The following is a 57,671-nucleotide window of genomic DNA, read 5'->3' as shown; positions in this document are numbered from 1 at the left end:
TAGTCTATAATTTTTTTAAGTGTTTGGAGAAGCGTCCGCCCGACTCCGGTGGATCAGCGAGACGACCGAGACCCCGCAGGGAATGAATGAGCGAGGCGTCGCCGAGTTCATTCATTTGCGATGCTTGAGCGAAGCGAAAGTAGCGCAAACCGAGGAGGCTTGGGCGCGAGCCCACGGAAAGCGGGCGGTTTAAGCTTCGGAAAACACGATTCAAGAATCCCAGAGATATCAAAAAAGCGCATCCGGTTGATGGATGCGCTTTTTCTTTGCTTTGCCGTGTTATAATAAAAGAAAAGGAGCGGATTACGATGCGCTATTTTAAATCGAATATGGAGAAACTGGTCAACCAGGAGCCGGAACTGAAAAATCGGCTGAAGGTATTGATGAAGGAAATGGAGCTTGAGAAAAGCTTTGCGTTAAAGGCGCTTTACCATTCTGAAGTGGCGGACAGCGGACCGTTCATGAAACAATACCAGGAAATCGATAGTCAGTAAAAAAAAGCCATGCGCGAAGGATTCCTTCGCACATGGCTTTTCTGTGTGATTAAGAGGTACGGGCGGCTTTGAATCCGTCGAGCCACTGCTGCCAGGATTCGAGTGTGGTGCCGATGCAATAGCGGTTGATTTTTTCATCCTCGCAATCGATGCCCTGGCCTCCCAATAAAAAGTGGAGATTCGGCGTAGCTTCAGAAAGTTCTTTTATATATTGTTCTGCAACTGGGCGACTTTTTGGCGTCATTACTGACATACAGACCAATTGGAAGTCCTGTTTGGCTACCATTTCAGCAAGACCCTCAAGCGGCGTGTCCGGTCCCGTGTAGACGACATGGAAGCCGTTTTCGCGAAGGAACAGCGAGAACAATAACAAGCCGAGCTGGTGATGCTCGCCGCTTGGGCTGAGTGCCAGAACTTTCGGCAAATGTGGCGCCACCGGGAAGACGCGGAAAAATTGATTGAAACGCTGCTGAATGATGTTGGTGATCATATGTTCATGTGCGACGCTGATTTGGCCGTTTTCCCATTCCGCACCGATTCTTACCATAAGCGGCGCGATGATGTGAAAGAATACGGTCTGGTGGTGGAACAGCGAGAACTTCAAATCGAGCAGGTAATTAAAACGGTCAATGTCTATCTCTACAGCGGCCTGGTACAGTTCTTCAATTTGCTTAGCATACTCAACGGGTTCATTGGAGTCGGCAACTTCCGGATGATAGAACTTTTTCCTTGAAGCGTGCAATTGCTTCACAGCTTCACTGATTTTCATGCCATTTTCCTGGACTTGGATTTTCAGCCATTTCAAGTCTTCCAAGTTCTGGTCGGAATACAGGCGATGACCCGATTCTGTGCGCGCAGGTGTGATGGCATTATAGCGCGTCTCCCAGGAACGGATGGTCACTTTAGGCATGTCGAGTATTTTGGCAGCAGCTTTGATATTGTACATAGCATGACCTTCATTCCGTAGTTTTTTGTTATACAAAGATTATACAACCAACTATCTCCAGCGTAAAGTTATTGGCTTTTCTGATTAGCAGAAAAAGGCAACAAAAAACATATCTATAGACAAAACCCACCTTTCCATAGCGTGAGGTCTTAAAGAAAATCCTTTAAATGGAAAAAAGACAGTGCAGTTTATCGGCTGCACTGTCTTTTTTGAATATAAAAGTGATACAAAGTTATTTGGCGGTAACGCGTTGTTGAAGTTTCGGCTTATTGTTCTAAAGCGCGTACCTGTTTTGCGGCTCTTGAGCGCTGCCAGCCTGCTGTAATGGTGAGGGTAGCCAACAACAGCACGAGGCCGAGAATGAACGGGAAAATAATGTTGATGTCGAACAGGATGCCGGCCAGGAGCGGGCCCATGACATTGCCGATGCTCATATAGGCATTGTTCATGCCCATCGCAAAACCGACTTCGCCTTCTGCAAGTTTGGAAATCAATGTGTTTAAGACCGGGCGCAAAATTGATGTCGCCAGGAAGATGATTAGCGATACCCCGAAGAACATGACATAGCTGTTCGCGAATAGTGAGGCGAGAAAGCCGCCTGCTGCAACGCCGAGGAACGTGATCAATACGCCGATTTCACCGAAGCGCGAGACAATACGGTCAACAACGAACAATTGAACGATGACACTGACCGTACCGGTTGCGGTGATCATGAAGGCAATGTCTTTCGCGGTGGAATTGAATTGATTGTCGAGATAAAGCCCGAGAACGGATTCGTACGTGAGCAAGCCGAAGCTCATGACCAGTGTGATGACCAGCGGCAAAAAGTAAGGGACCGAAGTCGAGCGCCCGATCTTTTTGAACATTGATTCGGATTGCGTCATCGTTAAAGCGAGGTCCGGATCCGCCTTTTCGGCGTCGCTGTCTTTCAGGACAAAGACGGAAAACAGGACCGCTGCGAGCGACACGAGCGCTGACACGAGAAACGGCAGCTTCAGGCTATAATCGGCGAGAAAGCCGCCGATCCCCGGCCCGATGACGATGCCGAGTGACATTGCCGCAGACACAAGGCTTGTGCCTTTAGCACGCTGGTCGAAAGTCGTGATGTCGGCGATATACGCGAAAATGGCCGGCACAAGCATAGCGGCGCCGATTCCTCCGATGACGCGGGAGAAATACAGCACCCAGATAAAGTCGGATGCATAGAATATGAACATCGATAAGGTCAGCCCTGCAAGGCCCCAGATGATCATGATGCGGCGTCCGTATTGGTCCGCCCATTTACCGGCGATCGGCGAGAACAGGAACTGGGCAGCAGCGAAGATGGCGATCATCAAGCCGGCTGCCATGCCGCCTTGGTTGATGGAGACGAGATACGACGGCAAGATCGGGATGATGATGCCGAAACTGGCGATGGCGATGAACATATTGATCATCAAAATCAGGATTTTTTTGCGTTGGTCTTTGGACATTGGAGTGCCTTCTTTCTTATATATGTACACATGACAGTTATATTGACTTCCCCATATTATGGATACTTCCAAAGCTTGTCAATCACTTTGCAATCGGTATATGGATTTTCTTTTTTGGCGGCTGAAAATCGAAACGGGTTGAGCAGTGTGTCTTCAAGGGTATAAGGTAATATCCAAGACCGACAAGGGGGAAGGGAATGGCGATGGATCAACGACTCGAACGAATTAAACTAATGGCTTTGCATGAACGGATAGTTAGCGCTGAACAGGCAGCCTCCTGGATAAAGGATGGCATGGCGGTCGGGCTCAGCGGATTCACGCGCGCAGGCGACGCCAAAGCCGTGCCAAATGCCTTGGCGCAGCGCCAAGAGGAAGAACCGTTTCAAATTGATGTCTATACCGGCGCTTCACTCGGCTCCGGAATCGATGGGCGCTTCGCACAAGCGGGCATCGTGCGAAAACGCGCGCCGTATCAGTCCGATCCTTTGATGCGTTCTGCGATCAATTCGGGGGATGTGCAGTTTGTGGATCATCATTTATCCCAAACAGCTGAATGGATCCGAGGGGGAGTTGCGGGCCCGCTGGATTTTGCCATTATCGAAGCGCTTGGTATCACGCAGGACGGCTTATTGATCCCCACCACTTCCGTCGGCAATTCGGTGGTATTCGCCCACCACGCGAAACAGCTCATTATCGAGATCAATACAGCACAACCCTTGGAACTGGAAGGACTCCACGATTGCTACGAACCGCAAGCGGTCGGATCGAGACAACCGATTCCGCTCGTCTCGCCGCGGGACCGCATCGGCACGAAAGGCATCCCGATCGATCCGTCGAAAGTCAAAGGCATCGTCTGGACCGATCAATCGGATTCGCCCTCGCCGATCGAGCCGCCTGATGCGGAAACGGATATCATGGCAGGCCATTTGCTTGCGTTCCTGCGCGGCGAAGTACAGGCTGGCCGCTTGAGCAAAAACTTGCCACCGCTTCAATCGGGTGTCGGGTCCGTTGCGAATGCGGTGTTGCATGGTTTGATCGATTCGGAATTTGAAGGGCTGGAACTATATTCCGAAGTGCTGCAAGACGCGGTATTCGATTTGCTCGACTCCGGCAAGGCGTTATTCGCTTCTGCTTCGGCAATTACGTTATCGAAGCCTTATATGGAAAGAATTTATCAAAACTTCGGCAATTACCGGGATCGTTTGGTGCTGCGTCCGCAGGAAATCTCCAATCATCCAGAAATCATCCGGCGTCTGGGCCTCATTTCCATTAACACCGCCTTGGAATTCGATTTATACGGCAATGTCAATTCGACTCATATCGCCGGAACCAAAATGATGAATGGCATCGGCGGATCGGGCGATTTCGGGCGCAATGCGCAGCTCGCCATTTTCGTCACCAAATCCACCGCTAAAAATGGGCGAATTTCTTGTGTCGTGCCGTTTGCTTCCCATATCGACCACACGGAACATGATGTAGACGTATTGGTCACAGAGCACGGCTTTGCCGATATCCGCAATCTGGCACCGCGCGAACGAGCGGAGCGGATCGTCGCGAATTGCGTCGATCCGGAGTATCGTCCGCAACTGCAGGATTATTTCAATAGGGCGATTGCTCAAGGCGGGCATACGCCGCATGTTCTCGATGAAGCTTTATCTTGGCATGCGAGATACATGCGCGACGGAACGATGTTAAAGAAATCGCCATAATTTCCAAGAAACCGATGCGGCAGCCTTATAGCTAACTTTTCTGTTCATGCAAAGTCATGTATACTAATACCACTTGAATTTTACTGGAGGCCCATGCGCGATGGAAAAAATTACACCCGGCCCGCTATTGGATGTGATGGGGGAGCTATTCTCCGATGAAGTCTCGATAGCGGTCTCTAACATGGAAGAATATACCTATTACCGTCCGAGCAAACGCATTGATTTGAAAATCAAGGCAGGGGATAAAGTGCGTGAAGGCACCATCGCCCACAAAGCTTTGACGACCGGCCAAAAAGCCTCGGAATTCATCAACCGTGAAGTGTTCGGCGTGCCTTACCACGGCATGGCGGTGCCGTTTGAAGAAGACGGCGTGCTCGCGGGCTGTGTCATGGCGATTTATCCGGCCTACACAGAAGGGAAGTCGGTCGTGACGGTGAAAAGCCCGGATGGCTGGAAACCGATTCCGTTCACCGATGTACGCTACCTTGAAGTGAAGGACCGAAAAACCCATGTTCACGCTGCGGATTTTTCCGGAACGAATAAAAACTCCCTGCAGGAATTCGAATATTTGCTGCCGAGAGATTCGTTCATCCGTTGCCACCGGTCGTTTATCGTCAACGTCCACCATATAGAAGAAATTCATCCCGATACCCATTCCACATTCGTGCTGGCTATGGATAACGGAGACCGTTTGCCGGTCAGCCAATCGTATTCCAGCTATTTCCGTAAACTACTCGGCTTCTGAGAGCGCATGAAAATGCTGTCTCGGACAGCCGATTTTCTGTTTTACCCAAGGTATGCACTCTTCCATTCGGATATTCCCTTTTTCGTTTCGTCACAAGTTAATATTAGCTAATAATCAGACAAATAGATTGGGTGTTTTGCATCCTGTCTTTTTTAATGGAAGAAATATAATATCACTCGTCAATATGAAAACGCTTCAAAAAATGACATATATTAGATAAAAACATACAGAAAGAGAGCGTGGATACAATGGAAAAGAAACTTGAGCGGATCAAAGCGGCAGAATTGCAGGATCGAGTTGTTACAGCCCAGGAAGCGGCTGCGTGGATTCAAGATGGCATGACACTTGGGCTCAGCGGATTTACAAGAGCGGGAGATGTGAAAGCGGTTCCTTATGCGCTTGTTGAGCGCGCGAAAACGGAAAGCTTCAAAGTCAATGTCTTCACCGGGGCATCTCTCGGGTCCGACATCGACCGCCTGTTCGCAGAAGCGGGCATCGTCAACAAGCGCTTGCCGTTCCAAGCAGAGCCGGCGATGCGCAAAGCGATCAATGCAGGTGACATGTATTTCGTTGATCACCATTTATCGCATACAGCAGAATGGATCCGTTCAGGAGTCATCGAGCCGATCGATTTCGCGATCGTCGAAGCTTTGTCAATCACGGAAGACGGCATGATCATCCCGACAACTTCTGTCGGCAACTCATCCGTTTTTGTGAAACACGCGAAAAACATCATTGTGGAAATCAATGCAGCCCAGCCTGAACTGTTTGAAGGCATCCACGATATTTACGATACCGGCAAACAAGGCGAGCGCGACCCGATCCCGTTGACATCCGTGGATCAGCGCATCGGAACGAAAGGCATCCCGGTCGACATGGAGCGCGTGCGCGGCATTGTCTTTACGCATCAGGAAGATTCCCCGTCAAACATCGTAGCGCCGGATGAAGACACGAAAATCATGGCTGATCATTTGCTGAACTTTTTCCGCAGCGAAATTGAAGCTGGCCGCCTGACGGAAAAACTAGCTCCGCTTCAATCCGGAATCGGTTCCGTCGCAAACGCAGTGCTTCACGGCATGATTGATTCGGAATTCAAAAACCTGGAAGTCTATTCGGAAGTGCTCCAAGATGCAGTCTTCGATTTGATCGATGCCGGCAAAGTGGATTTCGCTTCGTGCTGTTCGATTACATTATCAGAGCCGAAGATGAAGCAGGTATTCAGTGAGTTCGACCAATACCGCGACAAGATCATTATGCGCCCGCAGGAAATCTCGAACCATCCGGAAGTCGTGCGTCGACTCGGCTTGATCTCGATCAACACGGCACTTGAGTTCGATATGTACGGAAACGTCAACTCGACACATGTCTCCGGTACGAAAATGATGAACGGCATCGGCGGTTCAGGCGATTTCGCCCGCAACGCGCGCCTTGCTATCTTCGTCACGAAATCAACCGCAAAAGACGGCAAGATTTCGAGTGTGGTGCCATTCGCATCACATGTCGACCATACCGAGCACGACGTCGATGTAGTTGTCACCGAACAAGGCTATGCCGACCTTCGCGGACTGGCGCCACGCCAGCGCGTGGAAGTCATTATCGAGAACTGCGTCCACCCGGACTACCGCCCGCAAATGCGCGAGTATTACGAAGAAGCGCTGACACGCGGAGGCCAGACGCCGCACGTCTTAGAGAAAGCTTTCTCATGGCACGAATCATTAGCCAAAAACGGCACGATGCTCGTGAAAAAAGAGCAATTGGTCTAAACAAATAAAACCGGACAGCCACATAGGCTGTCCGGTTTTCAGGCTGTCGAGAAACTCAGGAAACCGTATTTTCCGAAGCTTATCGCTCGCTTTCCGTGGGGCGGGAATCGAGTCTCCTCGTCACTGCGTTCCTGCGGGTCTCTCAAACCCGCTAGTCCCACAGGAGTCGAACGAACGCTTCTCCAAATACTCAGATAGCACATTGATTTTGAATGTAGAAATGGTGATTTCCTTTTCATTCATAGCAGATTATAGACTTCTTCAACACTCTGAAAACCGGACAGCCACATAGCCTCTCCGGTTTTAAATTGACTTTAGTATCTTCAAAATGATATTTCATAAGTTTCTTGAATGAATGTAACTTGAGAAACTGGTTGGGTTATTTCCGGTAATCTGTTTATTAAATGCTCCAGCGGTATTTGCTGATGGGAATGTAGCCGGCGACTCCAGCGGGAGCAGTGACGGAGCAACGCGACGGAGCGACATGAGCCGAAGACCCTGCAGGAGCGTTAGCGACGAAGCGGCTGAGGCCATGCCCGCGGAAAGCGTCCGGCGCAATGGACATCAGCTTTTTTTAACAAGTATTCTCTTTTCTGTTCAACGATTGCCGTACATTTCTGACGTGTTGCGTGAATACAATTCGATGATGTTGCCGAATGGGTCTTCGGTGTAGACGAGGTAATGCGGTTTGCCTTTATTGATGTTCCACATTTTGCTGCGCTGGCGCCCGCCATGCTGGACTACGCGTTCAATCGTTTCGACGATGTCATCGACCACGAGGGCAATATGGAAAAATCCTGCATGCCGCGGCGGCTCTTCAGAAAAAGAAGGGTCCTGGAATTCGAATAGCTCGATTCCGAAGCCGTCCGAGGACATGAGGTGGACATTGCGCATCTTGCGGATCTCTGGCCCCTGTAGATCATTGGTCATCGACTCCGGGCCTTCCGTTTCTGCATCAAATTCAAACGGTCCCGCCAAAATATGAAAATCGAATACTTTTCGGTACCATGTAATTGCCTTATCTAAGTCGGGGACCGCCAGCCCCACATGCGTAATTGCTGCCATGATGATTCTCCTCCTTTTTGCTGTATTGATTCTGTACCCTTCTCCGTAAGGGAATATGCAGAAATAAAGTAGGTACCGAAGGATTTAGTCGAAAATAGTTGTTGCCAGACTGGATTTTTAGTATTATAATAAGCAATTGTGAAATTCTGAAATGAGGGTCCTAATATGAAAAATTCCATCTATGGATTGACGATAGAACAATTAAAAGATTGGTTTGTAGAAAATGGCCAAAAGAAATACCGCGCGGAGCAAGTGTGGGATTGGCTTTATATTAAACGTGTCACTGAATTCTCGGAGATGAAGAACTTATCGAAGGATTGCATCGAGCTTTTGGAAAGCAATTTTGCGATCCGTACATTGGACCAGGCAGTCAAGCAAGAATCGTCTGATGGCACAATCAAATTCCTTTTCCGTTTGCAGGATGGCAACTTGATCGAAACGGTTCTCATGCGCTTTAAATACGGCAACTCAGTATGTGTGACGACACAAGTCGGCTGCAACATCGGCTGTAGTTTCTGTGCCAGTGGCCTATTGAAGAAGAGCCGCGACTTGAACGCTGGCGAAATCGTCGAGCAGATCATGCAAGTGCAGGCGCATTTCGATGCGGAGCAAAAAGAAGAGCGCGTCAGCCATATCGTGGTCATGGGTATCGGCGAACCGTTCGATAATTACACAAACTTGATGGATTTCCTCCACGTCGTGAACTCTCAAAAAGGGCTTGCGATCGGAGCACGCCACATCACGGTTTCAACAAGCGGAATCGTGCCGAAGATCTACGATTATGCGGATGAAGGCTTGCAAGTCAACTTGGCGATCTCCATCCATGCACCGACGAACGAATTGCGTTCACGCATCATGAAGATCAACAAAGCGTACCCAGTTGAAAAACTGATGGATTCTATCGATTACTATCTGGAAAAATCGAATCGCCGCATCACGTTCGAATACATCATGCTGCGCGACGTCAACGACCATGTCGAGGAAGCGAACAAGCTGGCGAAATTGCTTGAAAACAAGCGCCACTTGTCTTACGTCAACTTGATTCCTTACAACTCGGTCGATGAGCATGACCAATACCAGCAAAGTACGCCTGAAGCCATCAGTGCATTCTACGATGCATTGAAGAAAAAAGGCATCAATTGCGGTGTTCGCCACGAACAAGGCGCAGACATCGATGCTGCTTGCGGACAGCTACGCAGCAAGCAGATCAAAAAAGAGAAAAAACCGGCAACGGTCTAATAGCACAATGGCAGGAAGCTCCCGAATTTTTCGGGGGCTTTTTGTATTGGGCGCAACGATAAAAAAGCTTGCAACCAGTGGCTGCAAGCCTTTTATTATTTCCCGCCAGATTGTAAATTGATGCCTTGAATAAAATACTTCTGGAAGAAGAAGAAAATGATAATGACTGGCAGCAAGACGAGCAATGAGCCGGCCATCAGATAGTTCCATTGGGTATTGAGCTGTCCTTTAAAGACCTGCAAGCCGATTTGCAAGGTATACAGGTTCTCGTCGTTCAAATAGAGCAGCGGGCCAAGAAAGTCGTTCCAGGCACCATTGAATGAAAAGATAGCAACAGTGGCGATTGCCGGCTTGGTGAGTGGCAAGCCAATCTTGCGCCAAATATAAAAATGGCTGGCGCCTTCCATCTTCGCTGCTTCAATCAATTCATTCGGAATCGTCATATAGAATTGCCGCAACAGGAAGATGTTAAACGCGCTGCCGAAAAAAGCCGGCACGATCAAAGGATAATAGGTATTCACCCAGCCGAGCTTGGCGAACAAGACGTATTGCGGGATCAAGGTAACGAATCCCGGAATCATCATCGTCGCGAGTACAATCGCAAACAGCACATTGCGCCCACGGAACGGAATCTTGGCAAAACCATATGCGATGAACGAGTTCGACAAGACATTGCCAATGACGACCAAGGTGGTGATGACGAGCGTATTGATTGTGTACTGGGTAAACGGAGCCGCTTCCCAGGTCCGGATGTAATTGGACCAATTCCAGGATTCCGGAAAGAAAGTGGGCGGGAAGGACATGACTTCCGCCATCGTCTTCAGCGAAGTCGAGAACATCCACCATAAGGGCGATAAAATCATCAAGCTTCCCGCTGCAAGCAACACGAAATTAATGAGTTTCAGCATTTTTTTCCGGTTGCCATGATGCTCGAAATAGCTTGGGTTTTTGATATCTTTCGTGGTGCCTGCTTCTTCGATGTAGCGGGTATCTTCTTGACGGGAGGTCATCGATTATCGCCTCCCTCGTAATGGACCCAACGCGGAGCGAGCTTCAAGTTGATCATGGTCAGGATAAATACAATGATGAACAGAATCCAGGACATGGCCATTGCGTAGCCCATATTGAAGTTCTCAAAAGCCTGTCGCCACATATACAAGTTGTAGAACAATAAGGAATTTGCCGGGCCACCTTCGCCGTTGCTCGACATGACATAAGCTTCCTGGAAAATCTGGAAGCCTCCGATCAGGCTGGTCACCACATCGAAGAAAATGACCGGTGTGATCATTGGCAAGGTGATATGGAAAAACTGGCGGAATGTATTAGCGCCGTCGATTTCCGCCGCTTCATACAAAGTCTTGGAAACGCCTTGCATGCTCGCGAGATACAATAGCATCGCGCCGCCGACACTCCATAGCTTCATGAAAATCAAGGACGGTTTGGTCCATTCGGGATCGAATAGCCAGTTGGGTCCGTCGATGCCGACCCAGCCGAGTATTAAATTGATCATTCCTGTGCCCGGATCGAGGAGTTGCATCCACAATAGGTAAACGCCGACCCCCGACAGCACCGCAGGCAAATAGTACAGTGTGCGGAATACGCGGATGCCCGGAACATCCTGGTTCAGGAGTGCCGACAGGAAAATCGCGCCCATTGTTGTCAATGGGACCGAAAATAGCACATAGTACAAGGTGTTCCAAAGGGATGTCCAAAACAAACCGTCTTCGGTGAAGAGCCCTTGATAGTTTTCAGCTCCGACAAAGTCCATCTGGGTTGTAATGTTGTAATCGGTAAAACTTGCGAACAGTGAAAAGAGCAGGGGACCTGCCGTAAAAGCAAGAAACCCGATGATCCACGGCATGACGAAAATATAACCGTACATCGTTTCTTTCCGCCGCATAGCCGACTTTGTTTTAGCCAAGCGAAGCCCTCCTTACTCGCGTGTATTTTTTTCGATCAATGATTCGACGTCTGCCTGTGCTTCTTCAAGCGCTTGTTTTGGCGTTTTCGAACCAAGGAATACTTCATCGATTTTCGGATTGACGCTGCCCATGAAGTCAGGGGCAGATACCGGCACCGGTGTAAGGAGAGTATCGCTCATATATTCGGTTGCCATGCTGTAGACCATGGTGCCGTCTTCTGTAAATTCGTCGGACTGTGCTGCGTTTTCAGCGGCTTCGATATTGGCGACGCTGTCGAAGTTCTGGACCGCCCAATATTCCTGGGCTTCAGCACCCGTCAAGTATTTGATGAATTCATAAGAAGCTTCAGGGTTCGAAGCGCCGGCTGGAATCTCGGCGACAAATCCGCCGCCCCAGCTCGTAGGGCCGTTGCCTGGTTCCATTTCCGGCAATTTCGCGACACCGAAGTTCAAGTCATCTGCATAATCGCGAATCTGTGTGTAGAAAGTCGGTGCGCTGACGTACATGCCGAGGCTGCCGTTGAAGAACGGATTGCCTTGCTGGCTGTCAATTTGAGCTTTATAGGAATTGATGACATCGTCGCCGTATTTATCTTTCCAGCCTTTCAGCCATTCGAGCGTTTCAAGATTGGTTTCGGTGTCGATCAAGACGTCATTTTCTTCATTGATGAAGTTGTGGCCATTCGCATTCAGCATCCAAACATCGTAATTAATGCCCCATAATGGATAAAACCCGATGCGTTCGTAATCATCGCCGTTTTTCACGTCGAGCTTTGCTGCATATTCTTCAAGTTCCGCCCAAGTAGTTGGGGGCTGTTCAGGGTCTAGCCCAGCCTCTTCAAACGCATCTTTGTTGTAGAACAGCACGCGCGTATCGGTATTAAACGGTATGCCGTATGAATCGCCTTCATGAAGTGTGGCATCCCATAGTTCCGGATAGAACTGGCCCGAAATATCGTCTTCTGATAAGAACTCAGCCAGGTTCATCGCCTGGTTTTGTTCTCCTCGGAGAGCGGTCGTGTTGATGTCATTGATGACTACATCAGGCGGGTCGCCAGCTGCAATCGCTGCGAGTTCTTTCGTCCAAATGTCTCCCCAAGGAAGGTAAGTATGCTGAACTTCGATTTCATCCTGGGATTCGTTAAAGTCGGTAATGATTTTTTCAATGACGGGACGGCGGATTTCGGAACCCCAGAAAGTCCAGAAATCGAGAACGACTTTTCCATCTTCGTTTTCAGTCGAGCTATCGTTGCTGTTGCCAGTCTGAAAACCGGCGCAGCCCGTAAGAAATAGGGAAGATGCCAAAAAGGCTGCAGGTATTGTGTAGAGTTTTTTCATGATTTTCCTCTCCTTTTTTTTATATCTTTGGTAACCAAAAATTTCGTTTCCCGAAGCAAACGGTCGATAAGATTGTGAAGGAGCTTGCTATTCATGTCTCTAGTAGTACAGAATATTCCAGCTTCATTAGAAACGAGTATACAGTAGAGTATAGAAGTTGCCAAATATATATTTGTAATTTACTGCTTATTCTCTATAATAGAAGAAAAAGTATTAGAGGAGACTGGGACATGGCAGAAATTAAGATCGATCAATTAGGCAAAAGGTATGATAAAGGCGCATTGGCAGTCAGTGATTTCAATTTACATATAAAAGATGAAGAGTTCATCGTTTTTGTCGGTCCTTCGGGGTGTGGGAAATCGACAACATTGCGGATGATCGCAGGGCTGGAAGAAATCTCGGAAGGTGAATTCTTCATTGACGGAAAACGCATGAATGATGTCGAGCCAAAAGAACGCGACATCGCGATGGTGTTCCAAAACTATGCCTTGTATCCGCATATGACCGTCTATGAAAACATGGCATTCGGCTTGAAGCTGAGAAAGTTCAAAAAGTCGGAGATCAAACGCCGCGTAGATGAAGCCGCCGCGATCTTAGGATTGGAAGAATACCTAAACAGAAAACCGAAAGCGCTCTCAGGCGGACAGCGCCAGCGTGTGGCACTTGGACGCGCCATTGTCCGCGATGCAAAAGTCTTCTTGATGGATGAGCCCTTGTCGAACTTGGATGCAAAACTGCGCGTACAGATGCGCGCTGAAATCTCCAAATTGCATAACCGCCTGAAAACGACAACGATTTACGTCACCCATGACCAAACGGAAGCAATGACGATGGCTTCCCGCATTGTTGTCATGAAAGACGGATTAATCCAACAAGTAGGCACGCCGAAAGAAGTCTATGATTTCCCAGAAAACCGCTTTGTCGGAGGCTTTATTGGTTCACCAGCGATGAATTTCTTTGAAGGTAAACTCGTCGATGGCACTTTTGCCGTTGGAGACAAGAAAATGTCGATTCCTGCAAAACTTTTGGACGTGCTGAAAGCAGAAGGCTATGACAACAAGCCGATCACGCTTGGCATCCGCCCGGAACATATCCATGTCGATAACGAAGACCTGTCTGGAATCCCAGCAAGTGAATTCGATGCAACGATCACCGTATCTGAACTGACAGGCGCGGAGACGATTCTTCACGCAGTATACGAGGACCAGGAATTCATCGCCCGTGTCGACGCCGCGACTACGATCGAAGCAGGGCATCAAGCAACGCTCGCCTTCGACATGGCACATGTCCATTTCTTCGATGCCGAAACAGGAACACGTATCAAAGCCGTAGAACGCGCAGAAGTAACCGTATAAAATCCATTGGCCCCGACCGGCTCAAACGCTGGTCCGGGGTTTTTTATATGCGGTGGATGAATAGCCCGAAAGCTAGAGAATGAATAACAATTCAAAGCTTGATCCGATTTCAAACAATTCTACTCAAAAGATTCCACTATCATTTTCGGTGCAGGAAGCGATTCCTCAACCGGCAGATGAATAATGGAGAAGCAGACCCATATAGACACATCTGTTTCAATGAAATCTCAAAGCCGACCAGCGCCAAGGGTGAGCCGACGCTGTAAGACAGGTGCTTTTTCTGGCTTGCGGCTAAAGGCCATCCCAAAGCAGGGAGGCGGATACCAACCTGATGCTCCAAGTGAATATAAAGTACGTCACTAACTGTCTTGAAGCGAGAAACGATTCCGCATCAGACTGATGAATATGTGTATTCACAAAGTTATTCGAAGCGTGAAAATTTGAAAAAAATGGAGGAGTTCGCAAAGGATAAGTTTAGAGCGGTGGATTAGGGGAAAACAACTTAACATAGAGTTTTCAAAAAAAGGAGTGGACACAGAATGGTAAAAATTGCAGTTGAACATCCATTTACATCCGTACGCGATGCATTAGTACAAAAAGGGTATCGTGCAGAAATTCTTGAAAAGAAAACAGATGCACCCGATTACGACGTAGTGGTCGTCCGTGACCAAGAAGATTTAACGGATTTCCACATGAGCGTTTCATTAGTTGAAGCAAGAGGGCGCACCTTGTTTGAAATCGTAGAAGAAGTCGAAGAGCGCCTCGTGCGCCAAGGCAAAATCCAGGCGCCTGCACCAATGGCACCGGAATACGGTTCTGAATCAGGCGGAGGCGGCGGTGGAAGCTTCGTTGCCGGTGCTGTAACAGGCGCTTTGATCGGCGCTGCAGCAGGCCTATTGCTTGCACCTAAAAGCGGCAAGGAATTGCAGGAGCAAGTGAAAGCGAAAACTTCGGATTCCAGTGAAAAAGTGAACACTTCCATCGAGCAAGCGAAAGTGAAAGCTGACGAACTGAAAGCGAAGCGCGAAGAGAAAAAAGAAGAAAAAGAATTGAAGAAGCAAGAAAAGGAAATTGAGAAAGAAGCGAAACAGCAAGAAAAAGCTGAAGAAAAAGAAGAGAAAAAAGAAGAAAAAGCCCAAAAAGAGCATGAGAAGGCTGAAAAGAAAGTCGAAAAAGAAATCAAGAAAGCTGAGAAAGATGCTGGCGGCGTAGATGTCGTGGAATTCGGCGAATCATCACTCGGCAAAAACTCAGATGGCGAGATTAAAGTTGAGCCAACTGATGCGAAAAAGAATAATTAATCATGAAAAAAGGCCTCCCGCAGCTGCGGGAGGCCTTTTATGTGTTGAGTTATTCAGCGGCGACTTCATCGACCGGCTCATGAGGCACCGGTTCTGGAACGAAGATGAGGACGACCAGACCGATGATGAAGAGTACGACCAAACTCAAAACCCCTAAACTGGAGTTGCCGGTAATCTGGGAAGTGACGCCGACAAGCAAAGGCCCCGTAATCGCGGCAAATTTGCCGAAAATATTGTAAAACCCGAAAAACTCATTGGCATTTTGCTTTGGCACGAGCTTGCCGAAATAAGAGCGGCTCAAGGCTTGGATGCCGCCTTGGCTGGTGGCGACAAGCATCGCAAGAATCCAGAAGTCCATAATGGTTTCGATGAAAACCGCATAGACACAAACGATAATATAGACGAAAATGCCGACATACAGCATTTTCTTTCCGGTAAAGCGATCGGCGAGCTTGCCGTAGAGAATCGCAAAAGGCGCGGCCACTACTTGTGTGGCGAACAAAACGATCAATAAGCTGGTGGCGCTCAATCCGAGATCAGTTCCGTATGCGGTGGACAGTGAGATAATCGTGCCGACGCCATCGATATAGAAGAAATACGCAATGAGGAATAGGAACAAGGCGCGGTACTGGCGTATTTCCCGGATCGTTTTATTGAGCCGGCGGAAGCTTTGGACGACCGGATTTGCTTCGCGTTTGATGAAATGCTGTTGTTTTACATGGCGGAACAGCGGAATCGAGAACAAGATCCACCAAGCGGCTGTAATCAAGAAAGCAAGCCGGCTGGCATTTGTGACAGATAGCGGCAAGATTTCATTTTGCGCAAGCAGGATGATCAGGATGGCCAGCGCAAATGGAATTGTCGAGCCGATATAGCCAAGTCCGTAGCCGAATGCCGAAACTTGGTTCATGCGTTTGCTGGTGGTGACATCGACGATAAAAGCATCATAGAATAGATTCGCACCAGTCGCTCCAAGCGCAGCGAACACGTAGCAGATCAAGAGCCAGAGCCACTGGCCTTCCGGGACGAAAGCGAGCATCGCCGTCGAAACTGTGCCAAGCACGAAAAACACGGTGAAAAATTTCTTTTTCATTCCTTCATAATCGGCAATCGTTCCGAGCAGTGGGCCGAGCATCGCCAAGATAAACGTGAAAATAGCGATCGTATAACTTAAATAAGCTGTTGAATCCGCAAGTTCCACACCGGCCTCTGTTGCAGCTGCTTTATAGAACAGCGGAAACACTGCGGTCGTGATGATAATGGAATAAGCGGAGCTGCCCCAATCGTACAACGCCCAGCTTTTTTCCGGTTTCGTGAACTTCGCCATAGCCGAAGGCCCCCTTTTTTGTTAAGTCTATTGTACAAGACAGACTCTAAAAAAAGACAGTTTTGACTGAATATTTGCTGAAATTTTACAATCAAAGTCACAAGAAATCGAGACCTCTGTATTTGAGGCGAAGCCCTTATTCCGCTACACTGATGAAAGAAAGTGAGTGAATGGGATGAAATTGGTATCATGGAATGTAAATGGCCTGCGGGCCGTGATGAAAAAAGGGTTTATGGATTTCTTTGAGACAGTGGATGCCGATATTTTGTGTGTTCAGGAGATCAAATTGCAGGAAGGCCAGATTGATTTGGAGCTTCCGGGTTATCATACATATTGGAATTATGCACAGAAGAAAGGCTATTCAGGGACCGCCGTCTTCACCAAACAGCGCCCATTGAATGTCCATTACGGTGTCGGTCTTGAGGAACACGATACAGAAGGCAGGCTGATCACATTGGAGTTCCCTGAATTTTATTTGGTCAATAGCTATACGCCGAATTCCCAGCACGGGCTGTTGCGCCTTGCGTACCGTCTATTGTGGGAAGACAAGTTGCTTTCTTATATCCAGCAATTGGACCTCGAAAAACCGGTCATTTTATGCGGGGACTTGAACGTGGCGCATCAGGAAATCGATTTGAAAAACCCGAAAGCCAATAAGAAGAACTCGGGCTTCACGCCAGAAGAGCGCGGGAAGATCAGTGATTTTCTCGACAGCGGTTTCGTGGATACATTCCGCCATTTTCATCCTGATGAAGGCGGCCATTATTCATGGTGGTCTTATCGTTCGAATTGCCGGGAGAAGAATGTCGGCTGGCGCATCGATTACTTCATCGCTTCCAACCGTCTCGTCGGGCGAATGAAGAGTGCGGCGATCCATACGGAAGTGTATGGATCGGACCACTGCCCGGTGGAATTGCAATTAAGCGATTCAATGACTTAATGGCTTATTCATGATTATTCATTTTTATAACGAAAGAAAACCGGCAAGCCTGGATTCACTCCAAGCTTGCCGGTTTTCTTGTCTCATTATAAAGTTTCACGTGAAACATTTATACGTTCATGACGCGTTGTGCCAGGCGTTTGCAATTGTCCTGGTCGAAATAATCGATATACTCCTCGGCTTTCCCGTACCACTCGTTATGGGTGATATTGTTTTCGAGCATATAGGAAAGCGTGCGATAGACGTCTTCTACAGTCTGGGATTTATAACCGTAAAGGTCTTTGTCGAGGTCGAGGTAGGAACCGCGTTTTTCCGTGTATTCCTGCTGGTCGAACATGAAGAAAATGATCGGCTTATTCAAATACAGGAAGTCCCAGGAAACACTGGTGATATCCGTCAGAAGCATATCGTTTTCTTCAATCGAGCGTTCGATGGAAGTGTGGTTGAAATCCAGGAATTCGATGCCGTAATCCTGGTCGGCAAGCGGGAAGAAATGTTCTTCAAAGCGCTTCATGAATGGGTGGAGTGCGATTTGAAGGTGGATGCCGTTGGATTTCAGGAGTTCGCGTATCCCTTCGTGCTCCAATAAGCCGATCGTGCTGCGGAAGTAATTGCTGTCGAGAAATTCTTCTCTCGACAGGTCAAACAGCCATTCCCGCCAAGTCATCATCATCAAAATGCGCTTCATCTCTTTTGGCGGCTGGTCCGGCAAATAGCGGTCAAAGCGGGGGAATCCGGTGATGATGAGTTTTTCTTCAGGGATTTTCCATTTGTCGCGTTTCAGCTCGTATTCGTAGCGCGATGCGCAATTGAAATAATCCGTCCGCTTGAGCAGCGGGACGTCTTCTTTTTGGATGAGGATTTTCTTGAAGCCCTCGATGCCGTGGCTGACGTGCGTGATGACCGTCCGCCGGTTCAAGTTCAGGAATTTGTCGGCTGATGGCACGATATCGTAAAGCAAGGAGTGCCCGTGGAATGTGTAATCGGCGCGGAAGAACAGCAAATAATTGCGGAAGCTGCCAAGCGGCACGGCATTTGGAATCCGCCCATTCTTCGCATAGTCGGTCGATGGATCATACATCCAATAGGCCGTGACTTGGTCTGCGTGGTTATTCACCAGGTATTTATGGAAAACGGAAGCATTGTCTTCGTATTTTTCTCCGAGGTTCCCTCCCACCAGGGCGATTTTAGGGCCTTGTGCATTTCGGTAAAACCGGGAGAGAAGATAGGCCGCTGATACTTTCAAAAAAACTTTCAAAGGGTCCCATCTCCCTTTCTCTTTCAAGGTAACACTCATTTCCAGCCCTGCTTTCTGTAAGTCGATTCCATTCTAGTTTTCCATATCCGACGGGATTTGTCTATTCCAAGGGAGGCGGGTTTGATTTTAGGGTGGCAAAAGAGCCTTCTATATAGAAACGGCCTGTATCGAAGGGAGGAGTTGGCAAAAAATAGGTTTATTTGCTTGCGATTATGGGAAGAGGGAAATGATGGCATTAAAATGAAGGAGGATTCTCATGAAGGACCACAATGAAGAGCTTAAGAACAAAATGTCTGAGGGCGAAAACGAGGAAACCTTGACCAACCGCCAAGGGCACCCGGTAAAAGACAACCAGAATTTGCGGACTATCGGAAATCGCGGGCAGGCTACTCTTGAACACTATAACTTCATCGAAAAGATCTCTCATTTTGACCGTGAAGAAATACCTGAACGCATCGTCCACGCACGTGGCGCCGGGGCATTCGGCTATTTCGAGACTTATGGAACTGTCGGCGACGAGCCGGTTGAAAAATATACGCGCGCCAAAGTATTTTCAGGCAAAGGCAAACAAACGCCGCTGCTTGTGCGCTTCTCTACAGTAGCAGGCTCCCGCCACTCTCCCGAAACGGCACGCGACCCGCGTGGTTTTGCCGTGAAAATGTATACCGAAGATGGCAATTGGGACCTTGTCGGGAATAACTTGAAAATTTTCTTTATCCGTGATGCGATGAAATTCCCGGATATGATCCACGCCTTTAAAAACGACCCGGTTTCAAACGTTCCGGATCCGGAGCGGATGTTCGACTTTGTCGCCCGCTCTCCTGAAGCGACGCATATGATCACGTTCCTGTTTTCTCCTTGGGGCATTCCAGCAACCTACCGCCATATGCAAGGCTCTGGCGTCAACACCTATAAATGGGTCAATGATAAGGGAGAAGCGGTCCTCGTCAAATACCATTGGGAGCCAAAACAAGGCATTCGCAATTTGACTCAGGAAGAAGCTGATGAAATCCAGGCGAAAAACGTCGGGCATGCAACGGAAGATCTTTACGATTCGATTGAAAACGGCGATTATCCGGAATGGGAGTTGTTCGTACAGATCATGAGCGATGATGAACATGCTGAACTCGACTTCGACCCGCTAGATGATACGAAATTATGGCCGATGGATAAATTCCCATTCTTGCCAGTCGGCAAAATGGTCTTGAACCGCAATCCAGAAAACTACCATGCGGAAATCGAGCAAGCCGCATTCGGTACGGGCGTCCTTGTCGACGGCATGGATTTCTCGGATGATAAAATGCTGATTGGCCGTACGTTTTCGTACTCTGATACACAGCGTTACCGTGTCGGGGCGAACTATTTGAAGCTGCCGGTCAACGCGCCAAAAAAACGTGTGGCGACCAATCAATACGGCGGGGCGATGGATGTGCCGCGCGGCGAGAATGCAAAAAATCCGCACATCAATTATGAACCGTCCGTACTTGGCGGGTTCAAGGAAGCAGACCGTCCGGATACACCGGATCATGAGCCGGAATACCACGGCAAATTGACGAAGGCGCCGATCGACCGCACGAATAATTACGGCCAGGCCGGTGAAACCTACCGCAGTTTCGAGGACTGGGAGCGGGAAGAACTGATTAATAATCTCGGAGATGCCTTATCTGCATGCGATCCGCGCATCCAAGAGGAAATGGTGCATCACTTCACCCAAGCCGATGAAGACTATGGGCGCCGTGTCCGTGACAACATCGATATGAAAGTGAAGAAAATGAACGAAATGAAAGGCAGTGAAAACGCTGAACCGAAGCTTTACGGCAAGCCGGCAGCGAGCAAAGTAGCTCAAGCCGCCAGCGCCAAAGGGCATCGGGCACAACGTTATTAAATAGAAAAACCGGTGAGTCCTGAACTCACCGGTTTTCTTATGGATTCAAAGAGGAATGATTGACGCCGAACACGTTTTCCACGTCGATCAAAAGGCGATGCCTTTTCCGGGAGCGTCGAGGTCGACAGCTTGTTCGATGCTCGCGACGACTTTTCGGCAAATACGGACGGCACCAATGTCAGGACGACGTCTTTTCCGGGTCGATTGTAAAGTTCATGAATTTTTCTGTTCGTTGACTCCGGTGCCGCGCCCTTCTAGGATAGTTCCGCCTTCAGCGCCGGCTTTGCGGCTGCCTTGACGACTTGTCCGGAATCTCCGGAATTGACGATGGTGACGATCAATTGAAAATCTTTCGGTTCTGGCATCTTTTCCACTCCTCGCTTCTTTTTTCGGTCGTCTTCACGGTCGTTAAGATGGGGCACCCCCAGCAATTGGCTGAGGTGGACGGTGAAGCCGAGGCCGTAACCTGATTTGCCTAATTTCGCCGCATGGCTGATGGCTTCTGCGACGGCAAATTCGATTTCGCCGTCGACAGCGATAAAGACGACATCTTTTTCGTGTGTAGCAGGAAGCCCGAGGAAAGTGGGCTTTTCGTTTCTCCCGATTCCTTCCGCATACAGCACCGTCGCGCCGTCAGCGCCGGCTTCTTTTGCCGCTGCGATGACATCCCTCGAAGCACCGCGTTTTACAATGGCAATCATCAGTCTATGATTCAGATTCATGGTTTTGATTCACTGCCTTTCGATTAAAGAGTAAGCCGACAACGAGCACGGCAATAATCGGCGTCAATGCCACAAGCGCAATCATCCCAAAGCCATCGACGAGCGGATCTCGTCCTTCGGTGACAGAAGCGATGCCGACTGCCACAGAAACGATGAACGTGACGGTCATTGGCCCGGTAGCGACGCCGCCTGAGTCAAAGGCGATGGCGATGAATGTGCGTGTGGAGAAAAAGATCAAAATAAGGGCGAGAATATAACCCGGCAGGATGAAATACCAGATCGACCAGCCCGTCAAAATCCGCAGCATCGATAAAGCGATGGATAAGCCGACCCCTGTCGATAAGGTGTAGAGCATGGTCTGCGAGGAAATATAACCGCCTGTTTCGCGGTCGACTTCCTCGTTCATGATGCGGACAGCCGGTTCGGCAAATGTTGCCACAAAGCCGAGCACAAATCCGATCGGGATGATCGCCCAGCGATATTGCCAATCGCCAAGTTCCGCCCCCATCAATTCCCCGAAGGGCATAAAGCCGATATGGACGCCTTGCAGGAAAAAGGCCAATCCGAAAAATGTCAAAATAAAGCCGAGTCCGGTTTGCAGCACGCGTTCTTTCGGCAATTTAAGCATGAACAATTGAAATACGCTAAAGAATACGACAAGAGGAAGGAGAGCCATGCTGACTTCGATGAGCACTTCCCCGAAACCTTGGAAAATATGCAAGTTCACCGGTACAGCACCCCCAGGATCATGACAGCGATGATAGGGCCGATCGAGGCAAGCCCGATCAAGCCGAAGCCTTCACCGCTGCTTGGCTTATCGGAGCGCAGGACGGAGGCGACGCCGATGCCCAGCGCCAATATAAAGGGCACTGCCATCGGGCCGGTCGTAACCCCGCCGGCATCGAAAGAAATTGGGATGAATGCTTCAGGAACAAAAAACGAAAGAAGGAAGACAAGGATATATCCTCCGATCAGCATATAGTGGATCGGAATGCTGAACAGCGTCCGGACCATCGCCAAGGCGACAAAAATCGCCAAGCCTACCGAAACGGATAAAATAAGGATGTTCCGTGAAATATCCCCTCCTGAAACGTCCTCAATCTGATTGGCCAATACACGGACATCCGGTTCGGCAATCGTGACGGCGAGCCCAAGCACCAGGCCCGTCCCAATGATCAACCAAGGCTTACGGGTCAAGGGCAGCTTCTTGCCGATCAACTCCCCGATCGGAAGCAGCCCTGCATTGACACCCAGCAGGAACAGGAAAAAGCCGGTGCCTACAAAAACAACCCCGATCAAAAACTGCAGCAGCGCTTCGAGCGGCAGGCGGATGATCAGCACTTGAAGCAAGACGACGACAATCGTGACAGGCAGAATGGCAGAGGCGACTTCCTTAAACGTACTTTTGACATTTTCCATGCAGCATCTCCTTTACAGCGGATTTGGGTTGAGGCAATTCTCGCGGCGGATGGGACAAGAAACTGGATTGTCGTTAAGATGAAGAAAGAACATACGCAAGCCAGGAGGAATGATGATGAAAAAGAACAAGAAGACCGAACCGATGCTTCCCCCAGAATTAGAAACATTTTCTTATATTGAAGCATTAGATGATGGATATGTCCATGATTGCCGGATCGTTTCCGAGGAATTACCGGCAGGGAACGTCCATTTTGACCGGGTGCTGTTCGAGAATGTCCGTTTTTTGGATGGCGAGTGGGAACGCAGTGAGTTCGCGGATGTGGTGTTCATCAATTGCGATTTATCGAATGCTGATATGAGGCGGGTGGTGTTCCATCGGGTGAAGTTCGAGAATTGCCGGTTGCTGGGAACGGATTTCACGGAAAGCGCGATCCGCTATGCACGTTTTAAAGAATGCCGTATCGATTATGCAGTTTTCGGATTTTCCCATATAAGCGACGTGGCGTTCGAGAAGAGTGTGCTGCGGCAAGCGGATTTCTATGAAGTAAATCTGAAAAATGCGCAGTTTCTTGACAGCGACTTAAATGAAGCCAATTTCACGGGAACTTCCCTTAAAGGCACCGACTTCAGTTCAAGCCGCTTCGAAGATCTGCAATTGACGACGGAATTGCTTGCGGGGTGCAAAGTATCTACGGATCAAGCATTGCTGTTTGCCCGAAAGTTGGGAATAATCATCACAGAATAAGATTTTTAATTTTTATATGCTTTATGACCTGCTTGATTTCCAATTATTATATTAAATAGATACTGTTCACTAAATATTCATTTAATTTTAAAATTATCCATAAAATGATTGCTCATTCACTTTAATTGCAGTACATTTAAAATAATTAGAAATCTATTAAAAGGAGCAGGACTCAACTATGAAGCAGTTAAGCAAAAAAATAAAAGACTTAAGAGAAGTGAGAGGCCTTTCCCCGGAAGAGCTTGCAGACCGTCTGGGCTTTGCGAAAAGCACGGTATGGGCATACGAAAGCGGAAAGAAACAAGTGTCAGTTGTACATCTGGAGCGCCTCGCCGATTTCTTTGAGATTTCTGTGGATAGCCTATTGGACCGCAACGACCGCACGATAAATGTCGATCTTCAAAATGCGAATTTCCTGAACGAATATACAGTGATGCTCGATGACCAGCCATTGAATGAAGCGGAACTCGCCGAGGCGGCTTCCTTTATCCAAGTGAAGCGCCGTATGGGCAGCTACGGCTTGGCGACTTGATGTCTGCACAAAATCACGAGCCTGTTCTCCTGTAATGAGGAGGACAGGCTTTTTTTGTATGACAAGAGCTATTGATGAATTGTTTTTGACAGAATTATCTGTCAAAATAAAAAGGACACTTAAGGAAATGGCGGTGAGGGTTTGAGAAGATACATAATGTACGAAACATACCGGCTGGGCATTCTCATCGACCATTTAAAAGCGGAGGACTTGATCAGGCAAATAGATAATTATATTGAAGAAACGCCCGTTGACCAAATTCCCCATGTTTTTTATGTCCTGTCACTGGCGAGCAACCGGCGCATTATGATTGAGCTGCTGACAGACTTGGCGCGGGGAGTGGACGAGGAACTGCCAGCATCGATTGTGGCCGGCATCCTCTATAAGGATCGCGAGCGTTATACAGTGGAAGAGCTGTACGGAAAAATCGGGATGCTGGCTTCGCTATTATCGGATGAAGACGATGAAATTGCGGCGAGTTTCCGTGAATTGAAAACCTCCTATGATGAATTGCAGGCCGTCTATGGGCGGCGCTTTAAACGGAAAAAAGCAAGGGAGCGCATGCTTGCCCGGAGCGAAAAAGTGTTGGAGGAGACGCTCTCTGAATACGCCCACTTTGCGGAAGAAATGGACCGCAAAGAATGGTGGCTCAATTAAACCTGTTTATTCTAGTTGTTACGGGGAAAACAACCTATAGCAAGCAACTTACAGAATCAGGAGGAGAAAATGATGAGTAAAACGATTTTCATTACAGGAGCCGGAAGCGGGCTCGGTAAAGGCACAGCACTGGGCCTAGCGGCAAAAGGGCATAAAGTGATCGCGCCAGTCGAAACAGCACCGCAAGTAACATCTCTCCGTGAAGCGGCAGCGTCCGCTGGAGTTGAGCTGACTACATTTAAGATGGATATCAAAAACCCGCAGGATCTGGCACAGATGCTCGAATATGATTTTGATATCTTTGTGGCGAATGCCGCCGTCAATGAAGGAGGCGCGCTCGGTGAAGTGCCGATGTCGAACTTCCGTGAGCTATTCGAAGTGAACGTATTCCAGACACTTGAAACGGCGCAAATTGCGGCACGTAAATTCGTCGAAAAAGGCAAAGGCAAGATTATCTTCTTGTCTTCTATGGCCGGCATCATGTCGACGCCTTACGTTGGCCCGTACACGGCGACGAAACATGCCATCGAAGCGATTGCGAAAACGCTGCGCAAGGAAATGGCGGAGTTCGGGGTGCAAGTGGCGACGATCAATCCAGGCGCATTCGACACAGGTTTCAATGACCGCAGTGCAGAAGCGAAGTGGAAATGGTTTGATGAGAAAATCCACTTCACGCGCCCTGAAGACATGAAAGAAGCAGAGAAAGGTTTGGAAGACCAATTCGACCCGCAGGACATGATCGATAAAATGGTGGAAATCATCCCGCAGGATTCGCATAAATTCCGCACAGCTTACCCTGAAGAAACCGAGCAGCAGATGAAAGACGAAGAAGCTAAACAGTGGGAGATCGAAATTTAAGCTGAAAGGAAGAGGGCCATGAAGCCGGAACGCTGGGCTTGGGAAATGATGGAGCGCGGCGCGGAGAGTGCCGGTGAAGCTTGCCGCTTGTTCGATGCGCTCGAGCCAGTCGACCCACACGAAATGTTCGGCACGTGGAAAGGGCGCGAATTGCCTACAGGACACCCAATGGACGGATGGCTTGAAAAAACGGGCTGGTACGGCAAAGCTTTCCACAGCACCGAGCATGTCGATCCTTTATTGTTCAACAACCCTTTTGGAGAACCGTTCCCGCTGCATCCGTTTCCCCCTGGCCTGATTTCCAATCTGCTGAGTGGTGCGAGAGGTGCAGCGCGGCTCCGTAAGATGGAGTGGCGCGGAAAAACGAGTGCGGTGATGATTTACGATCAATTGCCGATCCAGGACCATTTCCGTAAAGTGAATGAGGACGTGCTGCTGGGCATGATGGACTGGAAAGGCATGAAGCGGCCATACTTCTTCCTGTTGGCCAGAGTATACGCCTGAGATCATTTTCACCTGCACGATCCGAATAAAAAGGCCTTTTCAGCCATCCCGGGAAATAATCGATTTTCCGGGGTGGCTTTTCGTATGCCAAAAAAGAAATAGCCCTTCAAATATGGTAAGCTACGTTCATAGTAAAACAGTATGGGGAGTGTTCAAAGGTGTTGGAACAAGCAAGAAAATTACTGCAGTCGCATTTCGGGTATGATAGCTTCCGGACCGGCCAGGAGCAGGCCATCACACAAGTCTTCGATGGCCAAAATACGATTTGCGTCATGCCGACAGGCGGCGGGAAATCGATGTGCTACCAGATTCCTGCGCTTGCCATGGAAGGGACAACGATCGTCGTCTCGCCGCTGATCTCCCTGATGAAAGACCAAGTTGATGCATTGCAGGCAGCCGGAATTCCAGCTGCTTCTATTAATAGTTCGCTCGATGTCTATGAAGTCCGTGAAATCCTTCATGAAGTGCAGATGGGCATCATCAAATTATTGTATATCGCGCCAGAGCGCCTCGATTCAGAAATGTTTTTGGATGGCCTGCAAGGCGTCAAGGTACCGCTCATCGCAGTCGATGAAGCGCATTGCATCTCGCAATGGGGCCATGATTTCCGGCCGAGCTACCGCCTGATCAGCCGCATGCTGGAAATTTTTCCGGACAATCCGACGGTGCTTGCGTTGACGGCTACGGCCACACCTCAAGTGCGGGAAGATATTTGCCGCATCCTGGATATCGAAGAACAAAATACCGTCATTACCGGATTTGAACGGGCGAACTTAAGCTTTTCGGTCATTCAAGGACAGGACCGCGAACGCTTTATCCGCGATTATGTCCAGAAAAATGATAATGAAGCAGGTATCATTTACGCAGCGACGCGCAAAACGGTGGATTCGGTCTATGAATCGCTTATCAAACGCGGCGTCAAAGCGGCGAAATACCATGCCGGCATGCCGGACGAAGAACGCCGCCTCGGGCAAGAGCGCTTTTTGAACGATGAAGTGACCGTGATGGTCGCGACCAATGCATTCGGAATGGGCATCGATAAATCCAATATTCGCTATGTAATCCATTACCAGCTGCCCAAAAACATGGAAAGCTATTATCAGGAAGCAGGGCGTGCGGGGCGAGACGGGTTGCCGAGTGAGTGCATCGTCCTGTACGCTTCGCAGGACGTCCAAACGCAGCGCTTTTTGATCGACCAGGCGCAAGACCCAACGCGCATTCCAGGGGAGTTGAAAAAGCTCCAGGGGATGGTCGATTATTGCCATACGGAAAACTGCCTTCAGCAATTCATCGTCCATTATTTTGGCGACGGAAGTGCGGCTCCGTGCGGCCATTGCGGAAATTGCGTCGACGAGCGGGAAGGCCAGGATGTCACGGAAGATGTCCAGAAAGTATTGTCATGCGTCATCCGCATGGGCCAGAAATTCGGCAAGACGATGACTGCCCAAGTATTGACCGGCTCACGCAATAAGAAAGTGCTCGATTTCCGCTTTGATCAATTGTCGACCTACGGCGTGTTGAAGCATATGAATTCAAAAGAAGTGTCGAATCTTATCGAATTCATGATTTCACAGGAACTGCTGGCAGTTGAACAAGGCAGCTTTCCGACGATCTTCGTCCCGGACGGAGGGCGCGATGTGCTGCTCGGAAAACGCCGCGTCATGAGAAAAGGCGCTGTCGTAACGAAACGAATCGCCACCAACGATCCGCTATTCGAGGAATTGCGCACGGTCCGCAAGAAATTGGCGGACGAGGCGGGAGTTCCGCCGTTTGTCATCTTCTCGGATAAAAGCCTGCAGGACATGGTTGCGCGTAAACCGAAAGATGAAGAAGCCTTCCTGGAAGTCAGCGGAGTCGGCGCCAACAAGCTGGAGAAATACGGGGAATACTTTCTTGAAGCAATTCGGATGTATGAAACTGTGAATAATTCGTAGCAATTTGGTTGCCTTGGCAGAGGCATTTGCCTTATGCGTCAACATGGAGAATGGGATAAAACAAGAAAATTTTATAGCTGTTTGAAAAGAGCGCGGAAAATGATTCATTTTCTGCGCTCTTTTTTGTATAGAAAATTCTATGCGCATTCGGCCGAAAAACTGGTGTGGGGAGCCAGTTATTTGAGAGCAATCAATCAGCAAATTCCAACTCGAATTGTCTATTTACTGGGAAAAATAACTGCCAAGAACATCTGTCGAAAAAAATACTGTATCAATATACACAAATAGCGAATAAAGAAAAATCGCTATACACCTATATTTGAAAGCGGTTTCACTTGAGATGCTAGGATTTGCAATGAATCTTCATGCACTTGATAAATTTTTCACAAAATGCAATTGTATATATATTCAGTTATATGATATACTATCATAATATTATGACAAATTAGCGTGTAAAAGGAGGCGGTTTTATTGAGAAAGAAAGAGTATCCGATCGCACAAGGACTGTATCATCCCGACCAGGAACATGAAGCTTGCGGTATTGGGATGATCGCTAATATAGACGGCAGAAAATCGCACAATATTGTCCAGAACGCAGTAAACATCCTGTGTAACTTGGAACACCGCGGCGGCCAATCATCAGATACGAGCACGGGGGACGGCGCCGGTATTTTGACGCAGATTCCGCACCGCTTTTTCCTGAAGCAATGTGAAAAAGAAGGAATCGTTCTTCCGGATGAAGGGAAATACGGCATCGGGATGATTTTCATGCCACAGGATTACGATCTGCGCATGAAGGCAAAAGACATCATCCAGCGTATTGTCGAAGAAGAAGGGCAGCAATCACTTGGTTGGCGCCCGGTTCCAGTCAACGATTCATTTGTCGGAAATGTCGCAGCGAAAACCAAGCCAGTCATTCGCCAAATCTTCATCGGCGCATCAGCGGAGCTAGAGACGCGCATGGACTTGGAGCGCCGTTTGTACATTATCCGTAAACGCATCGAGCAGGAAATGGGCGGCGTGGAAGAATTTAAAGACGTCTATTTCAGCAGCTTGTCTGCCGGCACAATCGTCTATAAAGGCATGCTCATCCCGGAACAACTGGATTCATTCTATATCGACCTCAACCATCCCGAATTCAAATCGGCGTTGGCACTCGTCCACTCACGGTTCAGTACGAATACCTTCCCGAGCTGGCAGCGTTCCCACCCGAACCGCTACTCCATCCATAACGGCGAATTCAATACGCTTCGCGGAAATGTCAATTGGATGAGAGCCCGTCAGCTCGCTTGCAACTCCCCTTATTTCAATGACCAAGACTTGCAAAAAGTCCTGCCGGTCATTGATGAGACAGGAAGCGACTCGTCGATGTTCGACAATTGCTTCGAATTCCTCCATCTATCAGGCCGTTCGCTTGCGCACACGGCGATGATGATGGTTCCAGAGCCATGGGTCAACGATCAATCGATCGACAAGAAAAAACGCGATTTCTATGAATACCATAGCACGCTCATGGAGCCGTGGGACGGCCCAGCGGCACTGGTGTTTACAGACGGACGCCAGATCGCAGCCTGTCTCGACCGCAACGGCTTGCGCCCGGCGCGTTATTATATTACGAAAAGCGGCATGATCGTACTCGGCTCAGAAGTCGGGGCGCTTGATATCTTTTCGGATGACATCATCTATAAAGACCGCTTGCGTCCGGGGAAGATGCTGTTGGTGGATCTTGAAGCCGGCAAGATCATCCCGGACGACGAAATCAAAACGCAGATTGCATCCGAACTCCCTTATAAAGATTGGGTCGAAAACAATCTGTTCGATTTGGGCGATTTACCAGAACCAAAAGAAGTGGTGCATCCAAACACCGAAGGGTTATTGAAGCAGCAGCTTGCTTTTGGTTATACGCAAGAAGAAGTTCAGAAAATCATTAAACCACTGGCATCCGATGGGAAAGATCCAGTCGGCTCGATGGGTTACGACTCACCGCTTGCAGTATTGTCGAAAAAACCGCAGCTTTTGTATAACTACTTTAAGCAATTGTTTGCACAAGTTACCAACCCGCCAATTGATGCCATCCGCGAACAGATCATCACGGCAGCCCGGACGACGATCGGGGCAGAAGGCAACTTGGTGGATCCGAAACCGGAAAGCGCGCGTCATATCCGCCTAGAAACACCGGTATTGCTGAATGCAGAGCTGGAAAGGCTGCGCCAGCAAAACTTGCCGGAGTTCAAAGCCGTTACCTTGCCGATCCTGTTTACAGCGGACGGAGGCGCAGAAGCGATGGAAGCGCGCTTAGAAGCAGTGTTTGCAGAAGCGGACGAGGCGATTGAACAAGGCGCGACGCTGGTCATCCTGTCCGACCGCGGAGTTGACAGCGCGCATGCGGCAATTCCTGCGCTCCTTGCAGTATCAGGCCTTCATCATCATTTAATCCGACAAGGTACACGAACACGCATGAGCATCCTGCTTGAATCTGCAGAACCGCGCGAAGTCCATCATTTCGCAATGCTGATTGGCTACGGTGCAGAAGGAATCAATCCTTACCTGGCGTTCGAATCGATCGAAGACCTGGTAGCGAAAGATGATATCCATGGCATGAACGTCGAACAAGCGGAAACGAGCTACGTTCAAGCTGTAACGGACGGGATTATTAAAATATTGTCTAAAATGGGCATTTCAACTATTCAAAGTTACCGAGGTGCACAGATTTTCGAAGCAATCGGTATTCATATGGACGTTATCGATAAATACTTCACGCGTACATCTTCGCGTCTAGGCGGCATCGGCATCGATATTATCGCCAAGGAAGTCCTGCTTCGCCATGCGTCTGCTTATCCGGACCGTGAAGGATCGAATCCAGCGCTCGAATCAGGCGACGAATACCAGTACCGTGAAAACGGCGAGGACCATCAATACAACCCAATGACGATCCATACGCTTCAGCAAGCATGCCGGACGAATAATTACGATACATTCCGCAAGTATTCAAAATTATTGACGGATGAAAAAGCCAATCTCCAATCATTGCGCGGCTTATTGAAATTCAAAGACCGTACGCCGGTGCCGATCGAAGAAGTCGAAACGGTCGAAGAGATTTGCGCACGCTTTAAAACCGGTGCCATGTCTTACGGGTCTATCAGTAAAGAAGCTCACGAAGCCTTAGCAATCGCGATGAATAAAATCGGCGGCCGCAGCAATTCAGGAGAAGGCGGCGAAGAAGTTTCACGCTTTATTCCGGACGATAATGGCGACAACCGCAGAAGCGCCATCAAGCAAGTTGCATCCGGCCGCTTCGGTGTTACAAGCCATTATTTGGTCAATGCTGATGAAATCCAGATCAAAGTCGCACAAGGGGCGAAGCCAGGAGAAGGCGGGCATTTGCCAGGCAAGAAAGTATATCCATGGATTGCGGAAGTGCGTGGTTCGACGACTGGCGTCGAATTGATTTCACCGCCGCCTCACCACGACATTTATTCAATCGAAGATTTGGCGGAATTGATCTTCAACTTGAAAAACGCCAACCCGCGTGCGCGCATCAGCGTAAAGCTCGTGTCTGCAGTCGGTGTCGGCACAATCGCAGCTGGTGTTGCCAAAGGGCGTGCAGATCTTGTGTTGATCAGCGGCTACGACGGCGGCACAGGCGCGGCGCCGAAAACAAGCTTGAAACATACCGGCTTGCCATGGGAGATCGGGCTTGCGGAAACGCATCAGACGCTGCTATTGAACGGCCTGCGTGACCGCATCGTCGTCGAAACAGATGGCAAGATGATGACCGGCCGCGACGTCGTGACTGCGGCGCTTCTCGGGGCAGAAGAATATGGCTTCTCGACAGCACCGCTCGTCGTGCTTGGATGCGTCATGATGCGCGTCTGCCATTTGGATACATGCCCAGTCGGGATTGCGACTCAAAACCCGGAACTGCGCAAAAAATACACGGGCGAAGCAGATCACGTCGCGAACTTCATGCGCTTTATCGCTATGGAAGCACGCGAATTGATGGCGGAGCTTGGGTTCCGCACGATCAACGAAATGATCGGCCGCACCGATGTACTCGAAACGAATAAAGCGATCAAGCATTGGAAAGCGGAAGGGCTGGATTTGACGCAGCTTCTTTATCAACCGGACCTGCCGGAAAAAGTTGGCCGCTATGCAACAATCAAGCAAGACCACGGTTTGAAGCATACGCTTGATGTGCAAGAGCTTCTCCCGCGCTGCCGCAATGCGATCGAAAACGGTGAACGTGTCGAAGTATCGACAGCAATTCGCAATATCCACCGCGCAACCGGGACGATCATCGGCAGTGCCATCTCCCGCAAATACGGAGCAGAGGGCTTGCCGGAAGATACCATTACATTGAACTTCCAAGGTTCAGCCGGGCAAAGCTTCGGTGCATTCATTCCGAAAGGCATGACGCTCAATTTGATCGGAGACTCCAACGATTTTGTCGGAAAAGGCTTATCCGGCGGCAAGATCATCGTCAAGCCAGCAGCGGATTCCACATTCCTTCCCGAGAAGAACATCATCATCGGCAACGTGTCGTTTTACGGTGCATCGGCTGGGGAAGCGTATATCCACGGCATGGCCGGCGAGCGTTTCGCCGTCCGCAACTCGGGTGCTAAGATTGTCGTCGAAGGCGTCGGCGACCACGGTTGTGAATACATGACCGGCGGACGCGTTATCATTCTCGGAGACACCGGCAAGAACTTCGCAGCCGGCATGTCAGGCGGCGTCGCGTATATCCTGGATGAAGATGAAACATTCAGTGCACGCTGCAACCCCGAAATGGTGCATATGCAGCCGCTCGCAGATCCTTCGGAAATCGCGGAACTGAAAGAGATGGTCGAAAACCATGTCCGCTACACAGGAAGCCTGAACGGCAAACGCGTATTGGATCATTGGGAGATTCTTTCTGCCAAATTCGTCCGCGTCATTCCGAAAGCCTATTTGAAGATCAACGAACGCATCAGCAAGCTGCAAGACAGCGGCATGGCGAAATTCGATGCCGAAATGGCCGCATTCGAAGAAAGCAAAATGGCTTCAGCCGGCAAGTAACAGCGCCGGCAATGGCTGCCTTTCATAGAGAAAAGCTTGGAAAATATGCGAACTGGAGGGAAACGATGGGGAAGATAACCGGATTTATGGAATATGACCGACAGACTGTAAAAGAACGCGACCCGGCACAGCGGACGAAAGACTGGAAAGATTATACGATTCCGCTATCTGAACAGGAAGTACAAAAGCAAGGGGCTCGCTGCATGGATTGCGGCGTCCCGACCTGCCAGACCGGCATGGATCTCGATAATGGCACGACCGGATGCCCGGTTAACCATTTGATTCCGGAATGGAATGATCTGGTCTATCGCGGCCAGTGGAAAGAAGCGCTTCATCGCGAACATTTGAAGAATAACTTCCCTGAATTCACGGGCGTCGCTTGTCCGGCTCCGTGTGAAGGGGCTTGTGTGCTCGGCATCAACGAACCGCCTGTCGCTATCCGCACAGTCGAACGCTCGATCATCGAACGCGGATTTGCGGAAGGCTGGGTCGTTCCAGAACCGCCGAAACACCGCACCGGCAAAAAAGTGGCTGTTGTCGGTTCGGGTCCTGCCGGTCTTGCGTCGGCAGCCCAATTGAACAAAGCGGGCCATACTGTAACGGTGTTCGAAAAAAGCGACCGCATCGGCGGCCTGCTGACGTACGGCATCCCTGAAATGAAATTACCGTATGACATGGTCATGCGCCGCGTCAAAATTCTTGAGCAGGAAGGCATCACCTTCGTGACGAATGTTGAAGTCGGCAAAAACTACCCTGCAACGAAATTGCGCGATGATTTCGATTCGGTCATCATGGCGACCGGCGCGACTGTCCACCGCAATATTGACGTCGAAGGGCGTGACTTGGAAGGTGTTCATTTCGCGATGGACTTCCTGCATGCCAGCACGAAAAGCTTGCTCGATTCCGATTTGGAAGACGGCAATTATATTTCGGCAAAAGGAAAAAACGTCATTGTCATCGGCGGTGGGGACACGGGCACAGACTGTCTCGCAACTTCCGTACGCCATGGCTGCGAGAGCCTTGTGCAATTCGATGTCTACGATCAAAAAGGAGCGCTCCGTGACGAAAAGGGCAATCCATGGCCGCAGTATCCGAAAATCCACCGCGTAGAATACGGCCACAAAGAAGCTGCCGCAACGTTCGGTGACGATCCGCGTGCTTATGCGGTCATGACGAAGAAATTTGTCGGCGATGAAAACGGGCATGTAAAAGAAGTCCATACCGTCAACGTCAAACTGAAAATCGATGAGCAAGGCAACCGCATCCGTGAAGAAATTCCGGGAACGGAAAAAGTATGGAAAGCGGACCTCATCCTAATCGCTATCGGCTTCAGCGGCCCTGAACAATTGCTGATCGACCAATTGAATGTAGAAACACATGCTAATTCACGCGTCAAAGCCGAATACGGCGATTACCGCACGAATGTCGAAGGTATCTTTGCGGCAGGTGACATGCGCAGAGGCCAGAGCTTGATCGTCTGGGCGATCAACGAAGGCCGTGAAGCTGCACGGGAATGCGACCGTTATTTGATGGGCAGCACCGTATTGCCTTAAATAAGATTTCAGTAAAAAAGAGTTCGCAATGTAAAGCTGCGAACTCTTTTTTTGGTAAAAGAATAATTACAATAGAGCATTTTTCAGAAAATACAAATATTTATTTTTTGTTAATTTTTACATTCGTATTGTGCCAAAGTCCTGGTTTATATACTATTCATTGTAGGACTATGGTTAACCTTGAATATAGTCATACCAGGTATTCGTAACCTACAAATATAACTAAACTGTCAGGGGAAATGTAATGTTAAAGAAAAGTATTGCTGCTGTCACTTTGTCATTCCTAATGATTTTATCGTTGGCGAACGGAGCTTTTGCGGAAGAACTACTAGTAGTATCAGAAGTCCCATACTATGAAATTGAGGAAGGGATGAGCGAAGAAATCCAGGCAGCGATCAAAGATATCAATAGCGTTAATGCAAGAATCGAGGCTGAAATTGTCAAAACCAAGAAAAGCCGCTGAGTTGCATGAGAAATATATCAATAAATTAGCTTCTGAAGAAGACGTAGCGAAACAAGCCGAGCTTACGGCAGATTACGAAGAAGAAATCGCGCAATTGATTAAAGCGTTGCAGAAAAAAGCTGAAGAAATTACGTTAGAAGGAATTGAAAAAGCAACTGCATCAGGAATCGTGGCAGACATTGTCCTAGTTGAAGAAGATTTCGCTGATAAAACTGCTAAGATTGATCCGATCATTGTGGTTTCCTGGTAAGAATATTGTAGATAATTAATAAAAAGAGTAGTATGAGAGTAGAGGAAACTTTACTCTCATTTTTATATTTCAGGGGATGTGAATTTGTGAAAGGCTTGGATATACTAAAAGGTAAATATCTGGAAAAAGTTGAAAACGATGCTACTACTCTTTCTTTATTGGCTAGAGGTAGTGGTTTGGAACTGATGAAACAAACTATTTTAAAAGATAATACTTTTATTTTGATTCCGAGCGAAGCCACTGAGGCTCACGAATTCTACTACATATTAGAAGGGGAAATTCAGGCGGAAATAGAAGGTAAAGAAGTCCATCTCGTCAAAGAAGATTTCTTTTCATGCAAAGAATTAGAATCCCCAGTCAACTTTACAGTTTTAGAGACAGTTGTTTTATTATCTGTTTCAAATTTTCCTGTCTTCCACTATGCCAGCAAAATGATTGCGGAGCTGAGAAAAATTGGTGAAAAAGTTGAGCATAAAGATCGTTATACATTTAATCATAGTTTCCGAGTAGCCAGTTATGCAATTAAGACGGCATCCAAAATGAGACTAACAAGAGAACGTACAGAATCATTGTTCCTGGCGTCTCTTCTCCACGACATCGGCAAAATCAATATTCCTGAAGAAGTATTGAAAAAGCCTTCCAAATTGACGGACGAAGAATTTGACCTGGTGAAAAAACATCCAGGAGACGGCGCTGCTATGATCCGCGACACCCCTTATAAAGATATCGCCGACATTGTCGAGCAGCATCACGAACGAGTGAATGGGCGGGGCTATCCATTCGGCTTGAAAGGCGACGAAATCCTGCTTGAAGCGAAAATTATCGGTGTTTGCGATACTTTCGATGCGATGACGGAAGACCGCGCCTACCGTTCTGCGTTCACTGCCCAATATGCGATGGACGAACTCGATCGGCTGATCGGCATCCAATATGATGAAGACGTCGTAAAAGCATTCAAGCAAGTATTGTTAGAAGAAGGCAAATTAATAGATACACCGTAAAGGACGCCTTATCACAAGGGTGTCCTTTTCCTTTTGGTAAGCGATGTTTGAGAATAGGCAATTTCGTCTATACTTACTACACTAAGCTTTATCAAATGAAGGAGGAGATCATAAAATGGCAAGAAAATCAGGTGGGTTTTTCAGTAAGCTCGTACTGCTCGGAGTAGGCGCGGCAATCGGGGCAGCGATGACGCAGAAAAAATCGGAAACAGGCAGCACACAAAATACAGGCAGCTCTTCGATGAATACAGCCGATATGAAAGAAAATATCAAAAAGAATTTGGACCGCTTCAATGAACAATCGGGAGGCATGGTCGACAAAGTAAAGCCTCATATCAACAAAGCAGTGGATACGGTCAAGACGACAATCGAAAAGCAGCAGCAAATGATGGACAAAGAAAAAGACGCGCTCGACCAAGCGAACAAAACTGTCCAGGATGAAGTCGGCGAAACAAAAGGCTCGGATTCTTCAGCAAACCGAACGACATCTTCGGGTAATATAGACTCGTCCGTTGGTTCTTCTTCAGAATCTGATAAACCAAGCGGCGGCGCATTCGGCGGCAGCACTGCATACACAGAATCCTTGAAAAAGAATCTGGAAAATGATTCATCTTCTGACAAATCTTCAAATGATGGCACAACGAAAAAATAACTTCGGTTATAATAGAACAAAGAACAGCTATGCCGAGCATGGGCATGGCTTTTTCTTTCCCTACAGTAGACAGAAAATTCATATCTTTTAAAAATCAACGAGATTTACTGGCGGTATTCTAACAGAGGGGGTTCGGCCACGTGTTTAATGATTACAGAACCAGTCCATTTTTTGACGAAATGTTTATGCCAGATGGAAAACCGAAAGCCCATTATGAAACTTTTCACGAAGTGATCAAACGATTTTCAGAAGATGAATTAAGGGAAAAGCATGAAACGGCGCAGCTATCGTTTCTGCGCCAAGGCATCACGTTCACCGTATACCATAATAATGTAGGAACTGAACGGACGATGCCGTTCGACTTTGTGCCGATCATCATTCCGCCGGAAGAGTGGGAAGTCGTCGAAAAAGGAATGACACAGCGCGCAGAGGCGTTGAATCGTTTTTTGGATGATGTCTACCATGACCAAAATATTATTGAAGCGGGAATTGTGCCGCGCCATTTGGTTCAAGACAATCCTTATTATTACGAACGGCAAATGAAAGGCGTCGATATCCCGCTCAACAACCATATCTTTTTGGCAGGGATCGACTTAATACGTGACGAAACCGGCAAATACCATGTGCTGGAAGATAATTTGCGCAACCCGTCCGGATTGTCGTATGTGTATCAGAACCGATATGTCATGCGGCAAGTATACCCCGAGTTTTTCGTCAACCATTCGGTAAGGACGCTCGAGCATCAAATGAGCTTTTTGCATGATTCGATTTTGGCCCATGCCCCAAATGGGAGAAAAGACAAACCGTTTGCCGTGCTCTTGACGCCTGGCATGTACAACTCGGCTTATTACGATCATGTCTTCCTGGCCCAGCAGATGGGCATGGATTTAGTCGAAGGGCGCGATCTGGTCGTCCGAAATAATATCGTCTATATGAAATCGATCCGGGGGCTGAAACGCGTCGATATTATCTACCGCCGCATCGACGACGATTTTTTGGATCCAGAATCCTTCCGTTCAGATTCCGCACTCGGTGTAAGGGGTGTGATGGAAGCTTATCAAAAAGGTAATGTCGCGATTTTGAATGCGGTCGGCAACGGCGTCGCAGATGACAAAGCGATCTATGCGTATGTGCCGGAGATGATCCGCTATTATTTAGGCGAAGAACCGATCATCGACAATGTGAAAACTTATTTGCTTGATAAGCCCGAAGATCGGGAATGGGTACTCGAGCATCTTGAAGAGCTCGTCGTTAAAAACGTAGGGGCGTCCGGCGGCTATGACATGCTCGTTGGCCCGCATGCCTCGAAGGAGCTGATTGAAAAGTTCAGGGAAAAAATTATCGAAACACCTCATCAGTATATAGCGCAGCCGACGATCAAGCTGTCGCGTGCCCCTGCTTATCAAGGAGACAAGTTCTACCCTTGCCACGTGGATCTTAGGGTGTTCGTCATGAGGGGTGAGACGACTCATGTCCTGCCTGGCGGATTATCCCGCGTCGCGCTGAAAGAAGGCTCGCTTGTCGTCAACTCTTCACAAGGCGGCGGCGGAAAAGACACGTGGGTGTTCAAAAAGAAAGAAGAAGGGGAGGATGCGTAAATGTTAAGCCGTGTTGCAAATTCATTGTATTGGATGTCCCGGAATGTCGAGCGGGCGGAGAACAATGCACGCATCCTCGACGTGCAATTGCTGCAAATGATCGAAGCGGCCGATGAAGAGCTGGTGCGTGACTCAGATTGGCGGTTGATTTTTGAAATCTGCGATTCGACGGAAACGATGCGCCGGATCAAAGCCAACCCGACCTATGAAGAATCGGAGCTGGTGCAGTATTTGGCGATGGCGCAGGAAAATTCCAATTCAGTCGCCAGCTGCACCATGGTCGTCCGTGAAAATGCCCGCATCAGCCGGGACCATATCCCTGATGATTATTGGGAAACATGGAACCGCGCATATCTGTCATTGACGGACATGGATTTGAAAAACAGTTCTGTCCGTGACATGAGGTCGTTTCTGGAGAACGTTAAAACGACTTCGCTTATTTCTCAGGGAATTGTTGAGTCCTCGATGTCGCGGGGTGTGGCGTATCAAATGATTAAAATCGCCAAATGGCTCGAACGCGCGGAAAAGACGGCACGCATCTTGAATGTCGTCTGCGAGAGGACGCGTGAACGTGTCAGGAAAGAAAAGACCGATGATTATTATTTCTGGCTGGCGGCGCTCCGGATGACCAATGGCTATAACGCCTACTTAAAGAGCAATCCGCCGCGCATGGAACCGAAGAACGTATTGGCTTTTTTGATCTCAGACAAGACCTTCCCGAGATCGATCCGATATTGCCTCGATCATGTACGGGATGCGGTCGAAGAACTTGAAGGGGGCAAAGTGTCCCATTATTCATGGGAGTTGTACGCAAAACTCGACGAGGTCCGCACTTCCTTCAGTGAGACGGATATCGAATCTTTGGATTCGGACGAATTGATGCATTTCCTGAACCGTTTCCAGGATGGCTGCAACGAAATCAGTCGGATTTTCTCCAGCACTTATTATTTAACGGATCCCGAAGCGGAAACAGCGATGGCGTTCCAATCCCAAGGGATGGACATGAAAGGAATAACTTCTATGAAATACAAAATCGAGCATACCAATATTTTGACTACGAAACAATCGTTGACCAAAGCATGAATACCATCCGCTTGAAACCGAGAACGGATGAATGCCAGCGCCTTCTGTCGTACCGTGCGGACATCACACCGGCAACATTGACGACAAATCATGTGGACATCTTCGGCAATAATGTCGAGACATTCTTTATCGCCGAACACCACCAGCACCTCGAAGTGAAGGCAACATCCATTGTCAGCATTCAGAAAAGCCCGTTTATCCACCGTATCGATTATTCGCCGGAGATGAACGTCATTTTCCATTCCCAATTATTTGCCGAACACTATATGGCGTATTTGAGCAACACTGCATATACGTATATGTTGCCAGAGCAAATGGAATTGGTTGATCGAGAACTCGGGGACATGAGCAATCCGGTGCAATACTCTATCGACGTAATGGAATATTTATTCGATCATTTCACTTATGACGGCGATTCAACGACCGTTACGACAACAGCGAGTGAATCGTTCAACCTGAAAAAAGGCGTGTGCCAAGACATTACGCACGTTATGCTCGGCATCTTGCGCAGCAAAAACATCCCAGCGCGCTATGTCAGCGGCTATCTCTACGTTGGGGAAGATTCCGCGCTTGTCGGTGACGCAGCGAGCCACGCTTGGGTTGAAGTCATGGTGCCGGGCATCGGCTGGGTCGGGCTCGATCCAACGAATAACGTAGAAGCGCTGGAAAACCATATCCGCGTTGGCACAGGACGTGATTACAACGATGTCAGTCCAGTCCAGGGCGTCTATAGAGGCGGCAGCCAATCGCTCGATGTGAAAGTCTCCGTCAGCTTGCTCGACCAATAATGGCAATAATCGCTCAACTGCAAAACTGCCCGATCCGTGCCATAATGAAGAGATAAGACAGATGAACGGAGAAGGAGAACTTATGAACACGAACCAATTTAAAGATTATGGCATTAGCGAGCCCATCGTAAAAGCGCTAGAAGGCCTTGGATACCAACAGCCGACCGAAGTACAGCAGCAAGTCATTCCCGCCGCCCTTGAAAAGAATGATTTGACCGTCAAATCGCAAACCGGCAGCGGCAAGACAGCCGCATTCGGCATTCCGTTGTGCGAACTTGTCGATTGGGATGAAAACAAGCCCCAGGCGCTCGTCTTGACACCGACCCGTGAACTTGCCGACCAAGTGAAAGAAGACATCACCCACATCGGCCGATTCAAGCGCATCAAAGCCGCAGCGATCTATGGCAAGCATCCGTTTGCGTATCAAAAGGAAGAGCTGAAGCAAAAATGCCACATCGTCGTCGGAACGCCTGGTCGTGTGCTCGATCATATCGAAAAAGGCACCTTGAAGCTCGAAAAAATCGAGTATTTGGTGTTGGATGAAGCAGATGAAATGCTCAATATGGGCTTTATCGAACAAGTTGAATCGATCATCAAGCAGTTGCCAAAAGAACGGACGACGATGCTGTTTTCGGCAACCTTTCCAGGACATTTAGAGAAGTTGCAGCGCGATTTCATGCGCTCCCCGCGCTATATCGGAATCCAGGCAGCCGATACGTTAGAAGAGCGTATCGAGCATTCACTCATCATCGTGAAAGAGCAGGATAAATTCCAGTTGCTGCGCGACGTCACTGTAGTCGAGAATCCGGATAGCTGCATCATTTTCTGCCGCACGAAAGACCAAGTCGATGCTGTGTCGGAAGGGCTTGAACGCCTGTTCTACACAAGCGATCAATTGCACGGCGGCATGACCCAAGAAGACCGTTTCGGCGTCATGGATGATTTTCGCCGCGGCGAGTTCCGTTATTTGGTTGCGACAGACGTCGCGGCACGCGGCATCGATATCGACGGCATTACTCATGTCATCAATTATGATTTTCCGCTCGAGAAAGAAAGTTATGTCCACCGTGCTGGACGCACAGGGCGTGCCGGCAAGAGCGGCAAGGCAATTTCTTTTGTCACGCCGTTTGAGGATAAATTCCTGAAAGAAACGGAAGATTATTTAGGATTTGAAATCACGTGCGTTGAACGGCCATCAAGAGAACAGGTTGCTTTGGCAAAACCGGCGTTCGAAGACAAGATCGAGAGCCGCCAGAAGCCGAAGAAACATAAAGCGGCAGCGCTCAACCAAGACATCATGAAGCTCTATTTCAACGGCGGCAAGAAGAAAAAGCTGCGCGCTGTCGATTTTGTTGGGACTTTGACCAGTATACCTGGCATCACGGCGGAAGATATCGGCATCATCAAAATCCAGGATACTGTTACCTATATTGACATTTTGAATGGCAAAGGGCTGCATGTCTTGAAGGCGATGAAAGACAAAACCGTCAAAGGCAAGACCTTAAAAGTTCATAAAGCGAAAAAATAATCTCAGGCCTTTTCCAAGCTGCAAAAGCTTTGGAAAGGGCCTTTTTTCTATTGATTGATACAGATTTTTAATGGAACGGGTTCTTTTGTCACGAAAAAAAGCGTAATTGTCATCAAATATGCCTATTGCTGTCACATGATTGTAACCTTGCCGTGCTATTTTAATTTTACTGAAAAGCTTTCAACCGATTTACGCAAGGCACAATCATCCGACAGGTAAAGGGGATAGGAACTTGAAAAAATTATTGGCGGCTTTAGGAATGGCAATGCTTTTATTACTCGGTACTTCACTTACGACTTCTGCAGCATCGAACGTTTACACAGTTAAAAGCGGAGATACACTTTATAAAATTTCTCAGCAAACAAAAGTATCTGTAACTAACTTGAAATCATATAACGGTTTGAAATCGAATTTAATCTTCCCGAAACAACAATTGAAATTGAAAAAAACAACAGCTCAAACTATCTCTAAACCATCAACTCCATCTTCAAGCAAAGATAAAGTGGTGAAAGAATTCACTGTTTCCGCGACAGCCTATACGGCGTATTGCAAAGGATGCTCCGGGATCACGAGAACGGGCATTAACCTGAAAAAGAACCCAGGGCTTAAAGTCATCGCAGTCGACCCGAAAGTCATCCCGCTCGGTTCTAAAGTATGGGTGGAAGGCTACGGCACCGCAATCGCGGGCGATACAGGCGGCGCAATCAAAGGTAAGAAAATCGACGTCTTCATCCCAACTCAAAGCCAAGCGCTTAAATGGGGACGCAAAAACGTAAAAGTTAAAATCCTAAAATAAGCAAAACCCGGCTGATCCATCAGCCGGGTTTTTATATGGCGTCATTCACTATCCGAATAGCTTTTTGACTCAACTACTTCATTACAAGATGCCATCACCCAAGAAGCGATTCCCCCACTAGCCGGCAACTAACTATAGAAGCAAATCTGTTTAAATAAACTCGACTTAATGAAATCACTCAGCCGCCTAGCGCCAAGGGTGAGCCGACGCCGTAAGACAGGCGTTCTTCCTGTCTTATGGCAAGAGGCCAACCCAAAGCCAGGCGGCGACTAGCCAAGCGAAGCTTCATTCCAAACACCGAAACAATTCCGCAAGCAAACCCTCGCTAACTTCAAATACGTCGGATCCAAGAAGCGATTCCCCTGAAAGTACCGACAAAATTCACTGCATTCCATGAATTAAAAAACAAGCACCATAAGAGGTTAAATAATTAGTCTTTTAGGGAAGAGATGTATATACTGTTTGTATAGGTATTGTATAACTTTTACAAGCGAAACGGGGGCTTACGCAATGGCAAAACGGATGATTATTATAGGAGCGGGGCCAGGTGGCTTAGCAGCGGGAATGCTGTTGGCGAGCAAAGGATACCAAGTAGACATTTATGAAAAAAATGACCGAATCGGTGGACGCAATGCTGCATTGACAATAGGTGATTTCACTTTTGACATAGGGCCGACGTTTTTGAGCATGCTTCATCTGGTGGAGGAATTATTCGAAACGACTGGGCGCAATGTCCATGATTATATGGAAGCGGTCGAACTGGACCCGATGTACGAACTGCGTTTTGAAGACCAGAACTTGGTGATGACGCGAGATCCTGAAGCAATGCGCAAGCAAATCGATGACAACTTCAAAGGCGACGGAGATGGCTACGCGCGTTTCATGAAAGACACCGGCAAAAAGCTCGAAGCGCTGTCTCCGCTTTTGCAGACAAAAATGGACCGCATGACGGACCTCATGCAGCCGAAAGTGATCAAAGCAATTCCAGAATTGGAAGCAGGCAAGACGCTTTACGATGTCTTGTCCCGTTACTTTAAAGACGAGCGCCTAAAGATGGCGTTTGCGTTTCAATCCAAATACCTCGGTATGTCGCCTTGGGAATGCCCTGGGGCGTTCACGATCCTATCCTATATGGAGCATGCGTATGGTATTTATCATCCAATTGGCGGCGTCAATCAATTGTCCGCAGCGATGGCGAAGGCAGTCAAAGAAATGGGCGGCCGCATCCATCTAAATAAAGGCGTCCAGAAATTATGGATAGAAGGGCGTACGGTGAAAGGTGTCGATCTTTATGACGGCAGCCGTGAAGCAGCGGATGAAGTAATCATCAATGGCGACTTTGCACACGTAATGACCCATCTGGTAGAGCCGGGTATCCTGAAGAAATACACTCCCAAAAAGCTCGACAAGAAAAAATATTCATGTTCTACATTTATGCTGTATTTAGGGCTCGACAAGAAATACGATTTGTCCCATCACACAATCGTTTTTCGAAAGACTATAAGAAGAACGTCGAGGAAATGACAAAATCCCGCATCTTGTCAGCAGACCCGTCAATCTATGTTCAAAATGCCAGCGTCACGGATCCGACCTTGGCTCCGGAAGGCAAGTCGGCACTTTATATTTTGGCACCGGTGCCGAATAATTTCAGCGATATCGGCTGGGAAAACGAACAAGAAGCATTCCGCGATTTGGTGCTGGATATCATTGAAGAAAAACCGAGTTCAAGAATTTGCGCGACCACATCGAAGTCGAGAAGATGCTGACGCCGTTCGGCTGGGAATCAGATTACTCCGTTTACCGCGGTGCTACATTCAATTTGGGGCATCAATTATCACAAATGATGGTATTCCGCCCGCATAATAAATTCGAAGAGCTCGATAAGTGCTGGCTGGTCGGAGGCGGAACGCATCCCGGCAGCGGCTTGCCGACCATCTTGGAATCCGCCCGTATTACGGCGAACGGCATCTTGAAAGAAGACGGCAAATCTGGAATTCCGATTGGCCCGCTTCCGAAAGTGGAGGGATACGCATGAAAATAGCCATAATTGGAGGCGGGGTCGGAGGCTTGATGGGCGCGCTTTATTTAACAAAGCTCGGCTATGAAGTCACTATCTATGAAAAAGAACATAAACTTGGTGGCAGAATGGCGTTTGTGGAACGGGATGGTTTCCGAATCGATGAAGGCCCGACCATCGTCTTGCTGCCGGAAATGTTCCGCGATTTATTCGCCCAAGCAGGAATCGACCCTCACAGCATCGAATTATTATTATGCGACCCGCTTTACACAATCCGTTTTACAGATGGAAAAGTGTATACGAAATATCCAGGGCGTGAGCGGCAATTGCAAGAAGTAGAAGAGCAGTTCCCGGAAGATAAAGATGGATTTATCCGCTTTATGGATGAGGGGCAGAAGCGCTTCGACATCGGCAAGCCTGCTTTTCTCGAACATGATTTTGTCCGCAAAGCGGATTTTTGGACTTTCCGCAACATCCGCAATTTGATGAAGCTAAAGCCGCAGCAATCTGTCCACCAATTAATGGAGAATTACTTCAGGGACGAACGATTGCAATTGGCATATTCCCTTCAGGCGCTTTATATCGGTGGGGACCCTTACCGCGCGCCGGCCATGTATTCACTTGTACCGTTCAGTGAGCATCAGCACGGAGTGTATTATGTGAAGGGCGGCTATGCGAGCATCATTCCTGTTATGGAGCGGGAGCTGCGCAGCCGCGGCGCTGAGATTCGTTTGAACACAGCTGTTAAACGCGTCGTGAAAAAATACGGTCGTGCCACAGCAATCGAAACAACAGCCGGCATAGAGCCATATGATGCGATTGTCTATAATGGGGATTTCCCCGGAATCAACCAAGTGGCGCCGATGAAGAAACAGAAAGAATACACGCCTTCTTCCGGCTGTGTGCTGTTGTATTTTGGATTGGACAAAGTGTATGAAGATGTAAATGTCCACCAGTTCTTCATTGGTGATGATTATAAAGAACATATGGAAGATGTGTTTGTCAGAGGGCAAAAAACGGAAAATCCGGCATTCTACACATTTCATCCGTCGGTCATTGACGATTCTCTTGCCCCTGAAGGCAAATCGGTGCTCTATGTGCTTGTACCGGTTCCTTCTGATACAGAAATCGACTGGAAAAATGATGAAGAGTGGATCGGGCGTATTTTGGACCGGATGGAGACATTGTCGTTTCCTGGGATCCGGGAATCGATTGAATGGATGGATGTGCGCACGCCGAAAGATGCGGAAGCGTTCGGCTTGTTTAAGGGAGGCAGCTTCGGAATCGGCCCGACATTACGTCAATCCGGCGTTTTCCGCCCTCAGATCAAACCGGACAATACGGAAAATTTGTATGCAGTCGGAGCTTCTGTCCATCCGGGCGGCGGCATCCCGATCGTTATGCAAGGAGCGAAATTGCTGGCCGACAGAATCCACAGCGATTTGAAAGAAAGGGGCGGTTCATGATGGAATTGAAACAAGCCTATAGCTATTGCGAACGCATTATCACCGATAATTCAAAGAGCTTTTATAAAGCATTTTCCTTATTGCCGAAAGAAAAGCGCAAAGCCGTATGGGCAGTATACGCCTTCTGCCGGAAAGTCGACGATATCGTCGATGAAGGCAGCCATCCAGAACCTGAGCTAAAAGCATTCCGGAAAGACTTTGATGAATTTCTAGCCGGTTCGATTCAATGGGACGACCCGATGTGGCTGGCGCTTGAAGATGTTTTTGAAAGTTACGATATGGATGCCAGCGCATTTTACGGATTGATTAAAGGGCAGGAAATGGATTTGACGATCAACCGCTACAGAACGCTTGATGAGCTATTGGATTATAGCTATCACGTGGCGAGTACGGTCGGCCTGATGCTGTTGCCGATACTTGCACCTGGGCGCACGGCTCTGTTAAAAGATGGCGCGATTTCGTTAGGCTACGCCATGCAAATCACCAATATCCTGCGAGATATCGGAGAAGACTTGTCTATGGACCGCATCTATTTGCCTCAGGACATTATGCGGAAATACGGCCTCGCCGAGGAAGCACTTGGAAGCGGAACGGTATCGGAATCATTCATCCAAGTGTGGGAAGAACTCGCCAGCATCGCGGAGTTCCATTACGAGCGGGCCTTTGAAACGATCAACGATTATCCCCTATCTTCTCGTGTGCCAGTCAAAGGCGCCGCGCTTGTCTATCGGGAAATCCTTTCGACCATCCGCGCGAAAGAGTATACGGTGTTTCACGAAAAGCATTACGTAACGGATGATTCCAAGCAATCCATCCTGCAATGTTTATAACAAGCGAAAAAGCTGTATCCATCTGTCAATTGTGGCGGATGGATACAGCTTTTTTCATTTTAGGATGAATAATGTTCGATCAAGCGCCGCGCTACATTCAAACCGCTCAAAGTAACCATCGGAGAGCCGCCTCCAGGGTGAACGCTTCCACCGACAAAGAACAGTCCCTTAATGTCGCGGCTTGCATTCGATGGCCGCAAAAAGGCGTCTTTCGGGCGATTGGAAGACGGCCCGTATAAAGCGCCGCGATGAGACCCGAATGTATCGTGGATGAATTCAGGCGTGAAGATCCGTTCTTGTCGCAGGTGGTCGCGTATTTCTATTCCGTAATGTTCCAATAAGTCGTAAATCCGCTCTTTGTATTGTTGGGGATCAATTTGCAAATCGCCTTGCGCTGTCAGGGCAGGAGCGTTGACGAGAATGAACAGATTGTCCCCGGCAGGCGAGACGGACGGGTCTGAATGGGATGAGTTGCTGATGTAGATGGTCGGCTCGCCGCTGTATTGCTTATCGCTAAACAACTCATGGAACTCACGCGGATAGTCGGCTGAAAAGAAGACGTTATGATGCTTCAGTTCATGCAAGCGAGTGTCGAGCCCCGCCGTGATGACAAAAGCCGAAATCGACGGCTCAAATCGGTCGCGCTTCGCATCCTTAAAAGACGGACGCTCTGTTTCATGGACCAACTCTGGAAATGCCGATAATAAATCTCCATTCAAGATGACCGCATCGGCGGCAATCTGTTCGCCGTCTGCGAGTTCTACACCACATGCTTGACCTTGTTCCGTCAAGATGCTGGCGACGGCCGTTTCAGGGTACATCTCAACGCCGCATTCCGCTGCAACTTGTGCAAAACCTTGTGCAATCGACACGTTTCCGCCTTTTGCGTAAAAGACGCCTTGAGACAGTTCGAGGTGGGCGATCATTGCGAAGGTGGCAGGGGCTTTATAAGGCGATGAGCCGATATAAGTAGCGTAGCGCCCGACTGCCTGAAGCAAACCTTTGTGTTTGAAATAGCGGCTGAAAAAATGGTCCATCGATTCAAGCGGTCGCACTTTCAGCATGGCCACCCCGAGTGATGGGGACAAATAATCTCGGTAAGACTGGAAGCTCAGCGGAAAGAAATACTGTTCGGATGACTGATACAAACGGGCGACTTCGGCTAAGAACGCATCGTATTTGCTAGCTGCAAAAGAATCCAGCGTTTCGAGCTGGCGGATCATGTGTGCGCGGTCTGCGGTAAAGTCGATGTGGCTGCCGTCCGCAAAATGGTTGCGCGTATGGACAGCGAGTTTTTCGAGCTGAAAATATTGATCTGGGTCTCGTCCCGTCTGCTCGATGACCTCGCGAAAGATATGCGGCATCGTGATCGTGTTGGGGCCGAAATCGAAATGGTAGCTGCCAAGCTCGACTGGCATTAACTTGCCGCCGAAATGGCTGTTCTTTTCAAATAGACTGACGCGTATGCCCGCGTTCGCGAGCGTGATCGCAGCAGCCAAGCCGCCGAGCCCGCCGCCGACGATGGCGATATGTGGTCTGTTCATGAATAATGCCTGCCTTTCCATGTATAAGACTCATTTTTTAAGGATTTTTTCATGGCCGTGAGCATGACCGCGAGCATCGCTGCCGCTTGGAGGGGAATGAGAAATGCCAAGTACCAGCGCTGATTGGTTACCATGTCGACATACCAGCGCTGCAAAACGGTCAGTGCGTATGGCAGGAGCCAGATCCAGTTGGCCGTCACAAGGCCGGCTGTTGCGAGAAGCAGCGGGAAGATGTAAAAGACGCTGTAAAACAAGGTCAAAAGGATGGCGATCAGCGGCGAACGCCCGATGCCGGTGTAGCTGTTCTTTAAAAACCCTTCCCATACTTCGGCTGGCGTTTCGTACATCCGGCATTTAACCGAAGCGGTGATATTGGCGAGCAGCACTCTATGGCCAGCTTGCTTCAGAGTACGCGCAATATGTACATCCTCGACGAGTGAAGTGCGCACGGCTTCGTGCCCGCCAATCGACTCGTAGGCTTGTCGTTCAAAAGCCATCCACATGCCGTTTGCCGCGGTGGCTGCCGGGAATTTCGCGTAATTCGCCAGCGCCAATGGCAAGTGGAATAGAATGACGAAATGAAGCATCGGCACGAGTAATTTACTCAAGAACACAGGCACTTCAAAAGCAGGGAATCCGGACAACAGGGCAGCGTGCCGTTTTTCCATCAAGCCGATTGTCTGACGCACCGCCTGCTTGCGGAAGCGGACATCGGCATCGACGAAGAATAAGTAGTCGCCGGAAGCGTGTTTCTGCAGCTGGTGGCAGGCGTGGACTTTGCCGATCCATTCGGCAGGCAGTTCGACGCCTTGCAGGACAGTGAAGCGCTTGTCGCCCGCGATTTCCCGGTCGAGTGCCGCTTGGGTGCCGTCTGTCGACTGGTCATTCAATAGGATGAATTCGGCCTTTTCCCAGTCGGTCTCTTTTAATGAACGGATAATCGTCGGCACGTTGCGTTCTTCGTTGCGCATCGGCACGAGAATGGACACGAGCGGCTCAGCTTTGACTAAAGGCTGTTTGGGCAACGCTGGGAGGAATAGGCGGTTGAAGACAATCCACAAGAAAAAGGCGATATGGATGACGATCAAAGCCGTGATCATGATGTACGCCTCCTTTTCAGCATCTCCTGGAATTTCTCGTAATTCTCTTCGAGCACTTCCTGTTTCAACTGGTCAAGCGCTGCGGTTTCCCGCTCCTGTAGCCATACGGTCCTGTCGTGCCTCGAGCCTGCGGGAATGTCATCAAGTGTCAGGCTGTCACCTTGGTCGATCCACACTTCAGGATGTTTTTCCCGGCGCATTGAATAATAAAAGCGTACCGGAACAAGCGGAATCTCGGGGCATTTCTCCATCAAGTAAAGGACGCCTGTATGAAATTCCAGCGGGCGTGTCTCCAAATGATATTCATCGCCTTGCGGAAACAGGATGACCGTTTTGCCTTGTTTCAATAAGTTCTCGGCATAGCGCAGCGAGGCCAAAATATCTTTCGGATTGCTGCGGTCGATTGAAAAGGCGCCGAGCCGGCGGAAAAAAGGAAATTCCTTCAGTCCGCGTTCGTGCATCATGATATGGACATCCAAGTTCCAGACGCGCCGGTTCAGGAAAAAGAACAACAGCCCGTCCCACCAAGAGCTGTGGTTTGAAATGATCAGTGCCGGCCCTTTAGGCGGGCGGATGCTGCGGCCGTAAAGATGTGAAAAAGACCGCTGGATCGACGGCATCAAATAGAGAGCGAATGCGCGTTCAAAGAGCGCTGATTTTTTGGCCTGTATCATTGCGGCCGCCTCTTCCATGCCAGGGCGACGATCGCTGCCGTCAGAACGGAAGTCAATGCAGCAGCCAGCCATAATCCGCCGATCAACCCGAGCAGCACGAACAAGGCGATCATCAGCACATACAACAGAGCCATGCGCTTTTCTGCCTGTCCCGCTGTTACTTCGAGCTTCTGATTTTTGAAGGCGGCATCGAGTATCAGGTGAAGGACGAATGCCACGATAAACCAGCCAGTGAAATTGGTCCACGGGATATCATAGTAGAAACCTGTGTCTTCCCATAGCCAATAGCCTTTCACTTTATAGGCGACCGGATCGATGATCAAGTCGATGATGACCGCCGCAATGCCTCCAGTGGCTGCGTAAAGGATGCCGCCGCCCGGCACGATCCAGCGTGCGATGACGTGGCTTGTCGCCATGACCATGAGCCAGGCGAACCCGATCGCGATCGGGACGCCGAAGACATTCGGGGCGAAGCGGTCGGTATAGTCATAAGACCCGAACAAGAAGCCGCTGTCAGCGCCAGCCCATTCGACGATGAACGTCGAGAAAAAAATGAGTACGCCGATCGATCCGCCGATTGCAGGGCCGAAGCGCCGCCATAAATAAAGGAAGCCGAGTGTTCCCGCAAGGATCAGGAAGAAGGCGTTGGCCCATTCTAGCCAGGGCGGCAATAAATCAAAACTCAGCAAGATAACGCCGCAGATATACCAAAAAATGAATAACTTGAAAATCCGATCTTCCCATTTCACGAGCAGCACCTCATCTAAATTAGTTATACAAATAGTGTACAACAATAGCTGGAAAAGGCGAAAGAAAAGGGCGGAGCGCTTAATGAATAGGATAGTGAAATTTTTTTGCTTTGTGTGTTTTTGCTGCAAAGACTGGTTTAACGGTATATTTATGAGGAAAATGTCATAAACGCTAGCAGAATTTTCAGTAAAATATTGCAGGGAATCCTGCAAAAGTATATACTATGTTACAAGCAACTACGCGTGTTCTTGCGATGGGGGAATGAATATGCAGGATTTACTGCGAAATGTGTCAGCTTCATATAAAGATTTCAGTTCTGGTCAAAAAAAGATAGCAGACCTCTTTTTCCGCGAACCGATATTCATTGCTTTTTCATCCGCATTGGAAGTAGGGAGGCGCGTACAGGTCAGTGAATCGACCGTCATCAGATGGACGCAGAAGCTCGGTTACAGGGGTTATACAGAGTTTCAGCATACGCTCCAGCGCAAACTGGCGGAGGAACGGCTGGACAATGCGCAGCAGGAACAGCCTGCTGCTGCGGACCAGTCGTTTCTTGAAAACTTGCTCGATGCAGACATCACCAGCATCCTGAAGCTCAAGCAAACGATCAATGAAGAAAATTTATTGCAAGTGGTCGACCGCATCAGCAAGTCTAAACAGCGCTACGTCACAGGCAATTTCTTCGATTTCGGCTTAGCCGAATGGTTCGGGGGCTGGCTTGGTAATGCGCTTGGAAATTCAGCGATGATGCAGCCTGGCACTGCCGCTTATTACGGGCAGATGGCAGAGCTCGGGCCGCACGATACGATTATCGCGTTCGCGTTCCCGCGCTATACGCGCACCTTGATGGAAACTTTGGAGCAAGCGAAGCGCAAAGGAGCGGAAGTGATCGTCTTGACTGACAGGGAAGACTCACCAGCCGCGAAGAGCGCCGATATCGTGCTCACGGTTTCTGTCAATGCGAACTTGAATATCGATTCCTATACGGCGGTCCATGCGTTATTGACTTCTGTGATGCGCTTTGTCTATGTCAAAGAACATGCAAAAGTGAAAGAAAAACTCGCACAGCTCGAAGCGGCTTACAGTGACCAGGACATCTTCATATGACATAACCCATTGCAGGCACGTCCCGAATCGCTTCGGCGTTTTGGTCAAACATACACGAAAAGGGGAGAGCAAGATGAATAAAAAATTTACAACAGCAGGCGTAATTTTAACAGCAGGCATGCTTCTGGCAGCCTGTGGATCGGATGACTCAACCACCGGCTCGGAAGGATCAAGCGAAGGAGCGGCAGGCAGCGATTTGAACCTTCTTGAAGAAGGGCAATTTACAACTGCTTCCAGTGGACTATACAAACCGTTCAGTTTTGAAGAAGGCGGCGAACTTAAAGGGTTTGACATTGATATCGGCAATGCCATTGCAGAAGAAATGGGACTGGAACCAAGTCCAGTGACTACGCCATTTGAAACAATTATCCAGGGGTTAAATTCAAACCGCTTTGACGCTATTATCGGTTCGATGTCTAAAACTGCAGAGCGCGCAGAACAGGTGAGTTTCTCTGACCCTTACTATTATTCAGGCGGCGCTATTTTCGTGCGTGAAGGAACGACCGATATCCAGTCTGTTGATGATCTGGCAGATAAGAAAATTGGAGTGGTCGGCCAGACTACATATGACACGGTAGCTCAGGAGCACACCGACGATATCCAGTACTATTCCAGTGACGTAGTAGCTTTGCAGGATTTGGAAATTGAAGGCCGCCTGGACGCTGTCATTACGGCAGACGTAGTTGGCTTTGAAGCTCAGAATGAGGGCTTGGCTGTTGAAATGGTGGGAGATCCGCTATGGGTAGAGCAACCTTCCATCGCTGTTCGTAAAGACGATGAGGAACTACTTGCTGCAGTTAATGAAGCCTTGGATACAATCATTGAGAACGGTACCTACGATGAAATCTCACAAAAATGGTTCGGCCGCAATCTCCTCGATATTGACCTTGAAGGCGTAGAAGTTCTTGAATAATGACTTGAAGTAAAGAGGGGGATGTGTATGCCAGAATTACTTGTCACGGTTTATGATGTTTTTATTCGAACGTATCCAGGCTTCCTGGAAGCTACACTCGTCACCTTGCAATTGACGGCTGTTGGTGTCATTCTTGGGACGCTGATTGGCTTAGTGTTTGCGCTGATGAAGATTTCCGGTTCTAAAATTTTACAAGCAATTGCCAATATCTACATTACAATCATTCGCGGTACGCCTTTGATTGTTCAAATTATGTTTTTGTATTTTGGAATTGTTGAATTTTACACGATGTCGAACTTCTGGGCAGGGGCAATTGCGCTTGGTGTTCACAATGGCGCCTACATCGCAGAGATTTTCCGCGGGGCGATTCAAGGAGTGGACCCAGGCCAGCGCGAAGCGAGTATGTCGCTCGGGATGAACCGCAAGCAGACGATGCAGCGGATTGTATTCCCGCAGGCACTGCGCCGATCCATCCCGCCGCTTGGCAACCAGTTTATTATCACACTGAAAGATTCTTCACTTGTCTATATTATTGGTGTTGCAGAAATCTTTTCACTCGGCAATCGGGAAGCTGCGCAGTCCTATCAGCCATTCGAATCATTTCTTGTCGTCGGGGTTTATTACCTCGTGCTCGTCATGATTTTCACGCTGCTCTTGCGCCTGTATGAAAACCGGCTTGATGTGGACAAAACCTAAGGAGGAGCAGTTATGATTATTGGAGAGAATATACACAAATCCTTTGGTGATCTCGAGGTGTTGAAGGGCGTGGATCTCCACGTCCAGCCCCAAGAGGTGGTTGTTCTGGTCGGGGTCAGCGGATCCGGCAAAAGTACGCTGCTCAGATGCTTTAACTTCCTGGAGATGATCAACGAAGGATCCATCACGATCGACGGCAAGAAAGTCGATCCGAAAAAAGATAATTTGACGAAGATTCGCGCCGAAGTGGGCATGGTCTTCCAGCATTTCAATCTTTTCCCGCATAAGACAGTGCTCGAGAATGTCATCGAAGCGCCCATTACGGTCAAGAAGATGAACAAGGAAAAAGCTAAAAAACTCGGCCTTGCGCTATTGGAGAAAGTCGGCTTGAGCGATAAGGCGGATGTCTACCCGAGCAAATTATCGGGCGGGCAGAAGCAGCGTGTCGCGATCGCCCGTTCACTTGCGATGGAACCGAAAGTGATGCTCTTCGATGAGCCTACCTCGGCGCTCGATCCGGAACTTGTCGGGGAAGTGCTTCAGGTTATGAAGCAGCTCGCTGAAGAAGGCATGACGATGGTCGTCGTGACCCACGAGATGAAATTCGCCAAAGAAGTGGCGGACCGCATCATCATGATCGATCAAGGGACCATCATCGAATCCGCGGACCCGCAGAATTTCTTCGGAAATCCGCAGCATGAACGGACACGTCAATTTATCCAATTGGTTGAGTGAGGATCTAAAGGGCCCGTAATCCCTTTAGCGTTTACTGCCAATAAAAAAACCAGATCCGGAGCCGGATCTGGTTTTTTTGTATTAAAGGTTGATGGTGACGTCTGCTTTTTCACGAAGTTCCGCTACAAGTGTTTGGGTAGCTTCGTTTTCTTTTTGCATTTTGACCTGTTCTTCAAGTTCTGGTTTCAGTTCATCAAAAGCAGGGAGTTCTTCTTCGCTGCCCATTTGTTCTTGCTGGGCTTTGACTTGCTCATAGGCTGCTTCCACTTCTTCGTTGCTAGGGTCGGTATCTCCAGCGGATTCAGCGATCAGCTGGTCCACTTTCACTTGTGTTTCGATTTGGGACATGACTTCATCTTCTGCCATGCCTTGCTCGTTCAAGGCTGACAGGAATTCATCTTTCGACTCGAGGCCATTTTGTTTTGCTAGCTGGTCCAATGTCTCGTCCACTTCTTCGTCGGACGCAGTCAGTTCTTGATTTTCAGCTTCCTGAACGAGCAATTTCTGGCCGACCATGCTTTCCGCCAATTGAGTTTTCAATTGATTCTGGTCGATTTCCTGGCCGGACATTTGTGCTTGCATGGCTGCTTGCTGGAATTGCCCTGTATAGGCTGTTTCAAATTCCTCTTTGCTGACTTCTTCGCCGTTTACTTGTGCTACGACTTCAGGAATGCCTTCCAAATCAGGTTCTGGCATTTCCGGTTGCTCGGCACTTTCCTCGCCGCTAGGGGCTTGTTCTTCAGTTTCAGGTTGCGCGTTTTCGTTTTCTGCGGATTCATCGGTACCTCCGCATGCAGACAATACGATGAGTGATGTACCAAGGGATAGGCCTAAAAACCATTTTTTAATCATTGTCATTCTCCTTCCAACGCATAATGTCCGGTAGTGTAACATAGCCCGGAATTCGATGGAAAGCGATAACCCTCAAGAGCTTGAGGGGATGTAAATTAATAAGACAGAAATACCTATTCTTTTTACTAATGACGTTTTCAGCCTTCAAAAGAGGATAAAGACTATTAATAGAGAGAATTCGAGGAGGAGACGGCATGAAAATAGCGGAAATAATGACAACTGATGTAGAGACTTGCCCGCCAACTGTAACAATTCAAGATATTGCCGCCAAGATGCGTGAAATTAATGTCGGATCGATTCCGATTTGTGAAGAAGGAAGAATTGTCGGCATCGTCACGGACCGTGATATCGTCCTGAGGGGCATTGCGGAAGAACTGGGGACGGATGCGCCCATTTCAGAAATATTTTCAGAAACTTTGATCACGGGAACAGAAGAAATGCTTGTTGAAGAGGCAGCTTCTTTAATGGCGAGGCACCAAATCCGCCGGTTGCCGATTGTGCGCCAAGAACAAGTCATCGGCATCGTCTCGCTCGGCGATATCGCTGTAAGGGGCAAGACGCCGCGTGAAGCGGAAACTGCACTTGAAAAAGTTTCGGAACCAGCCAAGCCACGGCGTTGAGCGTAAGAGAATAGGAGGCGCGAAATGGAGAGGAAAGAAACCCCGAATGTATTGGAAGAGAAAGCGAAGAAAAGCGCAGCTGTTCTGCAGACGGCCAATGCTAAAGTCATGAACATCCAATTGCGTAAAGGCGAAGCCATCCCGGAGCATCATGCGGACGCAGAAGTAGTGATCGTGGTACGGAAAGGGCGTGTGCAGTTCACGTCGGAAGGCGAAACGGTCGAAGCGACGCCGGAAAACGTCCTGCACATGGCCCCGATGGAAAATCACCAGCTATTGGCAGCGGAAGACAGCGACTTGCTGGTATTTCAAATTAAAGCGTAAAAAACCTCTCGAGCATGAGCTCGAGAGGTTTTTTACCATTCCACTTGTTCAGGATATTTTGCCTGGATCCCGATTTCGTGAATCGGCTGTTTTCCGGGAGTTGCCGCACTGATGACTTGTTTGCGGAATGCTTGGTACTCGGAATCCTGGAGCGTGAGTTTCATGGCGATGGCCGATAAGCTTTTTTCGCGCTGCTGCCTGGTCATGCCGATGTATTTCAAGTTCAACAGGTCGACATATTGAATGGCGTAATCGTTAACCGAAGGCGATTTGCGGAACGCTTCCAAGATCGCTGCGTATTCTTCATTCGGCACATGGCCTTGCAGGCATTCGAGAACAAGTGCCTGGAATTTTGCAATCACCGGCGCGTAGGCATCAGCCAGCAAGTCGCCGCGCTTGTCCCCGTAAAGCCGGACGAAATCACGGAGTGCATAAGCTGCATACAAAAGCTCTGGCCATAGCACTTCCACCGAGAAATAAATATTCTTGTCGGGTGCGATAAAGCCGTGTTGTTTTTTCGTATGCTCATGCAAGCCATTGAAGACGAAGTCGACGTTGCGGTCGCCTTGAGCGGCGTGGCGGATTTCAGAGGAAACGCCGAGTATCCGCAAGCGCGATCCTTCATAGCCATGGTATTCGCCTTCTTTGCCGATGACTTTGTAGATGGCTTGGTTCAGTTCATCCAAATCGAAATAATCTCCGCTGATCTTGACGCCGGTATGGTTCTGCGTCGTTTTCATGCTTAGCATAAAATGCCTCCTTAGCGTTTCGGTTGATAATCAAGCTGGCGGAACAGTTCCTGTTTTTCTTCTTCTGTCAGGTCGCGCCATTCGCCGGCTTTTAAATTGCCGAGGCGGATGTTCATGATGCGGATGCGCTGCAGGCGTTTCACTTCGTAGCCGAGCGCTGAACACATGCGGCGGATCTGCCGGTTGAGTCCTTGCTGCAAGGTCAATTTGAATACGTGCTTGGCGATCCGCTCAGCTTTCGCGGGAAGTGTCATGGTGTCGAGGATCTCGACGCCGCTCTCCATATTCTCCAAGAATTCATCGGTGATTGGTTTATCGACCGTCACGATGTATTCTTTTTCATGTTCGTGCTCGGCCCGCAGGATTTCATTGACGATATCGCCGTCATTGGTCATGAG

General features: G+C 48.7%; 52 protein-coding genes and 1 pseudogene (1 of these 53 only partly in view). 35 read left to right on the top strand and 18 right to left on the bottom strand.

Annotated features, from left to right (window positions below; genetic code table 11):
* Nucleotides 1-308 precede the first annotated feature (308 nt).
* The gene (locus CW734_RS15875) at nucleotides 309-494 is read left to right on the top strand and encodes a hypothetical protein (protein WP_101191727.1); all 186 of its coding nucleotides are present in this window, start codon (nucleotides 309-311) and stop codon (nucleotides 492-494) included.
* 49 nt (nucleotides 495-543) lie between these two features.
* Here the strand turns inward: CW734_RS15875 and CW734_RS15870 are convergent, their stop codons facing one another.
* Both CW734_RS15870 and CW734_RS15865 read right to left on the bottom strand, forming a co-directional pair.
* Nucleotides 544-1,440 carry a MerR family transcriptional regulator gene (locus CW734_RS15870; RefSeq protein WP_101191725.1) on the bottom strand — a complete coding sequence of 299 codons (897 nt, stop codon included), beginning with the start codon at nucleotides 1,438-1,440 and terminating at the stop codon, nucleotides 544-546.
* 266 nt (nucleotides 1,441-1,706) lie between these two features.
* The gene (locus CW734_RS15865) at nucleotides 1,707-2,912 is read right to left on the bottom strand and encodes an MFS transporter (protein WP_101191723.1); all 1,206 of its coding nucleotides are present in this window, start codon (nucleotides 2,910-2,912) and stop codon (nucleotides 1,707-1,709) included.
* A gap of 203 nt (nucleotides 2,913-3,115) precedes the next feature.
* Here CW734_RS15865 and CW734_RS15860 point away from each other — a divergent pair, with 203 nt between their 5' ends.
* The 3 genes from CW734_RS15860 to CW734_RS15850 all read left to right on the top strand — a co-directional run bounded on the left by CW734_RS15860 (nucleotide 3,116) and on the right by CW734_RS15850 (nucleotide 7,129).
* Nucleotides 3,116-4,621, top strand: coding sequence for a succinyl-CoA:acetate CoA-transferase ScpC (locus tag CW734_RS15860; RefSeq protein ID WP_101192230.1), 1,506 nt, complete (start codon nucleotides 3,116-3,118; stop codon nucleotides 4,619-4,621).
* Between the two features lie 100 nt (nucleotides 4,622-4,721).
* Nucleotides 4,722-5,366: a LytTR family DNA-binding domain-containing protein gene (locus CW734_RS15855; protein ID WP_101191721.1), complete on the top strand. Its 645-nt coding sequence runs from the start codon at nucleotides 4,722-4,724 to the stop codon at nucleotides 5,364-5,366.
* 248 nt (nucleotides 5,367-5,614) lie between these two features.
* Nucleotides 5,615-7,129, top strand: a complete 1,515-nt coding sequence (locus tag CW734_RS15850) for a succinyl-CoA:acetate CoA-transferase ScpC (protein ID WP_101191719.1) — start codon at nucleotides 5,615-5,617, stop codon at nucleotides 7,127-7,129.
* A gap of 597 nt (nucleotides 7,130-7,726) precedes the next feature.
* Here CW734_RS15850 and CW734_RS15845 read toward each other — a convergent pair.
* Nucleotides 7,727-8,194: a VOC family protein gene (locus tag CW734_RS15845; protein WP_101191717.1), complete on the bottom strand. Its 468-nt coding sequence runs from the start codon at nucleotides 8,192-8,194 to the stop codon at nucleotides 7,727-7,729.
* Between the two features lie 165 nt (nucleotides 8,195-8,359).
* On the opposite strand from CW734_RS15845, the gene rlmN reads away from it, so the two are divergent.
* Nucleotides 8,360-9,433 (top strand): dual-specificity RNA methyltransferase RlmN, encoded by a 1,074-nt coding sequence (gene rlmN, locus CW734_RS15840; protein WP_101191715.1) that lies wholly within the window; start codon nucleotides 8,360-8,362, stop codon nucleotides 9,431-9,433.
* A 95-nt stretch (nucleotides 9,434-9,528) separates the two neighbouring features.
* On the opposite strand, the gene CW734_RS15835 is transcribed toward rlmN, so the two are convergent.
* The 3 genes from CW734_RS15835 to CW734_RS15825 all read right to left on the bottom strand — a co-directional run bounded on the left by CW734_RS15835 (nucleotide 9,529) and on the right by CW734_RS15825 (nucleotide 12,692).
* The gene (locus CW734_RS15835) at nucleotides 9,529-10,341 is read right to left on the bottom strand and encodes a carbohydrate ABC transporter permease (protein WP_058383772.1); all 813 of its coding nucleotides are present in this window, start codon (nucleotides 10,339-10,341) and stop codon (nucleotides 9,529-9,531) included.
* Between the two features lie 98 nt (nucleotides 10,342-10,439).
* Nucleotides 10,440-11,354, bottom strand: a complete 915-nt coding sequence (locus tag CW734_RS15830; protein WP_232787101.1) for a carbohydrate ABC transporter permease — start codon at nucleotides 11,352-11,354, stop codon at nucleotides 10,440-10,442.
* Nucleotides 11,355-11,366: 12 nt separating this feature from the next.
* Nucleotides 11,367-12,692, bottom strand: coding sequence for an ABC transporter substrate-binding protein (locus CW734_RS15825; protein WP_101191713.1), 1,326 nt, complete (start codon nucleotides 12,690-12,692; stop codon nucleotides 11,367-11,369).
* A 230-nt stretch (nucleotides 12,693-12,922) separates the two neighbouring features.
* Between CW734_RS15825 and CW734_RS15820 the strand changes: the two genes are divergently transcribed.
* On the top strand, nucleotides 12,923-14,047 hold the full coding sequence (locus CW734_RS15820; RefSeq protein ID WP_101191711.1) for an ABC transporter ATP-binding protein: 1,125 nt from the start codon (nucleotides 12,923-12,925) through the stop codon (nucleotides 14,045-14,047).
* A gap of 539 nt (nucleotides 14,048-14,586) precedes the next feature.
* Entirely contained in the window at nucleotides 14,587-15,348 is a 762-nt protein-coding gene (locus tag CW734_RS15815; protein ID WP_101191709.1) for a YkuS family protein, read from the top strand.
* A gap of 49 nt (nucleotides 15,349-15,397) precedes the next feature.
* Here CW734_RS15815 and CW734_RS15810 read toward each other — a convergent pair whose 3' ends face one another.
* The gene (locus CW734_RS15810; protein ID WP_101191707.1) at nucleotides 15,398-16,675 is read right to left on the bottom strand and encodes an MFS transporter; all 1,278 of its coding nucleotides are present in this window, start codon (nucleotides 16,673-16,675) and stop codon (nucleotides 15,398-15,400) included.
* 175 nt (nucleotides 16,676-16,850) lie between these two features.
* Between CW734_RS15810 and CW734_RS15805 the strand changes: the two genes are divergently transcribed.
* Nucleotides 16,851-17,615: an exodeoxyribonuclease III gene (locus CW734_RS15805; RefSeq protein WP_101191705.1), complete on the top strand. Its 765-nt coding sequence runs from the start codon at nucleotides 16,851-16,853 to the stop codon at nucleotides 17,613-17,615.
* A 109-nt stretch (nucleotides 17,616-17,724) separates the two neighbouring features.
* Here CW734_RS15805 and CW734_RS15800 read toward each other — a convergent pair whose 3' ends face one another.
* Nucleotides 17,725-18,873, bottom strand: coding sequence for a CDP-glycerol glycerophosphotransferase family protein (locus CW734_RS15800; protein WP_232787100.1), 1,149 nt, complete (start codon nucleotides 18,871-18,873; stop codon nucleotides 17,725-17,727).
* A gap of 256 nt (nucleotides 18,874-19,129) precedes the next feature.
* Between CW734_RS15800 and CW734_RS15795 the strand changes: the two genes are divergently transcribed.
* On the top strand, nucleotides 19,130-20,758 hold the full coding sequence (locus tag CW734_RS15795) for a catalase (RefSeq protein ID WP_157824177.1): 1,629 nt from the start codon (nucleotides 19,130-19,132) through the stop codon (nucleotides 20,756-20,758).
* Between the two features lie 254 nt (nucleotides 20,759-21,012).
* Here CW734_RS15795 and CW734_RS15790 read toward each other — a convergent pair whose 3' ends face one another.
* The 3 genes from CW734_RS15790 to CW734_RS15780 are packed head-to-tail and all read right to left on the bottom strand — an operon-like array spanning nucleotide 21,013 to nucleotide 22,899.
* Nucleotides 21,013-21,459, bottom strand: a complete 447-nt coding sequence (locus CW734_RS15790) for a P-II family nitrogen regulator (RefSeq protein ID WP_232787099.1) — start codon at nucleotides 21,457-21,459, stop codon at nucleotides 21,013-21,015.
* Nucleotides 21,460-21,463: 4 nt separating this feature from the next.
* Nucleotides 21,464-22,207 (bottom strand): DUF1538 domain-containing protein, encoded by a 744-nt coding sequence (locus CW734_RS15785; protein ID WP_101191702.1) that lies wholly within the window; start codon nucleotides 22,205-22,207, stop codon nucleotides 21,464-21,466.
* A complete protein-coding gene (locus tag CW734_RS15780; RefSeq protein ID WP_101191700.1) occupies nucleotides 22,204-22,899 on the bottom strand; it encodes a DUF1538 domain-containing protein in 696 nt (231 codons plus the stop codon). The genes CW734_RS15785 and CW734_RS15780 overlap by 4 nt, the downstream gene beginning before the upstream one ends.
* A 115-nt stretch (nucleotides 22,900-23,014) precedes the next feature.
* Between CW734_RS15780 and CW734_RS15775 the strand changes: the two genes are divergently transcribed.
* The 20 genes and pseudogenes from CW734_RS15775 to CW734_RS15685 all read left to right on the top strand — a co-directional run bounded on the left by CW734_RS15775 (nucleotide 23,015) and on the right by CW734_RS15685 (nucleotide 47,209).
* On the top strand, nucleotides 23,015-23,644 hold the full coding sequence (locus CW734_RS15775) for a pentapeptide repeat-containing protein (RefSeq protein WP_101191698.1): 630 nt from the start codon (nucleotides 23,015-23,017) through the stop codon (nucleotides 23,642-23,644).
* A gap of 178 nt (nucleotides 23,645-23,822) precedes the next feature.
* The gene (locus tag CW734_RS15770; RefSeq protein ID WP_101191696.1) at nucleotides 23,823-24,176 is read left to right on the top strand and encodes a helix-turn-helix domain-containing protein; all 354 of its coding nucleotides are present in this window, start codon (nucleotides 23,823-23,825) and stop codon (nucleotides 24,174-24,176) included.
* Between the two features lie 156 nt (nucleotides 24,177-24,332).
* Nucleotides 24,333-24,833 (top strand): hypothetical protein, encoded by a 501-nt coding sequence (locus CW734_RS15765; protein WP_101191694.1) that lies wholly within the window; start codon nucleotides 24,333-24,335, stop codon nucleotides 24,831-24,833.
* 72 nt (nucleotides 24,834-24,905) lie between these two features.
* On the top strand, nucleotides 24,906-25,691 hold the full coding sequence (locus tag CW734_RS15760) for an SDR family oxidoreductase (RefSeq protein ID WP_101191692.1): 786 nt from the start codon (nucleotides 24,906-24,908) through the stop codon (nucleotides 25,689-25,691).
* An 18-nt stretch (nucleotides 25,692-25,709) separates the two neighbouring features.
* Entirely contained in the window at nucleotides 25,710-26,195 is a 486-nt protein-coding gene (locus tag CW734_RS15755; protein WP_198551094.1) for a DUF4334 domain-containing protein, read from the top strand.
* A gap of 158 nt (nucleotides 26,196-26,353) precedes the next feature.
* Nucleotides 26,354-28,129, top strand: coding sequence for a DNA helicase RecQ (gene recQ, locus CW734_RS15750; RefSeq protein WP_101191690.1), 1,776 nt, complete (start codon nucleotides 26,354-26,356; stop codon nucleotides 28,127-28,129).
* Nucleotides 28,130-28,600: 471 nt separating this feature from the next.
* Nucleotides 28,601-33,184: a glutamate synthase large subunit gene (gene gltB / locus CW734_RS15745; RefSeq protein ID WP_101191688.1), complete on the top strand. Its 4,584-nt coding sequence runs from the start codon at nucleotides 28,601-28,603 to the stop codon at nucleotides 33,182-33,184.
* A 65-nt stretch (nucleotides 33,185-33,249) separates the two neighbouring features.
* Nucleotides 33,250-34,737 carry a glutamate synthase subunit beta gene (locus CW734_RS15740; protein ID WP_058382702.1) on the top strand — a complete coding sequence of 496 codons (1,488 nt, stop codon included), beginning with the start codon at nucleotides 33,250-33,252 and terminating at the stop codon, nucleotides 34,735-34,737.
* A 244-nt stretch (nucleotides 34,738-34,981) separates the two neighbouring features.
* Complete coding sequence (locus CW734_RS15735) at nucleotides 34,982-35,200, top strand: hypothetical protein (protein WP_101191686.1); 219 nt, start codon at nucleotides 34,982-34,984, stop codon at nucleotides 35,198-35,200.
* Nucleotides 35,175-35,450, top strand: coding sequence for a hypothetical protein (locus tag CW734_RS15730; RefSeq protein ID WP_157824176.1), 276 nt, complete (start codon nucleotides 35,175-35,177; stop codon nucleotides 35,448-35,450). The genes CW734_RS15735 and CW734_RS15730 overlap by 26 nt, the downstream gene beginning before the upstream one ends.
* A gap of 86 nt (nucleotides 35,451-35,536) precedes the next feature.
* Nucleotides 35,537-36,451, top strand: coding sequence for an HD-GYP domain-containing protein (locus tag CW734_RS15725; RefSeq protein WP_101191683.1), 915 nt, complete (start codon nucleotides 35,537-35,539; stop codon nucleotides 36,449-36,451).
* 115 nt (nucleotides 36,452-36,566) lie between these two features.
* Entirely contained in the window at nucleotides 36,567-37,103 is a 537-nt protein-coding gene (locus CW734_RS15720; protein ID WP_101191681.1) for a hypothetical protein, read from the top strand.
* Between the two features lie 179 nt (nucleotides 37,104-37,282).
* The gene (locus CW734_RS15715; protein ID WP_374703206.1) at nucleotides 37,283-38,701 is read left to right on the top strand and encodes a circularly permuted type 2 ATP-grasp protein; all 1,419 of its coding nucleotides are present in this window, start codon (nucleotides 37,283-37,285) and stop codon (nucleotides 38,699-38,701) included.
* A complete protein-coding gene (locus CW734_RS19255; RefSeq protein WP_232787098.1) occupies nucleotides 38,702-39,784 on the top strand; it encodes an alpha-E domain-containing protein in 1,083 nt (360 codons plus the stop codon). It abuts the gene before it with no gap.
* Between the two features lie 11 nt (nucleotides 39,785-39,795).
* Nucleotides 39,796-40,572, top strand: a complete 777-nt coding sequence (locus tag CW734_RS19250) for a transglutaminase family protein (protein ID WP_232787097.1) — start codon at nucleotides 39,796-39,798, stop codon at nucleotides 40,570-40,572.
* 82 nt (nucleotides 40,573-40,654) lie between these two features.
* Nucleotides 40,655-42,100 (top strand): DEAD/DEAH box helicase, encoded by a 1,446-nt coding sequence (locus tag CW734_RS15705; protein ID WP_101192226.1) that lies wholly within the window; start codon nucleotides 40,655-40,657, stop codon nucleotides 42,098-42,100.
* A gap of 232 nt (nucleotides 42,101-42,332) precedes the next feature.
* Entirely contained in the window at nucleotides 42,333-42,896 is a 564-nt protein-coding gene (locus CW734_RS15700; protein ID WP_232787096.1) for a 3D domain-containing protein, read from the top strand.
* Between the two features lie 510 nt (nucleotides 42,897-43,406).
* A pseudogene (locus CW734_RS15695) lies at nucleotides 43,407-44,931 on the top strand (phytoene desaturase family protein).
* On the top strand, nucleotides 44,928-46,379 hold the full coding sequence (locus tag CW734_RS15690) for a phytoene desaturase family protein (RefSeq protein ID WP_101191677.1): 1,452 nt from the start codon (nucleotides 44,928-44,930) through the stop codon (nucleotides 46,377-46,379). The pseudogene CW734_RS15695 and the gene CW734_RS15690 overlap by 4 nt, the downstream one beginning before the upstream one ends.
* Nucleotides 46,379-47,209, top strand: a complete 831-nt coding sequence (locus tag CW734_RS15685; RefSeq protein ID WP_101192224.1) for a phytoene/squalene synthase family protein — start codon at nucleotides 46,379-46,381, stop codon at nucleotides 47,207-47,209. Before CW734_RS15690 ends, CW734_RS15685 begins: the two co-directional genes overlap by 1 nt.
* A gap of 59 nt (nucleotides 47,210-47,268) precedes the next feature.
* Here the strand turns inward: CW734_RS15685 and CW734_RS15680 are convergent, their stop codons facing one another.
* The 4 genes from CW734_RS15680 to CW734_RS15665 are packed head-to-tail and all read right to left on the bottom strand — an operon-like array spanning nucleotide 47,269 to nucleotide 51,276.
* Nucleotides 47,269-48,753 (bottom strand): phytoene desaturase family protein, encoded by a 1,485-nt coding sequence (locus CW734_RS15680; RefSeq protein WP_101192223.1) that lies wholly within the window; start codon nucleotides 48,751-48,753, stop codon nucleotides 47,269-47,271.
* Nucleotides 48,750-49,853: a glycosyltransferase family 2 protein gene (locus tag CW734_RS15675; protein ID WP_101191675.1), complete on the bottom strand. Its 1,104-nt coding sequence runs from the start codon at nucleotides 49,851-49,853 to the stop codon at nucleotides 48,750-48,752. Before CW734_RS15675 ends, CW734_RS15680 begins: the two co-directional genes overlap by 4 nt.
* Nucleotides 49,850-50,527 (bottom strand): lysophospholipid acyltransferase family protein, encoded by a 678-nt coding sequence (locus CW734_RS15670; protein WP_101191673.1) that lies wholly within the window; start codon nucleotides 50,525-50,527, stop codon nucleotides 49,850-49,852. The genes CW734_RS15675 and CW734_RS15670 overlap by 4 nt, the downstream gene beginning before the upstream one ends.
* Nucleotides 50,524-51,276 carry a carotenoid biosynthesis protein gene (locus CW734_RS15665; RefSeq protein ID WP_232787095.1) on the bottom strand — a complete coding sequence of 251 codons (753 nt, stop codon included), beginning with the start codon at nucleotides 51,274-51,276 and terminating at the stop codon, nucleotides 50,524-50,526. The genes CW734_RS15670 and CW734_RS15665 overlap by 4 nt, the downstream gene beginning before the upstream one ends.
* Before the next feature lie 268 nt (nucleotides 51,277-51,544).
* Between CW734_RS15665 and CW734_RS15660 the strand changes: the two genes are divergently transcribed.
* From CW734_RS15660 to CW734_RS15645, 4 genes are all read left to right on the top strand, one after another.
* Nucleotides 51,545-52,384, top strand: coding sequence for a MurR/RpiR family transcriptional regulator (locus CW734_RS15660; protein ID WP_101191671.1), 840 nt, complete (start codon nucleotides 51,545-51,547; stop codon nucleotides 52,382-52,384).
* Nucleotides 52,385-52,457: 73 nt separating this feature from the next.
* Nucleotides 52,458-53,297, top strand: a complete 840-nt coding sequence (locus CW734_RS15655) for a transporter substrate-binding domain-containing protein (protein ID WP_101191669.1) — start codon at nucleotides 52,458-52,460, stop codon at nucleotides 53,295-53,297.
* Nucleotides 53,298-53,324: 27 nt separating this feature from the next.
* On the top strand, nucleotides 53,325-53,993 hold the full coding sequence (locus CW734_RS15650; RefSeq protein WP_058382714.1) for an amino acid ABC transporter permease: 669 nt from the start codon (nucleotides 53,325-53,327) through the stop codon (nucleotides 53,991-53,993).
* Between the two features lie 12 nt (nucleotides 53,994-54,005).
* Complete coding sequence (locus CW734_RS15645; RefSeq protein WP_101191667.1) at nucleotides 54,006-54,728, top strand: amino acid ABC transporter ATP-binding protein; 723 nt, start codon at nucleotides 54,006-54,008, stop codon at nucleotides 54,726-54,728.
* A gap of 81 nt (nucleotides 54,729-54,809) precedes the next feature.
* Here CW734_RS15645 and CW734_RS15640 read toward each other — a convergent pair whose 3' ends face one another.
* The gene (locus CW734_RS15640) at nucleotides 54,810-55,580 is read right to left on the bottom strand and encodes a SurA N-terminal domain-containing protein (RefSeq protein ID WP_101191665.1); all 771 of its coding nucleotides are present in this window, start codon (nucleotides 55,578-55,580) and stop codon (nucleotides 54,810-54,812) included.
* A gap of 194 nt (nucleotides 55,581-55,774) precedes the next feature.
* Here CW734_RS15640 and CW734_RS15635 point away from each other — a divergent pair, with 194 nt between their 5' ends.
* A complete protein-coding gene (locus CW734_RS15635; RefSeq protein ID WP_101191663.1) occupies nucleotides 55,775-56,200 on the top strand; it encodes a CBS domain-containing protein in 426 nt (141 codons plus the stop codon).
* A 24-nt stretch (nucleotides 56,201-56,224) separates the two neighbouring features.
* Nucleotides 56,225-56,524 carry an AraC family ligand binding domain-containing protein gene (locus tag CW734_RS15630; protein WP_101191661.1) on the top strand — a complete coding sequence of 100 codons (300 nt, stop codon included), beginning with the start codon at nucleotides 56,225-56,227 and terminating at the stop codon, nucleotides 56,522-56,524.
* A 32-nt stretch (nucleotides 56,525-56,556) separates the two neighbouring features.
* Here CW734_RS15630 and CW734_RS15625 read toward each other — a convergent pair whose 3' ends face one another.
* Both CW734_RS15625 and rluF read right to left on the bottom strand, forming a co-directional pair.
* On the bottom strand, nucleotides 56,557-57,273 hold the full coding sequence (locus tag CW734_RS15625) for a DUF6904 family protein (RefSeq protein ID WP_101191659.1): 717 nt from the start codon (nucleotides 57,271-57,273) through the stop codon (nucleotides 56,557-56,559).
* Between the two features lie 11 nt (nucleotides 57,274-57,284).
* Nucleotides 57,285-57,671 carry the 3' portion of a 23S rRNA pseudouridine(2604) synthase RluF gene (rluF, locus tag CW734_RS15620; RefSeq protein WP_101191657.1) on the bottom strand. Its footprint extends 321 nt past the window's final position, so only the last 387 of its 708 coding nucleotides appear in the window; its start codon lies off the right edge, out of view; the stop codon is at nucleotides 57,285-57,287.

This window comes from Planococcus sp. MB-3u-03 (assembly GCF_002833405.1).
Lineage (GTDB): Bacteria > Bacillota > Bacilli > Bacillales_A > Planococcaceae > Planococcus.
This window is presented reverse-complemented; position numbering and strand designations above follow the sequence as displayed.

Bases quoted from the DNA above. Each gene is read 5' to 3' on its own strand.
- CW734_RS15875 (WP_101191727.1), top strand. From the start codon at position 309: ATGCGCTATTTTAAATCGAATATGGAGAAACTGGTCAACCAGGAGCCG.
- CW734_RS15870 (WP_101191725.1), bottom strand. From the start codon at position 1,440: ATGTACAATATCAAAGCTGCTGCCAAAATACTCGACATGCCTAAAGTG.
- CW734_RS15865 (WP_101191723.1), bottom strand. From the start codon at position 2,912: ATGTCCAAAGACCAACGCAAAAAAATCCTGATTTTGATGATCAATATG.
- CW734_RS15860 (WP_101192230.1), top strand. From the start codon at position 3,116: ATGGATCAACGACTCGAACGAATTAAACTAATGGCTTTGCATGAACGG.
- CW734_RS15855 (WP_101191721.1), top strand. From the start codon at position 4,722: ATGGAAAAAATTACACCCGGCCCGCTATTGGATGTGATGGGGGAGCTA.
- CW734_RS15850 (WP_101191719.1), top strand. From the start codon at position 5,615: ATGGAAAAGAAACTTGAGCGGATCAAAGCGGCAGAATTGCAGGATCGA.
- CW734_RS15845 (WP_101191717.1), bottom strand. From the start codon at position 8,194: ATGGCAGCAATTACGCATGTGGGGCTGGCGGTCCCCGACTTAGATAAG.
- rlmN (WP_101191715.1), top strand. From the start codon at position 8,360: ATGAAAAATTCCATCTATGGATTGACGATAGAACAATTAAAAGATTGG.
- CW734_RS15835 (WP_058383772.1), bottom strand. From the start codon at position 10,341: ATGCTGAAACTCATTAATTTCGTGTTGCTTGCAGCGGGAAGCTTGATG.
- CW734_RS15825 (WP_101191713.1), bottom strand. From the start codon at position 12,692: ATGAAAAAACTCTACACAATACCTGCAGCCTTTTTGGCATCTTCCCTA.
- CW734_RS15820 (WP_101191711.1), top strand. From the start codon at position 12,923: ATGGCAGAAATTAAGATCGATCAATTAGGCAAAAGGTATGATAAAGGC.
- CW734_RS15815 (WP_101191709.1), top strand. From the start codon at position 14,587: ATGGTAAAAATTGCAGTTGAACATCCATTTACATCCGTACGCGATGCA.
- CW734_RS15810 (WP_101191707.1), bottom strand. From the start codon at position 16,675: ATGGCGAAGTTCACGAAACCGGAAAAAAGCTGGGCGTTGTACGATTGG.
- CW734_RS15805 (WP_101191705.1), top strand. From the start codon at position 16,851: ATGAAATTGGTATCATGGAATGTAAATGGCCTGCGGGCCGTGATGAAA.
- CW734_RS15795 (WP_157824177.1), top strand. From the start codon at position 19,130: ATGAAGGACCACAATGAAGAGCTTAAGAACAAAATGTCTGAGGGCGAA.
- CW734_RS15790 (WP_232787099.1), bottom strand. From the start codon at position 21,459: ATGATTGCCATTGTAAAACGCGGTGCTTCGAGGGATGTCATCGCAGCG.
- CW734_RS15780 (WP_101191700.1), bottom strand. From the start codon at position 22,899: ATGGAAAATGTCAAAAGTACGTTTAAGGAAGTCGCCTCTGCCATTCTG.
- CW734_RS15775 (WP_101191698.1), top strand. From the start codon at position 23,015: ATGAAAAAGAACAAGAAGACCGAACCGATGCTTCCCCCAGAATTAGAA.
- CW734_RS15770 (WP_101191696.1), top strand. From the start codon at position 23,823: ATGAAGCAGTTAAGCAAAAAAATAAAAGACTTAAGAGAAGTGAGAGGC.
- CW734_RS15765 (WP_101191694.1), top strand. From the start codon at position 24,333: ATGTACGAAACATACCGGCTGGGCATTCTCATCGACCATTTAAAAGCG.
- CW734_RS15760 (WP_101191692.1), top strand. From the start codon at position 24,906: ATGAGTAAAACGATTTTCATTACAGGAGCCGGAAGCGGGCTCGGTAAA.
- CW734_RS15755 (WP_198551094.1), top strand. From the start codon at position 25,710: ATGAAGCCGGAACGCTGGGCTTGGGAAATGATGGAGCGCGGCGCGGAG.
- CW734_RS15740 (WP_058382702.1), top strand. From the start codon at position 33,250: ATGGGGAAGATAACCGGATTTATGGAATATGACCGACAGACTGTAAAA.
- CW734_RS15735 (WP_101191686.1), top strand. From the start codon at position 34,982: ATGTTAAAGAAAAGTATTGCTGCTGTCACTTTGTCATTCCTAATGATT.
- CW734_RS15720 (WP_101191681.1), top strand. From the start codon at position 36,567: ATGGCAAGAAAATCAGGTGGGTTTTTCAGTAAGCTCGTACTGCTCGGA.
- CW734_RS15715 (WP_374703206.1), top strand. From the start codon at position 37,283: ATGTTTATGCCAGATGGAAAACCGAAAGCCCATTATGAAACTTTTCAC.
- CW734_RS19255 (WP_232787098.1), top strand. From the start codon at position 38,702: ATGTTAAGCCGTGTTGCAAATTCATTGTATTGGATGTCCCGGAATGTC.
- CW734_RS15705 (WP_101192226.1), top strand. From the start codon at position 40,655: ATGAACACGAACCAATTTAAAGATTATGGCATTAGCGAGCCCATCGTA.
- CW734_RS15690 (WP_101191677.1), top strand. From the start codon at position 44,928: ATGAAAATAGCCATAATTGGAGGCGGGGTCGGAGGCTTGATGGGCGCG.
- CW734_RS15685 (WP_101192224.1), top strand. From the start codon at position 46,379: ATGGAATTGAAACAAGCCTATAGCTATTGCGAACGCATTATCACCGAT.
- CW734_RS15680 (WP_101192223.1), bottom strand. From the start codon at position 48,753: ATGAACAGACCACATATCGCCATCGTCGGCGGCGGGCTCGGCGGCTTG.
- CW734_RS15675 (WP_101191675.1), bottom strand. From the start codon at position 49,853: ATGATCACGGCTTTGATCGTCATCCATATCGCCTTTTTCTTGTGGATT.
- CW734_RS15670 (WP_101191673.1), bottom strand. From the start codon at position 50,527: ATGATACAGGCCAAAAAATCAGCGCTCTTTGAACGCGCATTCGCTCTC.
- CW734_RS15660 (WP_101191671.1), top strand. From the start codon at position 51,545: ATGCAGGATTTACTGCGAAATGTGTCAGCTTCATATAAAGATTTCAGT.
- CW734_RS15655 (WP_101191669.1), top strand. From the start codon at position 52,458: ATGAATAAAAAATTTACAACAGCAGGCGTAATTTTAACAGCAGGCATG.
- CW734_RS15650 (WP_058382714.1), top strand. From the start codon at position 53,325: ATGCCAGAATTACTTGTCACGGTTTATGATGTTTTTATTCGAACGTAT.
- CW734_RS15645 (WP_101191667.1), top strand. From the start codon at position 54,006: ATGATTATTGGAGAGAATATACACAAATCCTTTGGTGATCTCGAGGTG.
- CW734_RS15640 (WP_101191665.1), bottom strand. From the start codon at position 55,580: ATGATTAAAAAATGGTTTTTAGGCCTATCCCTTGGTACATCACTCATC.
- CW734_RS15635 (WP_101191663.1), top strand. From the start codon at position 55,775: ATGAAAATAGCGGAAATAATGACAACTGATGTAGAGACTTGCCCGCCA.
- CW734_RS15630 (WP_101191661.1), top strand. From the start codon at position 56,225: ATGGAGAGGAAAGAAACCCCGAATGTATTGGAAGAGAAAGCGAAGAAA.
- CW734_RS15625 (WP_101191659.1), bottom strand. From the start codon at position 57,273: ATGCTAAGCATGAAAACGACGCAGAACCATACCGGCGTCAAGATCAGC.